We start from the raw sequence: 57,671 nt of genomic DNA, 5'->3' as shown, positions 1-57,671 counted from the left end.
ATAATAATTCCATTCAAATAGAACATAATATCCTCTGGCACCAATTATCGCAAGAGGAAATGCTACTATAAAAATATCAATTAACTTTTCAAAATCTACCTTTCTTTTTGGAGCGTTGTAGTACGCTAATATAAATGCTGCTATTATTCCTAATGATATAAATATACCATACCATCTAAACTCTATTCCAAACAATTCAAATGCTATTGGGTTCATTTTTTGTCCTCCCTTAAGTTAATAAAGGCCTCTATTTACATTACCCATAAGTTTCAAAAAAATCCATGGGGTAACTCAAAACCTTATTCTTATATTATCACAAACCCAACACTATTTTAATATAAAAATTTATATTCACTCTTCGTTAACATTTTTAAAACTATTGACCTTAATAATAGGGACTTTAATTACTTTATTTTTATAATTGAAGCTCCCCATTTCAATCTTTCCTGACACTTCCACCCACTGTCCTTTTTCAGGAAGCTTTTTCTCTTTGATATTACATATAATTGCAACATTTTGAGAGTCAGCAATGCAACAACTTATTACATTTCTCCCTATATAAAAAGTATTTTCATCTCCTTGTACTTGATAAACTACACCACTTATTATTGCTTCTCTTCCCACATACTTTTGAGGATTTTCTTGAAGCTGCTCAACATAAGAATATAAATTTTCTTTTGTCAGACTTATTCTTCCTTCATTTGGTATAGTTTCTTCTCCATTATGACTATGTTCAAAGGAGGTATTATTTATAACTACTGTTACTCCTTTAAATTGCAATGTATCAATTTCTTTAATGCTCTTTGAATTAATCATTAATATAAAAGCTACTACAAAAATTAAATATCCTTTTCTTAGTTTTTCTCTAGTTGGGATTGTGAAAATTTTAAAAAACTGAAATATTGCTACAATTGCCAGTATAACTATTGCACTCCATATATAATATTCTGTTTTACTACTAACATATTCAAATATTCTTCTTGTAGAAATTAAATAATACAAATATATATCTATAAATACTAAAATTAAAAACCAAATAAATTCATTTATATTAAATCGCTTCACTTTAATCCCTCCTATATCAAACAAGCTACTAAAAAGGTAAGTGAAAATACAACAAACATCATTTTAAGCACAAAACTTTTTTTGTACACAGAAAATAGCATAAGATTATTTTTTAAATCCAACATTGGTCCTAATATTAAGAAAGCCATAACTGCCCCTAGTGAAAATTGCCCTAAAAAACTTCTTGCCACAAATGCGTCAGCTTCGGAACATATTGACAATAAGTATGCTAATGCCATCATTATAATGATACCTAATGCTTTATTTACAGATAATATATCTAAAACCTCTCTTGGTAAAAGAACTTGAAATAGTGATGCTAAAATAGATCCTATTATTAGAAATTTACCAATTGTATAGAATTCCTGAGAGATATGATATATAAGCATCTTTAAACTTTTGTCTTTTTTTAAGTCCTCACATCCACAATCACAAATTATCTCATTATCATAGCTACTAAGAATAGTTTGTCCATCACTCAAGGCTTCCATTAGAAATCCTATTGCTATAGATAAAACAAAACCAATTATAACTCTTAACAATAAAATCTTTATGTTTTCTCCAAAGGCCTCATAGGTTGAAAGCATAACAATTGGATTTATTATCGGTGCTGCCATCATAAACGTTATAGCAATATTTATTGGTACTCCTTTTTTAACGAGTCCTCTAGTAACTGGAACTGTCGCACATTCACATAAGGGAAAGAACAGCCCTAAAAGTGCTGCTCCAATTGCCCCTGCTACCTTATTTTTAGGCAAAACTTTTTTAATAATGTCCTCAGTTAAAAATGTGGTTATTACTCCAGCTACCAAAGAACCTAATAAAACAAAGGGTAGTGCCTCAATAAAAATGCTTATGAAAACCCCGGAAAAGCTATTTAATAAGACTTGAAGCTCCCTCATTTTTTTACCCCCTGTTTATAAAATCTATTATTTTTTTATATAGCCCTTTATTTATCACCCTACTTGAACTAATAATTCTATAGAAATCTTTACTTGATGAACTTTGCTCAATATATGCCTCTTTATTAAGCTGCCCTAACAAAACCTTTAGCTCCCTATTCTTTTCATAGGAGATATCTTCACAGTTATTTATAATTATCATATTTGCCATATGAATTAATGGAAGCATTATGACTCCCATACTTCTTATAAAAATATCAACAGTTTTTCCATCTAAAATAGCAAAAACTGCTCCTAGTCTTCCTCTAGATTTATGAATTTCTCTAATTATATAATCTACTGACTGCACCCCATTAGCCTCAATGATTATCCTATTAGGATTATTAAAATTAATTATTCTATTTAACGTTCTCTCAGTTATTTCATCATTATTCTTAAATTGCTTTATAATAATTTTGTCTTCACTTAAAAATTCCTCATTGATTTTTGAATTGCCTTTTTCACACTGTATTATCACTAAAATCTCTTCAATAGATCTAGTGACTTCAAGATAGCTATTTATAAAAGATGTTTTACCCCATGATAAAAAGCCTCCTACAATTTCAACGGAACAAATCTTTTTCATTTTATTCCTCACTACTAAAAAGCTTTTGAAGCTTATCTACCCTTAAGTCTTTCCCAATTACGCATATCCTTCCATTATAGTCTGGTGAAATGTTTCTTACTTCAACCTCACCAGGAACATAGTCAAAGGCAATCCACTTATTTTCAGAAGACCGAACTATTCCTTTAGCTCTTAATACATATCCATATTCCCCTAAGCCTAATTTTTTCAGTATCCCCTTTAAGTTTTCTTTATCAAATATCTCTGGAGTCTCCTGTCCCCAAGTTTCAAATACGTCTTTAGCAACTAATCCTTCACTTCTTATTTGAGCTCTTGCATATGCATTATTTAAAGGTTTCTTAATAAATTGAATTTCCTTTAAGCTTGACTCTCTTCTATCCTCTAAAACTTCAAGTATATTTTCTCCACTTAGTTTATCCCAGGGTGTTATTATAACTGAGCATCCAGGATTCACCTTCTTTATACCTTTAAGTACCTGCAAAATGTGCTTATTATCTACATCCTGTGTTCTACTCAATACAACAGTTTTTGCGTTTCTTATTTGATCAATGTAGAACTCTCCGAAATTTGTCATATATACTTCAAATTGTTTGACATCTATCACCGTAATTATCGAGTTAATCTTTCCTCTATCTCTATGCTTTTTTAATGTAGCAATTATTTGAGAAAGTTTTGCCACTCCTGAAGGCTCTATTATTATTCTCATTGGATTATATTTATCTACAATTTCTTCAATTGCACTCTCAAAACTTCCAGAAATGCTGCAACATATACATCCTGAAGTTATTTCTTTTACTTGAATAGATTCTTCTCTTAAAATATCCCCATCTATCCCTATTTCACCATATTCATTTTCTATAATAGCTACTTTTTCATTAAATAATGCTTCTTTTATAAGTTTCTTAATAAGGGTTGTTTTCCCTGCACCTAAAAAACCAGAAATAATGTCAATCTTTATTGGTCTCACCCCTTAGAATTAATTTATATAATCTAACCTGCAATTTACCTTAATATGTATATGTATATACTTTTCTATTTATTACTTTATTATTTGAATTGCTTAAAAATCATTGATTTATAGTATAATTGCAGTTTAAATTCATATTTTATATTGATATAAATTTTTTAGTTAGGAGGTTCTATGATTTCATATAAAAATAATGAGTACCTACTTTATATAAAAGATGAGTTATGGAAGTTTTATAAAAATGACGAGGGATCTATTTGTTATAGTATTTTAAAAGATAATTCTTGGAGTCAAGAAATTGAGCTTGTAGATAGCTGTGAGCAACTTCTTTCTGTTATATTAAGCGCAAATGGATCAATCTATATACTTTCTATTTCCTCATCAAAATCACTAGTTTTATATACTTATAAAGAAAATTATTTTTCCGAAAATGTATTACTTAATTTTTCTTTTGAAGTTGATCACATTCAAGTAATATCCCTAAATAATGCTTTGAACTTGATTTATACAAAGTATGATAACAACACTTACTGTCTCTATCACAGAATAATAACCTCTAACCTCACAATTACTCCTCCAATAATGCTTGATGTCGTTGAGAAGCTAGAAGGGTTTCCTTTTATAGCATACGTTCAGAAGAAGGAAATAATTACTTTGTATGTAAAAAAGCTAAAGACCTATTACATAGGTTATAGAACCTACTCTCCTCAACAGAACTTTTGGGGTAAATATATTTCTATTGATAGGTCCCCTACAAAACCCTACGACTATTCCTTTGCCATTGACGAAAATAATGTAATAGCTATTAGTTATTCAATTAAGGATTCCTCAGCCTCCTTATTAAAGTATGGATTCTTAATAGATAACAACTTTTCAGCAAAAGCTTTAAAATCAAATGAGAGTATAGATACTTATTCAAGCCTAATATATAAAAACAATGTTTATTATTTAATATATAACTTTAAAAATACTATTTTTATAACCTCTTTATTTGTTAATGGAGATTTAGATGTAGTAGAAAGAGTTCCATATAGCTCAAGTTCTATTATAGAAAAATACATTTTGCAATCTGATAGCTTAACCTTAAACTCCTTTTCAAGCTTCATAGTAAATGATAAAAATAACATACTATTCTCACCATTATCGATATTAAATATGACACTAATAAAGCCTGAAAAAGGTGATGATAAAAAGACTAATGAATCTATTTCTACTTACTATGAAAAACAAATTATTTCAAAAAATAAGACCATTCAAAAATTATTAGATCAGGTAAATTCTCTTCAAACACATATAAAAAAGCTAGAAACTGTTGCTACAATAAATAATACTATTGAGAGAGAAGCTCAAAACTTAAAAAAAGAAATAGTAACAAAAGAATCCAATATTCATGTCACTAATAAATTATTAGCTGATTATGAAAGTAAATATAAAGATACAAAGTTAGTCATTGATAACCTTAAAACTCAAGTATCTGTATTAGAAAATAAGCTGCAATCTTATGAAGGTACTATAAATACATTGACTGTAAAAAACAAAGAACTTAGTGATGCACTAACCTTAGCCCAAGAAAGTAGGATTGATACCACAAACCTTACACTATTACTGCAAGATAAGGATAAGGATATTGCAAATCTTAAGTATTTAAATTCTTCCCTTCAAGTACAAATTGATAGATTAACCCAAGAAATTGATATGTTATCAATAGAAAAAGATACTAAAGTCTCCTTTGTTAAACGTCTTTTTAAATAATAATGACGATTAAAAAGTTTTATATGAACTTTTTAATCGTCACTTTAAATTTAAGCTATTAAATTTTTTCTTTATAAATATCCTTTAATGACATAACAAGCTTATCTAAATCTTCCTTTGAATTAAAATATCCAATGCTTACTCTGACTGTGCCTCTATTTTCAGTTCCGATTAGTTTATGAACTAATGGACAACAATGATATCCTGTTCTTACATATATCTCCCTATCGTTTAGTCCTCTTCCCACTTCAGAGCTTTCCATGCCTTTTAAATTAAATGATACTATTGAGGTTTTTTCCTTATCATCCAAAGGTCCATAGCATTCAACAAAATCTAAATTTCTTAGCGCCTGAATTAAATAATTAGTGAGCTCAATTTCTTTTTCTTTTATCTTTTCTAACCCTACCCTATTAATAAATTCAATTCCCTTAGACAAGCCTACGATTCCAGGGGTATTTAAGGTTCCACTTTCAAATTTATCTGGAAGAAACTCTGGCTGTTCCATACTGCTTGATTGACTTCCTGTTCCTCCATATTTTAAAGCTTCAAAACTTATTTTATTCCTAATACATAAAGCACCTGTTCCTTGAGGCCCAAGTAACCCTTTATGTCCAGGTACTGCTAGAAAATCAATATTATATTTCTCCATATCAATTTCTATCTTTCCAGAAGTTTGTGCTCCATCTACTATAAATAAAATCTCCTTCTCTTTTGCTAATTCTCCAATCTTCTCAATATCTTGTATCGTTCCAATAACATTAGACCCATGATTTAATATTATTGCTTTTGTGTTTGATTTTATTTCTCTTTCAATATCTTCAATTGAAAGCTTTCCATCTTTATCTCCTTTTATTAAAGATACCTCTGTTCCCTGCTTTTCCTTATGCCTTAAAGGTCTCAATACTGAATTATGCTCAAGATAAGATGAAATTACATGATCTTTTTCCCTTATTAAGCCGTTTATAACTATATTTAATGCATCTGTAGTATTAGATGTAAATATCACATTAAGTGGATTTTTTACATTAAATAGCTTGGATATATTTTCTCTGCATTTCATTATCCTAAAATCACACTCTATTGACATATTGTGAGCCCCTCTTCCAGGATTAGCACAATACTCCATTAGACATTTTTCAACCTCTGCACATACTTCCTTAGGTTTAGGAAAAGATGTTGCTCCATTATCTAGATATATCATAATTCATACTCCTATATCATAACTTGAATATATTTATAACGTTTGCCCTCTAGGACTTTTTCATATACAGCTTTTATTTCTATTCCACTATCCTTTATCTCTTTAACTATAATATCAAAATCCTGTTTTCTAAACTCTATAGCTCTAGTGCAGCTTGATGAAACGGAACATGGGGTCGCTATTATATTAACCTTATACCTTTTATCCTTTAATATCTTAAACAATTGTAAACTAGCACTTGAGGAATAGAACACAATTATACAAACATTATCCATAAAATCACTCCTCATGTTTATCCTTTTTATTAATATATTCATTACACCTACTTAAATCTACATTTATATAAAACAATAATTTTAATTTTAACTTTCTTATTAAATTTCTACACACTATTCCCATATAAAACATATTATGTACTGAAATACAAAACTAAGGAGGATTTTTTTTATGGCATGTTGTGTTGATAGATGCACTAACCCTTTAAGCTTAGTTACTAGATTACCTAATTTTGATTCAGATACCTTAATAGGTCCAGTTAATATAAGTGCTGCAACCCCAGCTACTGCTACCCTTATTAATACACTTTCGTTAACTAGAAGTTATCCTGATAGTGATGTTCTTGTAGAAGGCGTCGTTGAAATAAATTTTAGTGGATTAGCAGCTGCTGTTGCTCTTACTGGTTCTATTTCAGTACAATTAGATGTTTATCGTACTTCTGCAATAGCAGGTGTTCCTATTTATTCAATTCAGAAGTCAATATTCACTAGTCCAGTTGCTGGTGTATTATTAGTAGCTGTCCCAACTACTAATGAAATACCTTTCCAATTTACTGATTCTACTGCTCTTGGTCTTCCTGATGGAGCTAATCCAGCTGAATACTATGTAAGAGTAAGTGTTGTAGCTGGTGGTGCATTAGTATTAGGCGCTACTACTGTTAATGTAGTTCGTTCTGACGCTGCAGCTTCTGAGGAAGTAGTTTTATAATAACTTGTAGTAATAATATATTGCTGCTTATATTCTTTACCTTTATAAATAAAGAGAGATGGATTTTAATCCATCTCTTCTCTTATTTAAATATGTTATACATATAATTACATTCTTTTTAATTAAGAAATTGTTAAAAAGTGGCTCCAAGTTATTAAAGGAGCCACTTTCAACAGGCCTTTTTACTAGCAACAGTCCCCATGTGATGGTGGATCAAATTCGTCAAAAGGAAATGGTAAAGTGTTAAAGTATTCGCATGGATCATCTGGTAATATATTAGCACAAGTTGGAATGTCACAATCTCCTGAAGATTGAACATTTAGGTTAACAAATCTGTAAAGTTTAATAATTGTAAATAGACCAATAGTTACATCTGCACGATATTCTATTGTTGGAACATTGTTTACTAATACTGTATAGGTTCCAGGTACTGCTGTTAATGGATTTCCAGTTGCTTGAATATAAACTTGTGGAGTATTTCCATTGCAGTATGTTGTCGCTGGGCTATAAATCGAATCAAAAGTAGATACTAACTTATTACCAACACATCCGCCATATAGGGATACCTTCTTTTCCCATGTTGTGAAAGCAGGTATATCTGCAGTAGTTGTTGGAGTTGGTGAATTTACAGTAACTGATAGTGGATTTCCAGCTGCATCTAATAGATTTAAGATATAATTAAATCTATAAGTTATACTTACATCAAAGAAGCCTTCTTGTCCAAAGCAGCTTGGTTCAATGTTAGTAACAGCAATATTTCCAACACTAAAATCACAGCAATCTACTCTAATACTTCTTACTGCATTAGTAAATGCAATAACTTCATTTACAGCAATTGTAGTATCTGTAGCTGGCCCAGGAAGATGACTGATTAAAAATGGAGCTGTGATACTATATTGTCCTCCAAGAGAAGATGAGTCTATTCTAATAACTGTCTTTCCTGGTGGAATTACTGTAACATCATCAACAGGAGTTAAGCAATCTTGTTGTCTACACCTACCATATACTTTTTTAGCAATTATACATTCTTCTTTTAGTTGAATATGCTGAGCTGTACTATTTACTTCAAAATTATCTTGCATATTTATCCTCCTCTTACATTCTTAGGATATTTAACTTATTTCATTAATATAATATGGAGGATGCATGTTAAGTGTTCGTTATGGTTAAAAAAAAGTTAAATATGTATACTAAATTTATTTACTAAAATTTATATCCATTATGAATATTTATTATATCTCTAAGTATTGATGCAGCTGCATTAACAGTCCCTGACGCACCGCCTATTACAGTAATTTCTCCTAGTGTATCAGTATAATACTTAACTCCCTTATTTTTACCATTTATGTTAAACAACATATTTTCTTTTTCAATAAGTATTGGAGAGACCTCCATACTTGTTTCATTCCCAGTGCATTCGATTTTTCCTAATAGTTTATATCTTTTTCCTTCATTTTTTGCTTTCAATATATCTTCCTTTGAAACTGCAGTAATTCCCTTAATTTTTATTTCATTGATATCAATGTTCTTTTTTAGCACTACCTTTGAAAGAATCATCATCTTTATTGCTGTATCATATCCTTCAATGTCTAGAGTTGGATCTTTCTCTGCTATTCCTAAAATTTGAGCTTTATCAAGTGCTTCTTTAAAACTTAATCCGCTTTCCATCTCCTCTAAAATAAAATTGCTAGTCCCATTTAATATTCCTTCTACCTTATTAATATTAGCACCTGCTAAGTCCAGCAACCCGCAATTTAAACTAGGTAATGCTCCACCTGTAGTACAACCAACCCCAAGGGATACCCCTTTTTCTTCACTAATTCTTTTTAATCCTTCATAATCAACTAATATAGGTCCCTTATTTCCAGTAACTACATTAATATTATTTTCTAACGCATATTTTATGTGAGTAAGACCTGGCTCCCCAGTTTCTTTATTGGTTTGAGTCAGTTCAACCATTAAATCGCATTTCTCTTTCATTAATATATCTCTATAATTAATTCCCGTTCTCCAATCTTTATGATTTTCTAACAAACCTACATTTATAACTTCTCTTAGATCTAGCGAATTACTACTTACTACTCCGCCTTTAGAATTTAATATTCCCCTAACTTTTATATCTAAGCCTTCACTTTTAAGCTTTTCATGTTTATCTATAAGTAGCTTTATAAATGCTTTTCCTACTCCGCCATAACCTATTAATACTAGATTCATTCTTACCTCCTAATAATTAAGCTTTTCTTAAGAAAATATTTAAAAATTTCAAATTTCTTTTTATATAATATTGATATATAATTATATTATTGTGTTTTGTATTGATAAGCACCATGTGTTTAATTTATATATTAAAATTGTGGACAAGGAGTTGATGGGATAGTGAAAGAAATATATATATTGCTTACTTCTACAAATACTATTTATGCTAGAGCTATTAGACTATATACAAAAAAATCCTATACCCATTCATCAATTGCTCTCGATGATTCATTAAACAATATGTACAGTATGACTAGAAAATATTATCGCAACCCCTTCTTAGGAGTTTTCAAGAAAGAAGAGATCGATAAAGGAGTCTTCTCCTTTTATCCAGAGTGTCCTGCTGTAGTTATTAAACTTAAAGTAAATGCTGAACAACATAATGAAATTCGCCAAATGATTTGGGATTTTAACAAAAAGAAAATTAAGTACAACCTTAGGGGTATATTTTATAGAGTAATAAAAAAAGAATATCATGCAAAAGATAGGTTTTTCTGTTCAGAATTGATAGCCTATATTTTAAAAGAAACTGAAGTATTTGATTTTGAAAAACCTCTTAACTTTGTAGAGCCTTCTGACCTACTTAGTATTCCAGATGCTGAAGTTATATATCAAGGTCCTTTGGCTAACTATTCTATAGACAACCTACAATTTACAAATTAAAGAACTGGCTTGCAAAAATTAGATTTATTCTATCTTTGCAAGCCATTATTATTTATTTCTTCTATCTTTAAAAAAATCTATCAATACTTTACTACATTCCTCGTTATATTCCCAACTAACTTCTATAAAACTATCTAAATAGGGATGATTCAAAATATTTGCAACAGTTCCACAGGCCCCTGCCTTAGGATCAAAGGTTCCTATATGTACTTTACTTATCCTACTTTGAATAATAGCGCCTGCACACATAACACAAGGTTCTAAACTAACATATAATTCACATCCACTTAATCTCCAATCTCCAATAAACTTACTAGCCTTATTTATTGCTAATATCTCAGCATGCGCTAATGGAGATTTTAATGTTTCTCTTAAATTATGCGCCTCTGCTATGATTTTCCCCTCTTTGACTATCACAGCCCCAACTGGAACTTCAAGCTTTTCTTTTGCCTTATAAGCTTCTTTAAGCGCTGCCTCCATAAAACTCATACTTCTCTTTACCTTTCTAAAAATATGCACTTAATACATACAACAAGCACGTTTTTTTTATAATATTATAGCATATATTTATATTTACTTTATTTTTAGTATGATTTTTGAGTAAAAAAAGTACTATTACTGGGTGGTTTATATATTTTTAAGTTCTAATCTGCTATTTTTGTGTTTTTTAAAATACTGCAATACCCCATATTAATACCCTAAACACCTCCTTTAAGTCACTGAGAATTACTATATTTAACAAATATAATAGTATTATAGGAAAAAATTTTAGGAGGTGACGATTATGGGTGTTAATGACAAGATATTTTCTCAAGGAAATATAAGCAAAACTCTATTAAAGTTTGCTATACCAGCAATGATTTCTCTATTAGTTGTTGAGCTATATAATATGGTTGATACCATATATGTTGGAAGATATATTGGTTCTAATGCCATAGGCGCATTAACCATAGCCTTTCCAGTACAAAGGTTTATGACTGCCATAGGTATGTTAATATCCGTAGGAACATCTACCTTTGTAGCTAGAAATCTTGGAGAGAAAAACTATACCGGAATAAAACAAACCATAATTAACAGTATTTTAATTACATTTATAACATTAGGCTTATTATCCATATTAATATACATTTTCCGTAAGCCTATTATCATGAATCTTGGTGCAAGTGAAACTTTATATCCCTTAGCTAAAACTTATATTTCAATAATATTAATAGGTACCTTATTCCAAGGTCTATCTATTGTTCTAGGATACATTATGACCTCACTTGGTGACACAAGAATTAATTTATATGGAAATTCAATAGGTGCTTTAGCAAACATCATAATAAACTATATTCTTATTGATATGATTGGCTTTGGTATAGAAGGGGCTGCAATTGCTACTATTATTTCTCAGTTTATTGCCTTCTCCTTTATAGTTTATAAATTCATAAAGATAAGAGATTTTATTAATCTATCTCTTTCTTCTTCAAATATAGTTAAGAGTTTTTCACCTGAACTAATAAGAGATATATTTACAGTAGGTTTCTCAACCTTCGTTATAGAAATATCTGATGCAGTAGTTTCAGTTATACTAAATAACTTGCTATTATCAAAAGGTGGAGATGCATCAATAGTTATGATTGGTGTTATTACAAAAATATCTATGTTTATGTTTGTAACTATAATAGGTATAAGTTCCTCCATGCAGCCAATTGTTGGTTTTAACTATGGAGCTGGTAACAAAGAAAGAATGTTTAAAACCCTTAAAACTTCAATAAAGTGGGTTACTATTTTCTCTTTAGCTATCTGGAGTATTCTAATGATATTCACTCCAAATATAATAGGAATTTTCCTAGAGGATTCTACTTTATTATCTCAAACTGTTACAGCCTTTAGAATATGTATATCTATACTGCCTACAGTAGGACTTTACTATATAGCTATTTATTATTATCAAGCAATTGATGATGCAAGAACCTCCTTTTTGTTTTCAATTTACAGACAAATAGTTGTGTTTATTCCAATAGCTTTAATACTTATTAATACTTTTGGTGTCATTGGTGCATGGATAGCCTTCCCCCTATCAGATGGAATATCTGCAATAACTTCAATTTACTTTATGAGGAAAACTCTTAAGCCTGAGCCTAGTAAAGAGCTTAAAGTTAAAAGTGCAGATTTCAAAATCAAGGGTACAAGTGTTAGAGTTCAAGGGAGAGCTTAAACTACCCGTCTACAATTAGCTTACAAAGGACTAAGAAAACATCTATTGTTATCTTAGTCCTTTTTTATTTTTCCTAATATTAACTCCACAAAATGTTATAATATATAATGTGTACTTTTTCTGTAAATCATAATTTTACATTTTTAGGTTTTAATTTTACATAAATATTGTATAATATTATGGTAAATTACAGACAAAATTTTCTATAGACTAATTAACTAAATTTATATACGAGGTAATATAATGAAGAATTCAATCTTATCTATCGTCGTCCCATGCTTTAATGAAGAAGAAGTTTTACCAACAACCCACCATGAACTATCTATGCTTTTAGATAGGTTAATTAAAAATGAAAAAATAAGTAATAAAAGTACAATTATCTATGTTGATGATGGAAGCAAGGACAAAACCTGGGGTTTAATATCTGAACTTAATAGTTCTGCAACCTATGCTTGTGGAATAAAGCTTGCTAAAAATGCAGGCCATCAAAATGCAGTAATGGCCGGATTAATGGAAGCTGCTAAAGCATCTGATATGATAGTTTCAATAGATGCTGACTTGCAGGATGATGTTAATGTGATAGAAGAAATGGTAGATAAATATCATGAAGGTTTTGATATTGTTTATGGAGTTCGTTCTTCTCGAGAAAGTGACACCTTTTTTAAGAGGAATACTGCATTAGCATTTTACAAATTAATGCACGTTATGGGAGTTAAAACTGTTTATAACCATGCAGATTTTCGTCTGATGAGCAAAAGAGCTGTAGAAGAATTAGACAATTATAAAGAAAGAAATCTTTTTTTAAGAGGAATTGTTCCTTTGATTGGTTATAGCTCAACCTCTGTCTATTATGAAAGACATGAGCGTTTTGCTGGAGAATCTAAGTATCCACTAAAAAAAATGCTGAATTTTGCACTTGAAGGAATCACATCTTTTAGTGTTACACCTATAAGATTTATTACGTCTATAGGATTTATAATTGCTTTTGCTAGCATATTTGCAGCAATATATTCTCTTGTGTCATACTTTACAGGCAATGTAACTTCTGGATGGACATCACTGATCTTATCTATATGGTTTATTGGTGGAGTTCAATTATTATCAATTGGACTAGTGGGAGAATATATTGGAAAGATATATACTGAAGTTAAAGGAAGACCAAGATATAATATCGAAACTATATTAAATAAAGATCTAAAGTAAAGAATGAGGACTAGTTATGATTTTTTTTAAAGAAAACAAATTTTTTAATATATTAGGTAATATAATTATTTTTTTCGTTAGCTTATTTTTACTATTTGTCATATTAGGCTTTTTTAGTATTTCAGTTAATGCTTTAAATATAAATATCTTTTTAAAAATCCCTTTATTTATTATTGGTTTTGCTATAATGGTAGCACTTCTTATTTTAATATCAAGGGTGATAGTATGGCTGACTAATAGATTAACCAGTAAACAATATATTATATTTTTAATATTACTAACTCTAATTACAAGAATTATATGGGTATTTTTAATCAAATCCCCTATAACCTCTGACTTTAAAATCATGTACGAAACTGCTACTAAATTAATAAATGGTGATTATTCAACCATTGATAAAAGCTACTTTAACCTATGGGTTTATCAATTTGGATTTAGTGGTTATGAAGCATTGGTTATGAGTTTATTCCACACAACTAACCCATTAATAATAAAATTATTAAATATACTTTATTGCCTAGGAACTACTCTATTGGTTTATAAAATAGGTAGCAAGATTTTTAATGAAACTTCAGGAAGAGTAAGTGGTTTTTTCTATTCAATTTACATATCCAGCCTAGTTATGACCTCTGCTCTTACAAATGAACATATTGCGACCTTTTTATTCTTATTAGGTATTTATGTCTTTTTATGTAGCAACTTATCTTTTCCTGTTAGAGCAATTATCTTAGGTATTTTAGTTGCTCTTGGAAATATAAATAGGCCTTTAGGTTCACTTATATTATTAGCTATAATTATTTATTTAGTTTTAATGCTAATTAAAGATTTTAACTTTACTAACATAAAACACACTTGTGCAAGTTTAATCTTAATCATTTTATCCTACCTAGTTATAATGAATTTAGCTAGTTATATATTTATTGCTAAAGGGATTACTCCTTATAAATTAACTAACAGGGATCCCTTTTGGAAGTTTGTAACAGGGCTTAATTATGACACCAAAGGCCAATATTCTGAAAAAGATGATAGTTATTTATATAGTATAAAAGAGCCTGAAGAACGTAAAAAACTAGAAATTCCATTAATTAAAGAAAGAGTATCTAATGTACCTAAATTAGCATCCTTAATAAAAGACAAAGTTCTTATTATGTGGTCAGGACCTGATGATTCAACTTACTGGACATGTCAGTATTTAAATAAACGAATCCTAAATATTGCTATAATAGGCACTGAACGAATAGAATTCATTGCAATGGCTTTCTATTCGATAATAGCAGCATTATTTTTATTTAAAGAAAAGAAGTATAATAAAAACTTATTAATCCTTCTTTTAATTGCTGGCTATGCCTCTGTCCACTTCTTTATTGAGATTCAAACAAGGTATAAATATTTTATGATTCCTCTTCTAGCAATTGTCCAAGGGTATGGAGTCTATATTTCAAGCAAATACTTAAAGAGATAAACATAGGGACTATTTCGTATACGAAATAGTCCCTTATATATTATTTTTCTTCCTTTTTTATTATTCTAACAATATTAGCCTTATGTCTATATATCATTATTAAACTTGCACATATAGTTGCAATTATTATTGGACGCGGTTCTTTTAAAATAATACACATTATAGGAATGGTCGCTCCAAGTGAAATTGACCTTATTGACACTATCTTAGTTGTTGCTCTTAAAATAAAATAAACTACCACTCCTGATAGAGTTGCAATTGGAGCTAATAGTATAAAGGCTCCCATGGTTGTATTAACACCTTTACCTCCATTAAAACCTAAAAAGGGAGTATAATCATGACCTAATATTACAACTACAGCAATAATAGAAAGATATATATCTGTAGAAACAGGTAATTCATATAGCTTTGAAGCAACTATTCCTAAAGCTACTGCCACAACCCCTTTAACAATATCTCCTACCTGAGTTGCAATTGATATCTTAGTTCCTACTATTCTTTTTACATTGGTTGACCCAATATTTCCACTTCCTTGAGTTCTTATATCAATCCCACAAAAATGCTTTACTAGCAAATATCCTGTAGGTATAGATCCTAACATAAAAGCAATTAAAATGGTTATAAAAATAATCATTTTTTCCTCCTAAATATATACTTTTATATATACTAATCTTTACTGCATTATATATTATATACCACATATACTTTACTTACAATCAAGCTTAACAATCTTAATATTTAGTATTTCATTACTATAATTGACCATTTTGTAATAAAATGGTTTATATGTTATAATTGTTTTGAATTTATTTACATAAATTATAAGGAGAATAATTAATGCAAATAGACTGTAATTTCTCAAGATCAGAGTTTGTAGAAGCTCAATGTGACAATTATTTTAATACAAATGACTACTTATTAAGAGAATTCTTTAGCATATACTTTATTCCATTTATCTTATTTGGCGTAGTATATTTAGTGTTTAAACATAACGTCCTTATGTTTATCCTTTCTATTATCTTTTTTTATTTACTAGTTATATCTTTCGGTTCAAAAAAGCAAAGAAATATATTTGGTGTGCTTAAAGATATAAAAAAAGAAGGTAGATAACCTTCTTTTTACATACCCTATTTTATTATAAATGCTGAGGGCAAATACCTTCCTGTATCTGAGCTTGATGGTTTATTTACTATCTTATCCTTATAATACATTATAGTAGAAGCTCCCCCATCTAGGTTTGTTGCATTATAAACATCATATTTTAAAAGAATGTCCTGAACTTCTTTTAATGTTGCTCCAGGGCTTAAAATTTGTCTACCGTCTATTACTAACATAACTATGGATCCATCTTTTCTTTGGCCTATAGCTGTTCTAGGTGCAATTCCCCAACCACCATTTCCACTTTTAATTGTAGGCTCTCCATCTACAATTAAATAAGGGAAAAATGTTATTGCTTCTTTTATCTTAAGATCTCTCATTTCACTTAAGGTGTAATTGCCTAGTACCAGGATTCCTGATTCATTAAATCCAACCATTTCATACTTTTTATTTTCTTTACCATATAAGACTTTTCCATTATGAATCACGACCCCCAAGGGAGTACCACCGTTACCTACTCCATTATCATCTTGAAATCCACCTGCATTTATTCCTGCAATTGCCCCTTCCTGCTTAACTATATCTTCTAGCTTCTTTCCACTCTTTCCAATGGTGTCAGGTATCCCTAGTGTTACTCTTTTAGGATCTTTTATGATTAAGACATAACCTTTATATTTACCGTTTGAGATATCTATAAGTTCAGTTCCGTCATAAGGTGAAGTAACAGCTTCACTCATAGCTGGTTTATCTTCTTCAACTGAAATATCATTAACAGTTGAATTTTTATCATCTTCAATCTTATTTTTAGCCATAACTTTATCTATTTCATCTTGGCTAAATAGCATTGTTGCTAAATATTTATGACTAAGAGTTGTCATTGCTGTAGTTATATAATATTCTCTAATATTCTCAAGAGGTCCATAAACCACTAAAGGTATACTGATACACATAGTAATTATTATATTAGCTAAAATAAATGCACCTATGTGAAATAAACCCTTTTTCACCTTTGATTTCTTTTTATAACGATCCATTCGTTTAACTTTTTTGTCCATATTACCTCACTTATAAAATATATTCATATGATTATTTTACTTTATATTTCATTACCCCAGCAATAAAAAAAATCTTAAATATATTGAACAAATTAGTAACAAATAGTATAATATGAACAGGGTTCATTTAAAAAGTGGAGGATAACAATGCCAAAGATTATAGAGAACTTAAGAGATAAAATACTAGATGAGGGAAAAAAAGCTTTAATTGAACAAGGATATAAAAATGCAAGCATTAGAGATATTACAAAAGCTTGTGGAATAGGAACTGGAACCTTTTATAATTATTTTAATAATAAAGGTGAACTTGCTGTAGAAGTCTTTGAAAGAGATTGGTCCATGATAATTATTTCTATTCAAGCTATTGTAAAAGCTGATATCTCACTTAAGGATAAACTATTTCAAATATTTCTATATGTAGATGGTTTTCTTAAAAACCATATTAGTGTTTTTGTAGAAATGTCTAAAGAAGATTATACCTATAACGAAGTGGATGTAATGGCTCCTCTTTACGAAGCTATAGAAGAAATCCTTCTATTCCATAAAAACAAAGGCGATATAACTTCATCAGTAGAATTAGCTAAACTAACTAAGTTCTTAGTTTACAACTTAACGAATATATCAAAACAAAAATTTATGACTTTTGACGAATTTTATGCACTTTTAAACTTATGATGATAAGTGCATTTTTTTAAATTTTATATGAACAACGTTCAGAAAGGAGATTTATATGAAAAAAACAAACAAAAACATAATGTTACTATTATTTTTACTGGGCATATTTATAGGTGCTTTAGATTCAGGTATTGTTTCACCTGCTAGAACTGTAATTGCAAATTCATTTAACATATCTGCTAGCAGTTCTATATGGATGATTACAATATATACTTTAGCTTATGCTGTTGCCATGCCAATAGCAGGGAAACTATCTGATAGGTTTGGAAAGAAAAAAATATATATTATTAGCATTTTATTATTTGGAATAGGTTCTATGCTATGCGGGATTTCAGATTTTTATGGTGGATTTACCCTTTTACTAATATCAAGAGTAATTCAAGCTATAGGCGGTGGTGGAATAATGCCAATAGCTACAGCATATATAGGTGAAAGCTTTCCTCCTGAGAAAAAGGGTGCTGCCTTAGGTATGGTCGGAGGAATCTATGGTATAGCAACAACCTTAGGACCTACAATTGGTTCTGGTATATTAAACTTAGTTGGTTCATCAAATTGGGGCTTTTTATTCTTTATAAACGTTCCAATATGCATAATAATTTTAATACTTTCTACTCTAACTCCAAAGGATGATAAGGTTACTGTACCAGGGAAGATTGACATATGGGGAAGTATAGTTATAAGCTTAACCATACTTTCACTAATGTACGGTTTAACTAACTTAAAATTCTATGAATTCTCTAGCAGTATTAAATCTAATAATGTATGGCCTTTCTTATTAGCTTTTATAATACTTTTACCAGTATTAATTTTCATAGAAAAAAAGGCTGAGGATCCTGTGCTTAATTTAAAATACTTCACTAATAGAGAAATTACTTTAGCATTGATAATAGGCTTTATTGTTGGTGCTGGTATGATGGGAGTAGTTTTTGTACCTCAATTTGGAGAAAATGTTCTAAAAATCAAATCTGGTTCTGGAGGATATATCGTAACTATCATGGCTATATTTGCTGGAGTAGGTGCTCCTATAAGCGGAAGGCTTATAGATAAATTCTCAGCAAAACTAGTTTTAATAGTAGGGTTCATATTATCTGGTATCGGAACCTTAACCCTGGCTTTATATACTGCAAATCATCCAAGCTTCTTTAGTTTGGTAATAGGTTTGATTTTTGTAGGACTAGGAATGGGCTGTACTATGGGTGCTCCACTTAACTACATAGTTCAGACTAATGTAAGCGCTAATGAAACTGCAACTGCCCAATCAACTCTTTCTTTAGTAAGATCTATAGGAGTTGCTATTTCTCCAAATATACTTATAGGATTTATTTCTGAAGCAGGCAAAAATATGTCTACTAAACTAATGGATGTTATTCCAAAAGCACAAGCTCCGCAGATTCCTGGAATGCCATCAGCCCCTTCCGGAAGCATGTCCATGAGTTCAGGGGGAATATCTCCAGATCAATTACAGACCTTGCAAAACTCAGACGTAACCACAATTGTTGATTCTATTAAAAAATTCAGTGAATCAATGATAAATGATAAGGTTGCTCCAGCACTTAAGGGCATAACCTCTGCTCCTAATTATAAAGGTCCAAAAGCTGATGTATTATTATCAACTATAAAAGATGGTTACTTAAAACAAATAGAAGATGCTAGAGCAACTATAGAAAATGTATTCCAAAGCACTTTAAATTCTGGATATTCAAAGTTATTTATAGGCGCTGCTATTATTGCATTACTAGGCTTAATATTCTCATTAATGCTTTCTAAAAATAAAAAGCAAATATTATAAAAAATAGCCCCAAAATAGAATTTTCCATTCTACTTTGGGGTTATCTTATTCTTTCTCATAATATAATTCTTCAGTTAGCCTAATTAATTCTTTTATTTTTCCACTCTTAATGCTGTAGTACATAAACATACCGCATTTTTTTGCATTAACCACTTTAGCATCCTTTAGTATCTTTAGATGTTGTGAGAGATTTGCTTGACTGAATTCAATATCTTCATTCATCTCACAAACACACATCTCTCCTTCAGAAAGTCTTTTTGCAATTTTAAGTCTTACAGGATGAGCTAAAGCTTTAAAGATATTTACTTGAAATTCATCCATTAAAACTTCACTCCTATTTCTTATTTTCCGAATAGTACGTCTAGTACCTTATCTCCAGCTCCTCTATTTTTTCCTATATAAGGATAACAGTGAATGTGTATAGCAGGATTAAAATTTAATTCTATTATCCCATAATTACTTTCATTTAACGGAACCTTTATATCCTGTATCATCATATCAACTCCACAAATAGTTGCTCCAGCTGCCTTGGCAGATTTTATAGCCATAGTTTTATAGCTCTCATGCATCTCATCCGTAAAGTCAATGCTATCTCCGCCAGTACTTATATTAGAGTTTTCTCTTAAATAAACAATTTCGCCTTCTTTAGGAACATAATCAAAGTTCTTTCCTTGCGCTTTAAGGAACATTTCTTCAATTTCTCCTAAAGATATTTTTTCAAGAGGAGTCTTATATCCTTTTCCCCTTAATGGATGTTTATTTTTCTCCTTAACTAATTCACTAATAGTTCTTGCTCCGTCCCCTTGAACATTTGCAGGAACTCTATGAAGTATTCCTACAACTTCATCAGCTATCACTAAGAATCTGTATTCCTTACCACTTATAAATTCCTCTACTAATGCAGTTTTATCATTTTCAAAGGCTATCTCTAGAGCTCTAGTAAAATCTCCCTTTGAAAACTCCTCCTTAAATATAGATATCCCTATTCCAAAGTTAGTCGACTTAGGCTTTACTACTATTTGTTTATCCTTAAACAATTCATAGTCAGCCCTTGCATCTTCAATGCTGTTATAGTTTTTTCCTGAGGGAACTCTTACTCCATTTTCTTTTAGAACTTCCTTTGTTACAACCTTATTTTCCATAACAAGTACGGTACTATAAGAATCTTTTGAAGTCTTAGTTGCTTGCTTTACATATTCAACTTTGTTATCTTTCTTTAATCTTACAAAGTTTTCTTCTCTATCTAAAACTTCAACTCCTATTCCTCTTTTTATAGCATTTTTAAGTAATATTTGAGTTGAAAGTTCTAAGTCTTCATATCCTATTAAACTAAAATCCTGTCTTTTGCTTTCTTCATAGTAATCTTTTGCCTTATTTAGATGAAAACTTACATAACTACTATCTATTATTTCTTTAGTAATAACAGCCGCATAAGTCTTACTTACGTCTAAAACTTTTTCTCTAGCTGATTCTATAACCTTTCTTAGATAATCAGTTTTATAATCCATCTTATTAACTATATCTATTAAGTCATCAATTATTTTTAGGGCTTCTTCCTTGAATGAAGCTTTTTCTCCAACATTGTTATAGATAAAGCTATCTTCTCTTCTTCCTGCCATGGTTGCAACTTTATGATTTATATTAGCAATTTTTTGCTCAGATTCTGTTAATGTGCCTTCTTTCATGAACAACATGTATATCATAAATAAATGCACCAAATATAAATCTTCTATAAATATTCCATTTTTATTAAGAGGATTTAGATCTAAAATTCTTATTTCTAGATATTCAATTCCATCCTTCATAAGTTTCTCTTGAGAACATCTTTTACAAGTACTTTTTAATCTAACTGGACCGTAAAATTCACTAGCATTATCTAATTTTCCATCATTAATAAGCCTTTGAATACTTCCAATGTACTGCTCTAATGAATCATAATTAACTAAATAATCTTCTTTATTTTTATATCCCCATTTACTATTTCTTAAAGACATCATATTTTTGAAGTAACAGCTTCTGTCTGCTAACTCCTGAATATCATCTGTACATCTATCTAAATAAGTCTCATGGAATACGGGACTAGCTCCAGTTAAATAAATCAAAAACCATCTATATTTGATAAAATTTCTTGTTATCTTAAGATAAATTTTATTTTTAAATTCTTTTAGACTTTCTCCCTCTCCAAGGCTTTTATATAAACTATTTATAAACTCTTCTTTAAATGAAAAATTGTAGTGTATACCTGATAGAAGTTGTTTCTTTCTACCATACTTTTCTGATAGTTTCTCTCTATATAATCTCTCTTCCTTACCTTCCTCAGAAAAAACAGCTATTGGTATTTCTTCATTACTTGGTAAGATAGGTGGATTACTTTGTGGCCACAAATATTCTTCTCCAATGGATAGAGATACTATGTTTTGAAGATTTTCTATATAATCATAAAGTTCGTCTATACTATTACAGACTGGTGTAATTACCTCTACTTGGCTTTCTGAAAAATCAGTTTTAATATATGGATTCTTTAACTTATCTCCAAATATGGCAGGGTGGGGAGTTAGTGATAATTTACCATCCTTACTAACCCTTACATTTTCTTTTTCAAGTCCAAAGTTTCCTTTAAATAATTTTGTTACTATATCTTCAGTTAAAATTGATTCTAATAATTTATTGTCAATACGTTCCATTACACTGTTCTCTCCTATCTACTACAAAGGTTTTTCTTAAAAATATAATAAACCAAGTAACTAATATTATTCCTTTTATTAAACTACTTAAACTTATACTTGCCCATATTCCATTAAGCCCAAGTACACTATCTTTTGATAATATCATTGCCATGGGTATTCTTAAAGCTGTAAATGTAATACTTATAATCGGCGGAACATAAGTTTTTCCTACTCCATTAAAAGCACCTACTGTAAGAAGCTCCATACACATAAACACTTGGGAAAACCCTAAAATTCGCATATAACTAGTACCTAAATCCACTGCTGCTTTTTCTTGAATAAAAATACTAAACAATTCCCTTGGGAACAAAATGAAAATAATTGAAATTATAAGTCCAAATATTATTGTGGTCGTTAACGCACTAAAATAACCTTTTTCTATTCTTTTGTACTTCTTAGCTCCATAGTTTTGACCTACGTAAGCTGCTATAGCTCCTTGTATTCCCCCTATTGCCATATATGATACAGATTCTAATTGTACTCCTACTTTTTGAACTGCTATGGCTGTGGCTCCAAACCTTGTAATTAGTCTTGCAATAATTATTGATATTCCTATAAAACTAACCCTTTGAAGTGAAACCGGCATACCCATCTTTAATACTTCTTTAGCTTTAATAAAATCAAACTTTACAGAAATACCCTTGAAACTAAAATACTCCTTTGCTGTAAAGATAAAAATAATAAATACTATAATTCTTGAGAGATTTGTAGCTATAGCTGCTCCTGCAACTCCCATTCCAGCTACTGGGCCAATCCCCAAAATAAGTATCGGATCTAGTATTATATTTGTTATAAAGCCAATTGTATTTGCCTTAAAAGGTAGCTTACTATTTCCAAAGCTATTTAATATAGTGCTTTGGATTGAATTAAAATACATAAAAATAACGCCTACAGCTGAATAAACTAAAAAATCCTTTGCCATTTTTTCTATTTCTATATCATTCAGTTGAAAAAAGCCTATAAGCTTATTTTTAAGTACTACTATTAATATTGAATAAACCACCGCTAAAATTACTGATAATATAAAGCTATTTTTTATATATATTAATGTTTCTTCTTTTTTGTTCGCCCCAACACTTTGGGCTATCTTAACTCCGCTCCCTATCATAATAATTGCAAACAAAGCTAATGCTAAGTTTATAAAAAAGCTTGCTGTCCCCACTGCAGCTACTGCTTTACTTCCAAGCTTACCTACCCATATCATGTCAACCATCCCATAGGCAGTTTGAATAAAGTTAGTCGCTATAATAGGTAATGCTAGTTTAATAAGACCTGTTGTTATTTTTCCTTCTGTTAAATTTATATTATCTTTCATTTTAATCCCCCAGTACGAAATAATTATATTAGAATATCCTTATATAGTCAATAAGCTTACTTCATAAAAAGGATTTTATTTAAAATCTTTTAACTCAGCTAATAATAAATATATCTTCTTGCTTGTACAAACTATTTTAATCATAGTTTTTAACATGATTTCTTACAAATAAAACTATTGTACATAATATCGCACAAATCATTGCCGCCATTAAATAGTTTTTTATTAATTTTCCGGTAAAATGTACAATTAGAAAAAAGGAAATGAATAAAATAATATTTTCAATTATCCTTCTCATGGTATTCCTCCTAATTACAAAAATTTCGACTGATTGTGTTCTAAAATATTGTTTATTTTATTATATAAGAAGAGTGTTTTAAAATATTATTTATGTAATGAAAAGTAGTTTTTTTGTAATAACCGTTATGATTTAGATTTAAATTAAATAAAAAGATACTTAAAGTCATAATTAACCTTAAGCATCTTCATCATATTATTTAACTAATCCTTTAATATATCTGCTTGAAATGTAGCATTCTTCTCCATTAACCATATAAGCTATTCTATTTTTTAGATCTATCTCTTTTATATTTGTCTTATTTACAATGTAAGATTTATGACATCTATAAAAATTATTATCTAGCATTTCTTCAAGTTCTTTCATCTTTGAATAAAATTCAATCTGCCTGTCCAGACCATGGAGAATGATTTTATGTATAACATTAGAAGTTTCAAAAAATAGGATTTTGTTAAATTCCATATTTATAACCTTATCTCCTATTTTAATATAGAACCTCTTTTCATCAGTCGTTTTAATGTGATATCTTTTATCTGCTTCTTTTATGCACTCGTGAATTTTATTCTTTAAGTTTTCAAAATCATCTTTTACTATATAATCCATTGCCTCAATCTTATACTGGAATGTTAAGTAGCTAAGCTCTCCATGGGTGGTTACAAAAACTATATATCCATTAGGATCCTCTTTTCTTATTTCCACGGCTAAATCGATACCATTTATGTCTGAACTTAAGTCTACATCTAAGAAGTATAACCCTCTTCCTTTATGATTACTTACGTACTCCACCAATTCGTTTGGATTTCCAGTCTCTAATGCTAAACACATATCAAAATCTTCTATTGTAATTATGTTATCTATTATTCTCTTAAAACTTTCCCTTTGACTTGCATCATCTTCACAAATAAATACATTGAGCAAGACTTACTCCCCCCCATCATGATTACAGCACAATCTTATTATACCATATGTCTTCCATATATTATCAAGAAGAAAAATGTCTGGAAGTTTGAGTGTATATAAAGACTTCTTTTGAATTAGGTAATTATAAGGAAATATAGCTATTTATCTGATTTTATTTTCATATAAATATAAATTTAGAACGGTTATTACAAAAAAAACATCACTTATTACTTTTTTGAAACAAGCTATGATATTCTTGCTATAATTCATATAAGAAGTAAATAAAATAGGTTGTGCAAGAAGAGGTGAAAAATAGATATGGAAAATTACGAAGATAAAACCCTAGGTGGTGGCATAATAGCTGTTGTTGTAATCCAATTATTTTTCAGCATCTTATCAATAATTCTACTAACATCTACTTATTTACATAAAGATCAAATCGTACAAATTGCCGGAGCAGAAGGAGCTGCAAAAATCACTTTGGGACAAGTAATTTTAACTGCCATATTGGTTTTAATCATAATAACCGGTATTATTTTTATATTATTTAAAAAAGTTATAGGCATTTTCCTTTACTTTACTTCAGTAACACTCAACACTATATACTCATTGATTTTAAATGGGTTTAATCTTAGCATATTAATATCTTTAATTCTGCCAATTCTTATGGGTGTATTTATAAACCAGAAAAAAGCACTTTTTGGTATAGGGGTTAAGGGTAACAATATAAATATTTAATTAAGTCTACACTGTTGATTAAATATAATTTTTCTCCCAAAATGAAAAGGGTACTTTAAGGTTAAAATTCTTGGGGAAGGATTTTATCTTTGCGGTACTCTTTTTGTTTTGTCTATAAATAAGTATAGTGAATTTAGCTGATATTAATAAATAAAATTGGCTTATTTATTGATAATCCCTTATTTTTAATAAATATAAGTATATGTTCTAGATATATTGTGATATTATCTAAGTATATACCTATTAATTTATATAATATTTATATTTTAGGGAGATTGCTATGACAAAATATACACAAATTGCAAATGATATTAGAACTCAGATTGTTAAAGGCGTGCTTCAAGCCAATGAGCAATTGCCTTTTGAGAAAGATTTATGCATAAAATACAACGCAAGCAAAATGACAGTAAAAAAAGCTTTAGATATTTTAGTAGCTGAAGGGCTGATTGTCAAAAGAAGAGGTTCTGGAACATTTGTTAAAAGCATTAGTAATATAGATATGAATAGACTTTTAGTTTCTAATCAATTTAGAGGTCTTACTGCTTTATATAGTGACCGCAAGGTAACCAGTACGCTTATTACCTTTGATGTTGTTTCTAGTAATGAAGAAGTTACACAAAAGCTTAACTTAGAAAGCGAAGAATTTGTATATAATCTATTAAGAGTAAGATATGTTGATGAAGAACCTTATGTTATTGAACATACCTTTATGCCAATAAACCTGATTCCTGGTCTTAGGAAGCAGCATACTATGGCATCAATTTATTCTTATATTGAAGCAGATCTTGGTCTTAAAGTTCAAAGTTCTCACAGAACTATTAGAGTTAGAAAGTCAAATGAACTTGAACAAAAGTATTTAAAACTTAAAGCAGATGATCCAGTAGCAGTTGTTGAACAAGTTGCTTATCTAGAAAATGGTACTGCCTTTGAATATTCTATATCAATACATAGGTACGATCGTTTTGCTTTTGAAACTGTAATAGTAAGATAATTAATATAAAACGAGAGAATTAATCTTAAATTCTCTCGTTTTTACTTTATAACTTAATTAAAATCCATTATTTTCAGTAACTTCTTTAAACCAGTATCCAGACTTTTTAATAGTCTTTTTCTGAGTTTTTAAATCTAAAGAAATAAATCCATATCTATTTCTATAAGCATTTATCCATGACCAACAATCTATAGGTGTCCATAAATGATATCCAAAACAACTACTTCCTTCTTCTATTCCCTTATGCAAAAACTGTAGATGCTCAGTTATAAAATCTATTCTGTAGTCATCTTCAATGACTCCTTCTGCATTTAAGAATCTTTCTTCATTTTGTACACCCATTCCATTTTCAGAAATATACCAAGGGATATTCCCATAATTATCTTTAATATTTATTGCTATATCGTAAATAGCCTCAGGATATATCTCCCAGCCTCTATGAGGGTTCATTCTTCTTCCTGGCATTTCGTATGCTTCAAAATATTTATCTGGAAACCATCCGTTAGAATAATCAAATTCACTTTCTCTAGCCTTTACTCTAATAGGTTGATAGTAATTTACTCCTAAGAAATCAACTTTGTTGCTCTTTATAATATTTAATTCCTCACTAGTAGCTTCCCATAGCACCCCATCATTTTTAAGTGTTTCCTCTATTCCATCAGGAAACTTACCTAAAACTGCCGGATCAAGGAACAATTCATTATGGAACTTATTTGCATAATCTGCTGCAAGTAAATCTTCTTTAGAATTTGATCTTGGATATGCTGGCGTAAGGTTAAGTATTATTCCTATCTTTCCATCCTTATTGTGCTCAACTTTTCTAAATTCCTCAATAGCTCTAGCTGATGCAAGATTTAAATTGAAAGCTACCTGCATAGCTTTTTTGCCATCAACTATCTTTGGATAATGAAATTCTCCAATATATTGTCCTTGCACTATAACTATAGGTTCATTAAATGTTGTCCAATACTTTACTCTATCTCCGAAAAGCTCAAATGCCTTTCTTGCAAATTTAGCGAAAAGTTCTACAACATATTTTGATTCCCATCCACTATATTTTTCATATAGTTCAATAGGCAAGTCAAAATGGTGTAAATTCATTACTGGTGTCATTTCATTTTTTATACATTCATCAATTACTGAGTTATAAAAATTAACACCATCATAATCAACTTCTAATGTCTCAAAGTCCTTTATCAATCTAGTCCATTGAATCGATGTTCTAAAAGAATTAAAGCCAATACTTTTCATCATTTTCAAATCTGATTTATAGCTATTATAGAAGTTAGATGCTATATTGGGTCCAACCTCATCAAAAAATTCACTAGGTTCTATATCATACCAATAATCGAATACATTTCTATGCTTCTTGTTAAATCTTCCTTCTGATTGTGGTCCTGAAGTAGCAGCCCCCCACCAAAAGTTTTCAGGAAAATTGTATTTCAATCTCTGACCCTCCATTCTTTAATAAGTATTAACTTCTATTTTATATTATTAACACCCTTATTATATGAATTTATTTTTTAAATGTCTATACTTTTATTAGGCATATGTAATCTTCCTATTCTTATTATGCTTGAAATAATCGCAATAAAAAAGATGGGATAAACCCACCTCTTTTATTGAATATTTTATTAGAACTTTTGAATAAAGTTTTTATCTAACTAAAAATTTTAGTTCATTTATTAGAATAATGGAAAACAATATTAATAAAATTGTCGCCAATATTAAGAAAGGTATTTTTATAATATCCCATCTTTTTCTTAGATACTCAGGAAACTCCAACCTATTCATTTCTTCTTTCCATATTGAGTTTTTATTATCAGTACTCACATTAATTAAAAACCCCTCTGCATTAGATGCGAAGTATATTCTATTTCTATCTAATTTTATATTTAAATCTGTATCTCCATCTAATATAAGAACCCCTTCACAAACTGCTCTAAATACTCCTATCACATCGCCTTTTCTTGAATATATTCCTGCTTTTGACACCATATCTTTCATAAATCCTAAAAGTCCTTTAATAATCCAATTATCATAATCACATACATGCTTTTTTATAACTTTTATTCTACATCTATCTTTATTTATTTCTAGGACTTCATAACAATTTTTATTCTGCAACTTAACCATTCTTTCATTTATGTATATATCATATTCATCTTTCCTTGAGTCTGGTGTATTAATTGTTAACCTGGCCACCATTATATTCCCCCATATATTCTCTCTAACCTATACCATAAAATTGAAATTATAGATTCCGCTCTTATTTTAACACCTATTTGGTACCATTTATTCTATTTGTAGTAAAAGACTAATTTATAGTAATAAACGTAAAAACAGATATTAATTTATACATAATTCCTTATCTTTTTTCATAATTTTATTATATTAAGATTGTCTTAATTATCATAAAAATTACTTTGAATCTTTTATCTTTGATATACATGTGGTATAATATAACTTATAAAGAGTTATTTGAAATATGTGTAGGTATGGTTATGAGTCCAGTTTTCGTTTATATTCTTATTGGAATATTTGCACTATATTTAATTTTGATGATACCACTTCAATACCACTATTTAGTTTCTTTATATGAAAAAGAGCTAAGGGCAGGTTCTCAGGCAAAACTATACGATGAAATGTCTTTTGAAGAGCTTAATATTCACGCTAACACTCAGAGTATACACATTATTCCAAACTTCATAGCTTATATAATTTTTAAGTTCAAATATAAAAATAAACATCCGATGATCTAATTATAAAAAGCTCACTCTAGCTTAGAGTGAGCTTTTGTATAAACTCCGTTTCCTTTATATTAGTTTCTAAAAAAACATTATCATATTTATCAATTATTTCTCTTAAATTACTAAGTCCCAATCCCCTATTTTTCCCTTTAGTTGAAAAGCCTTTTTTATTTATCTCAAATATTTTAGGGACACTTACGCAATTATTTTTAATTACGATAAGCAGAGTTTCATATACCCTAACAAAGCCTATATCTAACTTGGGTTTTTCACACTCTTGGGCTGCTTCTATTGCATTATCTAATAATATACCTAGTGCTCTAGTTGCATCTATTACGTTAATTTTGATTTCACTTATTCTCTCAGCTATATCTATATTTACATCTATTCCTATTTCCTGTGCTCTAACGAGTTTAGAAGATAGCAATCCTTTAACTTCTGGTATTTCAATATTCTTTAAATGACCTATTTTAAAATTATTATTTTCCATACCTGCACTTAAGGGAATAATATTATCATAAAAATGTTTCTTTAAGCCTTCCATATCATTATTATCCATATGCCCTATCATAGAGGATATTATATTTATATAATCATGTCTAAATGCTCTCATTTCTGAATATAGTCGTTCAAGATTTACCGTATATTCTTGCAGATTTTGCATCTGTGTTTGCTTATTTTTAATTTCTAAATCTTTAGTTACCCCTCTAAGCAATACATACATTATTGCTATAAGAATGCCGAAATATACTAGAAATAATATTACATTTATCTTGGCAGCTCTATTAGTTGCTTCACTATTATCCTCAATTATTATATTTATATAAAAAACTATAAGTGTGAAGACTAACATAGCAATAATTAAATATAGGGGTCTATTTTTAAATTTTAGGGCTTGTTCAACATTTTTTTTGTTTATTATCATTCCAATAACACTACTTATTACAATTATCAGTGGGAAAATTAAAACTATCAAGACATAATAAATATTTGTTTCTCTATAGTTTTCTCCCATATTAATCTTAAAAACAAACATAGCTATAAAAGTTAAAATATAGGTAGCCACCACACATATTATTGTAGCTGTTAATGGTAATATTACACTCATTCCAATATTATGAGTTTTCTTATATAAACAAAATATTAAAATTAAATTCATGGGAATTATAGATAAATATGGATAGATGAGTCCAAAAGGAAATGATCCTAATATTGCTATAGAAATAAATATTAGCACTTCTTTTTTAGTGAACTTAATCGTAACTAAATTCATTATAGAGATAAAAATGCATATAATGCTTATAAAAATATTGATGAAATTCTCCATAAAAACTCCTCATATCCCAAACTTAGATATAATATTACTTCCCGTATCTTTTATTATATAACTATTACTGCTAATAACAACTATATCATTAAAGCTTTGTTTATAAAATATATAATCCTTATAATATCACCTCTAGAGATTTATCCCAGCAGTACTATTACTTTGCTATTAACTTCACAGTATAAGCCTATATTATATAAGAAAAACTAATTTAAGCAAAAGAAATAGGAGGTGAAGAAATGGAGGTTTTAAAACTAGCACCTAATGAAACTATGCAGGTACATGAAATGCTAAACTTTAAGACTGTTTGTATGACTACATCAAAATTAATGGAAGGTGTAGTTTTTGATCAAGATTTAAAAAAGTTACTTGAAAAAGATGTAAGACAATCAATGACTGCAATAACAGATTTACAGAATTTATTGTCAAAAGCTCCAACTATAAGATAGGAGGTTTAAGATAGATGATTACTGATTACTTAGAAGTAAGAAATGCTGAAGGAATGCCAAAACTAATAGATGAGACCATGTCTCTTACCTTTTTACTTAATGCAAAAAGTGGAGTTAGAAACTGTGCTATTGCACTAACAGAAGCATCTTCTCCATCCGTAAGATCCGTTCTACAAAGACAATTAGATGATGCATTAAACTTACATGCAGAAATATCTGATCTTATGCTAAGTAAAGGTTGGTTTCATCCAGTTGACTTGGAAAAACAATTTAGAATGGATATAGAATCCTCAGAAACTGCAACTCAAATAGCTAACTTAGATTTATTTCCTGGAAACACAAATAGACTAGGAAATTTTGCAACTCCAGAAAAATAATTAAGGAGGTAACATAATGAAAGCTGTAACATTCCAAGGAATTAAACGAGTTGAAGTTAAAGATGTTCCTGCTCCTACTATAGTTAAACCTGATGATATAATTGTGAAAATTACAAATACAGCTATCTGCGGATCAGATTTGCATCTTATTCATGATATGGTTCCAAATTTACATCAAGACTATATCATAGGACATGAACCTATGGGAATTGTTGAAGAGGTGGGTAAAGAAGTTAAAAATCTAAAAAAAGGAGACAAAGTTGTTGTTCCTTTTAACGTGAGTTGTGGTGAATGTTTTTATTGTAAACACGATTTAACCTGTATGTGCGATAACTCAAATCCTAATGGAGAAAATGGAGGATTTTTAGGATATTCTGATACCTTTGGTGGATACCCTGGCGGTCAAGCAGAATATTTAAGAGTTCCGTATGGAAACTTTACCCCATTTAAAGTTCCTGAGGATTGTGAAATTCAAGATGAAAACTTGCTATTAATGTCAGATGCTATGGGAACTGCTTATTGGAGTGTGGAGAATGCTGGCGTTAAAAGTGGAAATACAGTTATTATATTAGGATGCGGTCCAGTAGGGCTTTTAGCTCAAAAATTCGCATGGCTTCATGGTGCAGAAAGAGTAATTGCAGTAGATTACATAGATTATCGTTTAGAGCATGCTAAGAAATATAACAATGTAGAAACAATAAATTTTGAAAGACATGATAACACTGGAGAATACTTAAGAGAAATAACTCATGGTGGTGCCGATATTGTCATAGACTGCGTTGGTATGGATGGGAAAATGACTCCTTTAGAATTTGTAGGTACTGGAGCAAAGCTTCAAAGTGGCGCCTTGGGTGGCTTTATAACAGCGACTCAAGCAGTTAGAAAAGGTGGAATGATTCAGGTAACTGGAGTATACGGCGGAAGGTATAATGGATTTCCTTTTGGCGACATAATTAATAGAAATATTAATATAAGAACTGGTCAAGCACCTGTAATTCCTTATATGCCTACATTATATACCTTAATGCAAGAAGGTAAGGTTGACCCAAGCGACATTATTACCCATAGACTTCCACTAGAAGATGCTGCTCATGGCTATGAAGCTTTTGACACAAAAACAGAAGATTGTATAAAAGTAGTTCTTAAACCTTAAAGTTTTTAAATAGTTATAATAAGGAGGCTTAAACTAAATGGAAGATAAATATATTACACCAAATGAAGCCATTCAAATACATGAACTTTTAACCCTAAAAAATCTTTCATTAACTAAATGTGTCACTATGTCACCGTTGGTTTCTGATGATGAGTTAAAGAGGATTTTAAAAGATGATGTAGCTACTGGAAAGCAACACATAAAAGAACTAAGTAACCTTATGGAAAAGTCAACAATCGCACAGTCACAAGGCCTATAGGCTACATTATATAAAAGAAGGTGATTTTATGAATGGAATAATAGAAAGCATCACTGGGATGGATAAGTTAACAGATCAAGTAATAGCTACAGACTTTTTAGTAGCAGCTAAAAGTGCAGTAAGAAATTACTCAATAGCACTAACAGAAACTACTTCACCTGAGGTAAGGCAAACTTTAAGAAATCAATTAAACCATGCTATAGCTACTCATGAAAAAATATTTAGATATATGGAGAAAAAAGGCTATTATAATGCCCATGACTTAAAGGAACAATTTAAAGTAGACATGAAAACTACAGAAACCGCCTTAAGTCTTGCCGGAAGATAAAAATTTGTAGATTGATTAATAAATCAAGTGAGGACTTTACATTTTCCTCACTATTTTTTATTCTTCCGTAAAAATTGTTAAAGGAAGTCAAAAATTGACCTCCTTTAAATTAATATCCTTGAGTTCTATCTATTATTGAGCCATCTATAGCATTAATGGTCATAAAACTATTATAAGTATGATCCACTTTCCCATCCTTTGATGTTTTTGATCCAAAGAAATCCCAAACTGGCACCATAGTAAATTCATCTTCTTTGCCTTTAACATTTACTCTCATCATTCCAAAGGTTATACGATTTATGTCATAAGTAGTATTTTCATTATTCTTACCACTTTGAGCATATCGAATAAAGAACTGTTTCTTAAAGACTTCCATTATATCATTAAAAGGCTTTATCTCTGCATCAGAAGATATAGTTCCAGTTACTTTTGCAGGAGATTGCCAGTGAAACTCTATTACCCCTGTATCATCAATAAGCATAAATAGACGTTCATACCCATATGACTCATCATTTTGTAGTTTTTCCTCTGCTAAGTCTAGAGTTGTAGGTACGCCTGCTACATCTCGAGTAAACCATAACCCATATGCTTGATTCATTTTATTTGGATCATCCTCTTTTGTTAATGGCATTAACGTAGCTAGATTAATTTCTGTAAGCTTTAGGTCTGCAATTCCAATTGAATTAAGAGTATCTTGTGCTAATTTCTTTACTTCCTCTAAAGACATCTTCATTCCTCTAGCACTACTTCCTGTGTATTCATGAAATTTATATACTTGAGTGCTATCGTGATTTATAATACGAGCCATAGAGCTTTTTAAAGAATTCGATGTAGAAGTATAAAGTTCTTCATCGTATCCTTTTCCTGAATCTACTACTACATTTAGTGATTTCCCATGAAAGCCTTTATATGTCTTTCCATTGCTTTTAAGATCACTTTCATCAACATTTTCTAATGTCTTTGCAGCAGCTTTTCTTTCTGGACTTTCTGGTGCTTTTGATAAGAGTTCCTGTGCTTCTTTTTGATACATTGTACTAGCTCCTGGTTCAACCTGTTTAGTTAATCTAGCTTTAGTACTTCCTCCTATCGCTACCGGATCAATTGGATCTCCATCACTCTTTTTTATTTCATCATTTTCATTATTTGGCAAACTATATGCATTCATTAATGTAATATAATCTTGGATTCCCTTTTTAGTCATAAGCTCATTTGGTTTATATAGCTGTTTCCCCTTCATAAATGTATCTATTATTTTATCTACCCTAGCTTGATCAATTCCATCTGGTTTTACTGTAACTACTGAGACTTTTGAAGTTTTAGGCACCTGCACTTTTGCATCAATTTTTAAGCTTGTTCCCCCATTTTTAATATCCTCTTTTATAGTATCAGATAAATTCTTGAATATATTAGTTCCATCCGTATTATCTACTACCTTACCATTAATATCTTGCTGCTTACTTGTGACTGGCGGCTTTTCAGGTGCTTTCTTGCAAGCAACCATAAACCCTATTGTTGCTATCAATACTGTAAATAGTGCTACCTTTCTTATTAATTTAATACCTCTAAATTTTATGCTTCTATGAATTAATTCCTTAACAAAATACCTTTTCATCTTTTCCTCCTTTTTATTTATATAAAAAATACCCCTTTACTAAAGCGTAAAGGGGCACTGCATCATCATAGTATATAAGTTGTATCATAATTGCATATTATTTAACTTATTTCATTTGCAAGCTTTCTGTTTCTAAGCTCATTGAAAATATCGTGTAACCAGCTTGCTCATTTATCTGTAGATTCATTGAAAGAGATGAATTATCAAAACTCCAAACAGCATTTTGAAGTTGCTTTTTATTTAAAGAAACAAGCCGTCCTGGCATATTCATATGTACTGCTATAGTCTCTGCCATATCCTCTATATTAATAGTACTACTCTCATTTATAGTAAATTTAAATACTAAAATTACCCCTGTATTTGCGTCTATTGCAAGAGATATTCCTTTGTTATTTCTGCCCTCATCATTCTTTGGACTTAAGTTAATATTCCAATATTGAAGTACAGTGCTATTCTCTTTTATTTCTCTTAGCTCCGCATCAACATTATAGGACTCTGGAAATCCACTTAAGTTAGGCAATCCTTTCTTGTCTATTATAGCTGATATCTGCTTTGTAGAAGTAGCGATAGCTTCTCTCATTCCCATGCTGCCTGTAGTAGATTCCTTAACCAAAGCACCTTCATGTGAATATTTCTCATATAAAGCTACCTTTTTAGCTAAACTTTCTGCAATACTTTGAGCTTTTGGTTCTAAATCATTTTGAGTATTTGGGTTAACTGAGTTGTTTTCACCACTCATCACAACTGAATGATTTATTATACTTTCTTCTGATTTACTGAGCATAATCCCTGGCATAAAAACACTTAAGGTAATAATAATGCATGCCATTAAAACCATTAAGGTATATTTTACTGCTTTATTCATTATTATCCCCTCCTTTGGCTTTATAGCATGGTAATTTAATGTTTACTGTAGTTCCAACTCCTACTATGCTATCAATCTTTAAAGTAGTATTATGTAATTTTGTAATTCTTTCTGCTATAGCTAGCCCTAACCCTACCCCATGCTGTGCTCTTGATCGAGATTTATCCACCATATAAAAAGCTTCAGTTATCTTACTTAATTCTTCTTCTGGTATACCTTTACCATGATCAATTATAGTAAATGTATAATTTTCGTCATCTTTATGACCTAATAGTTCAACTGTAGATCCTATTTCTGAGGCTTTTCTTGCATTATCTACAACATTGTTTAATAAAGTCTTCATAAGGTCAGGTTCAACTACTACAGTGCCCTCTTCTGCAGATGACTTTAATGTAATCTCACTTTGTTTAAAGGATGGCATAGCAACCTCAACTACATATCTTATTAGTTCCTTAGTATTAATAGGAATAAATTTAAAATCCTTCCCTTGAAGCATTACTAAATCAAGCATTTTTAGTGATAAGGCTTCTAGCCTGTTAGCCTCACTATAGATATAGTTTGCAGCCTTAAATGTAGTTTTAGAATCTAATTCCTTACTCCTTAACATATCAGAATATCCAATTATTGAAGTCATGGGAGTTTTAAATTCATGAGTAAAATTAGCTATAAATTCATCCTTTGCAGTAGAAGATTGCTCGAGCTTACTAATCTTATCCTCTACTGATATGGCCATGCTATTAAAGCTTTTAGCTAATTCTCCTATTTCATCTGAAGATTTTATATCTGCTCTTTTATCATACTCCCCTGCAGAAATTCTTCTGCTAACCTCTGTAAGTTTGCGCACATTACGAGTAAGTAACCATGAAATTATAAAAACTACAGCTGCACTTAAAAATATAATTACACATTGGTAAATCATAAACATATGTAACTGAGTATTCATTTCCATAAATACATCGCTAATATCTCTCACGTAGCTTAAGTAAATACTTCCAGAACTATTACTAATTATCCCAGTTACATAAAGATTATATATTCCATCTTCTTTGTGTATATTATATAGGTTGTCTCCAGCTTTTAATGAAGTAAGCCCTGATATACTATTGTCTTTTTTCCCTAAGGTAGGGTATATCTCAGCCCCATCTTTATCATAAACTATAATTTTTCTTCCACCTTGCTTGCTCTGCTCTATACTTTTAGCAATATCCTGAACTGAAGAAAACACTTCTAAGTTTGTCATACTCTTTCCCTGCATTTCCTTGCTAACAATAGCTGACTCAAGCATGTATTGCACTGATAAGCGTTCATCTGAAGCACGACTAATTTCTCTATCCTTTGAAGAAATAAAGCTTGAGTAAATAAGTAAGTATCCTCCAATTGAAAAAGAAATAGCTACCGCTAGAACTGTGCTTATAAATATTTTAATTGAAAATTTCATTCCTACACTTCCAATCGATATCCTATTTTGTATACTGTTTTAATCTTATCTTCCCAGCCCAATTTTTTACGTAACCTTTGTATATGTAAATCTAATGTTCTTGTCTCTCCCATAAAGTTTGAACCCCATATTCTCTCAAACAGAGTCTCTCTAAAAAGAGCCATATTCTTATTGTTAACTAACATTACTAAGAGTTCATATTCCTTTAGAGTAAGATCTATAACTTCACCTCTTTTAGTAACTTGCCTAGATTCTGTGTTAATCTCCACATCCTCTAAGCTTAAGATTTTCTTCCCTTTATTATATCTTCTAAGAACGGCTTCTACTCTAGCTGTAAGTTCTGATATAGCAAAAGGTTTTACAATATAATCATCTGCTCCAAGCTTTAACCCCTTAACCCTATCCTGAATAGAACTTTTAGCTGTAATAAATATTACAGGGATGCCAAGCTGGCGTGTATATTCTAATAACTCATATCCATCTATATGAGGCAACATTATGTCTAGTAAAGCAAAATCGAAACTTTCCTTTTCTAATAAATTAGCTGCAGTAAGTCCATCATGAGCACTAGTGCATATAAAACCCATGTCCCGTAAATTCATGCAAATCAAATCATTTATCGCTATATCATCCTCAACAATTAAAGCCTTCATTAATCTATCCTCCTAATTTATATATCATAAATTCTATACCCCAATTGTAACAAAGTTGTATACTGCTTTTAATATTTTTTTCAGATAATACAACTTTGATACAACTTCTATACGAAGATGTCGCAACCCTTAAATATACTATGTAAATATAGTGTGGTTTTCATAGACTACGTTGTAAATACACAAACTGGAGGGATTCTCATGTTATATACTATTGGTTCCGATATTAAACGTGCCATTTACTCAAAAGGTTTTTTAGCAGGAACTTTGAGTATGGTAGTTGTAATAGCTCTTTCTTCCCTGGAAGGCATATTCTCTAGCTTGGCAAACTCTCCAACTTTGCCAAGTGGATATCACGCGCTTATGATTATTAATGTACTAACCTCAGAACCAGTTATGCTGGCAGTACCAATAATCGCATCTTTACCTTTTACTTCTGCCTTTGTAGATGATATTCAAAGCGGATTTATAAAACAGTTTTTACCTAGAAGTGGTGTGAATTCATATATTAGTGGAAAACTTATTGCATGTACACTGTCAGGAGGCTTAGTTATCTCCTTTGGGATTATAATTTCCTATATTTTTTCCTCACTAGTAATTACCCATATGGAAGGGCCTGCTATAGAGGGAGTTATAGCTACCTCATATTTGATAACTCTATTTGAGAAATTATATATTTTCTTTTTCTCTGGGGTGTTTTGGTCACTAGTTGGTTTTACTCTTGCAAGCTTTACTCAAAGTAGATATATTGCCTATTCTTCACCATTTATCATCTATTATGTGCTTGTAATAATTTATGAAAGATATCTTGATTTCTTCTACTACCTCTATCCAAAGGAATGGCTTAATCCTACTCACTTATGGCCACTAGGCAATGGAGGACTTATTATCTTTTTATTATTATTTGCTATACTACTTAGTTTAGCTTTTGGAATATTTGCAAGGAGGAAATTAATTAATGGATAAGATTAGAAAGGTTGGCTCTGTCGCTGCCTACAATTTTAGAGGATGGCACAAGAACCCTCGTATTATAGTAACTTTTGCATTAGCTTTTATACTTTGTTTTTTACTATCTGATAAAACTGTGCGATTTGCTCATGAATATAATACTACCATGCAACTTGTAGAAGCCTTTGTTTGGACTTTTGGTGATAGTAATTCTATTTTACTTTCCTCGCTCTTACTTCTTTTATTATTTGCAGATATACCGTTTTTAGGTCCCGGAGTTCCCTTTTACCTAATGAGAATTGACAGAAAAATTTGGCTTATTGGTCAATCATTATATGTAGTTCTTGCAACAGGCGTATATTTAATTTTTATCCTGTTCTCAACGGTGCTATTATGCATGAGTAACTCCTTTATAAACAATATGTGGAGTGATACTGCTGCGATACTTAGTTACTCTGATTCAGGTAAAACCATAGCTCTTCCTTCTCTTGTTAAGACTTTAGAAATGTCTACACCATATGAAACAATGCTTACCATATTCTTATTAATGTTACTTTATACTCTACTTATGGCTTTTATGATGTTAATGCTAAATATCATAAAAGGCCAATCTTTAAGTGTTGTTGGAGTATTTATCTTTAGTCTATATGGATTTATACTCAATCCCCAATTGATTAGAGCTGTATTTAACTTACCTGATGAATTAATGTATAAAGCAAATGTTGCAATTGGGTGGATTTCTCCCTTAAATCATGCTACTTATAACATGCATAACTTTGGGTATGACTTATTACCTACCCTGTGGCAAAGCTGTTTGATATTCATCCTTTTAATTTTAGTATGTTTTGGGATAACTCTTAGATGTATAAGAAATTACAACTTTAATTTTACTGGTACGGAGGTATAAAAATGAGTACTGCAATTCATATAGAACATATTTTTAAAAACTTTGGGCAAGAACAAATTTTAAGTGACGTAAGTCATGATTTTGAACAAGGAAAAATTCATGGAATAGTAGGCAATAATGGTAGTGGAAAAACCGTGCTTATGAAATGTATCTGTGGATTTTTAATTCCCACTAAAGGAAAGATTTTAGTACAAGATAAACAAGTAGGTAAAGATATGGACTTTCCACAAGATTTAGGTCTAATTATAGAAACTCCTGGCTTTTTACCTCAACTATCTGGAATGAATAATTTGAAATTACTTGCCTCACTTAAGCGAAAAATTTCAGAAGAAATTATAAAAGATACTCTTAAGCTAGTAGGTTTAGATCCTGATATGAAAAAGCCTGTAAGCAAGTATTCTTTAGGAATGCGTCAGAGACTTGGTATAGCCCAAGCCATAATGGAAGACCCATCTTTATTAATTCTAGATGAACCCTTTAATGGTTTAGATAAAAAAGGTATAGCAGACATACGAGCCTTACTTCAGGATTTAAAAACAAAAGGAAAAACAATCATACTTGCTAGCCATAATGCTCAGGACATTGACTTACTTTGCGATACCGTATGCGAAATGGATTCTGGAGTACTTACAGTTATAAGATAATATAAAAAAATAGTAGCCCCACCCGCAATTTGGAAGCTACTAATTTTTATCTATAAAACTTTAGTGATACCAGTTGCCTAAGCAACTTATATTGTATACTATAGGGTGCCTAAAACATATTACCAGTATGTTTTGCTCCCTATTTTTATTATCTTCATTTCTTACTTATATTATAACAAAGAATTATAGAAAATAAACCTATAAATTTATACGTTATATATTCTTTTATATTATTTCCAAAATTCTTAAATTTAATATTTTATTCTTCTAAAATTCTATTTTCTTTGGGGGATTTCCTGAAAAATCTGCAATAGTTGCAGTTCCATGTTCAATATAAAAGACCTTAAATATAGGATTATCAGCAGTCTTATATCCCTTTTTTATAGGTTCAAATACATTAAGTATCTTCTCTTTCATAGCTAATTCTTCAGTGAATCTTATTTCTCCACTTACTCTAAGAGTTATCATATCCTTTGACATAACTGAGTATTCTACATAAGGCACTTCTAATAGCTGTTTATAGACTTCTTTCAAGCTATTTGTACAAAAATATAACTTTCCTTCCTCCTCTAATATAAAACCAAAAGGTCTTACTCTAGGTTTTCCACTATCCACTGTTGCTAAAAATCCATTAGGATTTTCTTTTAATAACTTTAATACTTCTTCCATTTTAATTACCTCATTAATTTAAATATTTGTTATAAGTATTATGGTAAAATCAAAGTAATCATATTACAAGTACGCAGGTTTATATGACATAGTCATGTAAATAAGACTATTAAGGAAGGATGCGGTTTTTCTTGGATAATAATTCTGATCTTTGTCCAGTTACAGTAACTCAAAATGTTCTTATGGGGAAGTGGAAACTAACAATCTTATGGATTTTACATAATAAGACAAGAAGATTTAATGAACTTCAAAGACTTATTCCCACAATCTCAAGGGGAGTTCTTACTCAACAATTAAGAGAACTTGAACATGATGGTCTTATTCATAGAGAAGTTTATAGAGAAGTCCCTCCAAAGGTTGAATACTCCTTAACGGCTATAGGAGTAAGCTTTATCCCAGTAATGTCTCATATTATGGAATGGGGAGTTGGGTATATAAAAAAGACTTCCACCTGTAATATTGATGTTTGTATGGAAAATGATTTTCCCTGCAATAAATGTCACGAAATGCTGAAAACAAAATAAATGTAATTTAATGAAAAAATCAAGAGTAGTATCTATATAAAGATATCTACTCTTTTTTTCATAAAACTACAAAAGAGAAATTATATGTAGAATAATAAAAATTATAGGGAAAATGATAAAAATCCAATTATTGAAGACTCTATTTCTAATAAAAGAAAAAATTACAAAAACAAACAAAATAAAAGATATGATAACATCTAAGGAATATTTAAAATCACCCTTTGAATTATATATAAAATAAGAAAGCCATGAATAATTCTTAAAAGAAGTTCTTGAAAGATATTCATGCCTTAAATAATCAAAAATAAGTACTGTTATATAAGTTAAAGAAAATAAAGTAAGTTTTAAACTTAGTTTTTTGTTCATAACTACCCCACTACATTAAAAACTTGTATATTTTAATTATATAAATCTCTAATGTAAAAATATAGTACTTTATTAATAAGTTCCAAGTATAAATACCATTAATGCTATGTCCATTAAAGCTAAAACCAAGAGAAGTATAAACGCAACTGAAAAAACTACTAATGCACTTAATGATTCTTCATCCATTATCATCACCTCATTATGATTATGGACAAACAGTAAATATTTAATACAAAGAAAATAGTGGTTTTTATAAGAATTAATAATTATGTTAAAATATACTAATAAGTTTGAGATAAAGGGGGATATTTATGAAAAAGGTATTGTTGCTTCTTGCTAATGGGTTTGAAGCTGTAGAAGCAAGTGTTTTTACAGATGTTATTGGATGGAATGAAACAGATGGGGATGGATCAACTAAACTGGTAACTGTTGGACTAAGAGAAAAATTAAAGTGTACTTTTAACTTTACAGTAATTCCAGAAATGCTTATAAATGAAGTTAATGTTGATGAATTTGATGCACTTGCTATACCAGGAGGCTTTGAGGAAGCTGGCTTTTATGAAGATGCCTATAGTGAAGATTTTTTAAATATAATTAGGGAATTTGATAAAGCAGGAAAAATAATAGCTTCTATTTGTGTTGGGGCCTTACCCCTAGGCAAAAGTGGAGTTTTAGTTAATAGAAACGCCACAACCTATAATTTAAATAATGGAATAAGACAAAGAGAGTTAGCAGAATTTAAGGTTAATGTTTTACCTGATGAACCTATTGTAATAGATAAAAACATAATTACCTCTTATAATCCTTCAACAGCTTTCCCTGTCGCTTTTAAGCTTTTGGAAATGCTTACTTCTGAAGAAAACTGTAATAAAGTGAAATGTAAGATGGGTTTTTAAAATACTAATGCTCTGTTAAAGAAAAGTGTTGATAAATAAAAAATTTAGGGAAGTCTAATTAATTTAGTCTTCCCTTATTTACATTTACTTAGCATTCTTTAATTCAATGGTTTGAATCTTTCCATCTATATTTATATCAACTTTTATTATTTCATCTTCTCTCTCAATCGCCGATCCTGTGCTACTTGTTTTAATGGTGTACGCCTTTTGCTTTGGAGTGTTATCATCAAAACTTTGATTAGACTTTCCACCTGTAGCACTGCTTTTGTATGATATTTCTAAACTCTTCATTGAAGCTAATTCTGATACATCCTTTTTATAGGTTACTGTTAATGTATTATTATATTCACTACTATATTGGCCTTTATCCTTCTTTTCAGTTATTGTTTTAGTTCCATTAACTTTATATTCAGCCGTCCAAAGGTCATTTTCTCCTTTATAGGTATAGCTGACTTTAGTAACTTTTTGCTTTGTACAACCTGTAAGTATGAGTAGCATGATTAGAATTAAAATACCGGATAATTTCTTCAACTTTATCCCCCCAATAAGATATTTAATTATATTATCATGTTGTAATAAATTCCCTTTGTTTAATTATATCTGGTATTAACTGGGCATTCAAATGTTTTACAAAATTAAAAAGCTTAATACTAATGATTAAGCTTTTTAATGCTAATATTCACTCTTTTATCTATTATTCATCAATCCTATTGATGTTAGGCTTATGTTTATTAAGTATTATTTTTAATAAGTATAATATTGATAATAGTATGGATAATATGGATAGTAATATGGATATGGTGGATAGTAGTAAGGATAACGGAATAATGATAATGCTGCTAAAGTAGCAAATGGGAAACGCCTATTTCCAAAACGTCTAAACCTTCCAGGCCCCCCATGGCCAAAGCCGCCAAACTGTCTATGTTGACCGTAACTATCGTCGTCCTTATATTCTTCCATTACATCTTCAGGAATCAGCATGATAATATTATCCTCATCCATGCCCATAATGATTCCATCAACCATCTTTCCATCTTTCATTTTTAAAACTGCATGATAATTCATATATTTTTTACACTTATCATGCAAAGACATTCCGTCTCTTTCAAATTCCCCTATTGGATATTCCATTTTTATACATCTCCTTTCCTATATCATGATATTCATTTATAGAAAAGGTGGGACTGTTTTAATAAATAAAACTAGCAAATTGACATTATATATATTACGGGCATAATATATATAACTAAGTTTAATATTAAGGAGGACTTTAAGTTTTGAGTACATTCTTTAAAAGACTTTTGAATAAATCTTTTTCTATTGAGCTTAAGGATGCTCTAGATTACCCAACATCAGAAAAAATATGTGAAGTTATTGAAGCTCATTGCAATAAATCTAAAGATAAACTCCAATTTATAGATAAAACTAATCCAGTTACTTTTAGTTTAGATGGTACTAAATATGAAGCTAAGGTGAATATGGCTAGAGGTGGATATTATATATTGTGTACTGAAGCGTAAATTAAAGGCTTAACCGCAATGGTTAAGCCTTTTGTTTTCATATTAATTCTAGTATCACTTGAGAGATGTTATATAATCATCATATATAAACGCTGAATAAAATAAGAAAATTTGGTAATAATCATATTTATAAATATTGAGAGGAGTTTTTATGAAAACTACAAGTTATGTTAATATTGGTCTAATCTTGAATTTACTTATAAGTTCGCTGATTCTAATCATTCTATTCATGATTTTTTAATAAATGGTGGGACAGTACATAGACAAATCTATCTGCTGATTTTCTTGTAATTACTTGTTAAATTATAAATAACATATCATAAAAAATAAGCAGTTATAAGATGATAAAAAAATTGATACAATCTTTAATTACAATGACATTACCTTAAATTGTAAATCAAGTTATAGTCCTCAAATTTATATATCCTGATTGATATATAAAAAGACTGCTTACTTGTAGTCTAAATACACTTATATATTTAGATATGTAAACCCATTACATATGAACGGGTATAACGTAGACTTTTTATCTACTTGCTAACTGTATTACAATAGGTTTGTATAAGTAAGTACAAACCTATTGTAATATTCATCTTCACTTCTTTGCATAAAGTGCAGGTGTTCTTCTCTGAGAAAGTTCTAATGCAAAGTCTACTGGAATACTTTTGTTTAATACCAACCTTCTAAATTTGGCTCCAACTAATTTTTGGTTACAACTATTCCAATCAATTGGTGATACTAAGTAACTTATATAAAAGTTTTTCCCAGAATTTAATTCCTCAATCTTTTGTAATATTAAATTTAAAATCTCATCATCACTCTTCAACCTTATTCCTCCTTCATACTAATACATTTTAAACTCTATAGATTAATATTAAACCAATTAGTTTAAACAATCAATATAATTATGCCAAAAAAGCACAAATTTATACTATATTGACTATATTTAAGCTTTTTAGTATAATTATACTGAGGTGATTATATGGGCTTAAAAGAGCTTTTAAAATCTTATATAGCTATATCTGGTATTACATTAACTCAAATTCAGACCGAATTAAATACTCGTAATGGAACATCCCATGGTGTTCAAAATTTAAGTAAAAAGATAAATAACGAAACTTTACGTTATAATGAAATTGAACAAATTGCTGATATCTTAGGATATAAAATCGAATGGATTAAAAAAGAAAGTATAGTTGCTAACACTATAGGAAATAAAGCGTATCAAGATTATATGTTAAAGTTAATGCAAAATATCCATTTTCTTTTTAATGCTATGCAAAATATCCCCCCAGCATTAATTGAACAATCTTTAGAAAATGGAAACCTTAATCCAGAAAAATTTCAGGAACTTGTCAATTCACTAGAAAAGTCTCTTAATAAATAATTGATTATTAATTAACTAAAATCTAATGGTAAACAAAATAAAAGAAGGAGAACGCCTATCATCTGGAGATTCTCCCTCATTACTATTTATAAAATATTTATGTGTCTTTTCATCAAAGTATAATTCTATACTGTCTATATCTTTTTTTGTTCTTTATAGTTATCTTGCTTATAATTATTTGTAGTAAAGTTTTATCCTCAGTGGTGGAAACTTCTAATTATTTCTGAAAGACAACTAGCTCTCCAAGTTAAAAATTTCTCGCCACTTATCGAAAACTTTATTAGTGGCGGCGAAGTGTGACCTTTAAACCTCACTAAATCTATATTACTTAACTCTTTTTTTAAATTCTTCATTCCACTTTTTCAACTTTTCCATGTCTTCTCTTAACTCCTCAACACTAGGTGCAAAAACTGGTAGCTCGATTGATTGAGAATGTTCATATTTAGAGTACTTAGTCATTAACTCATCAAAAAGTTTACAATCATCAACTGTTATTAGTGGAATTTTTTCAAGCTTTCCTAAAGTATTAATTGACCTTCTAAATCTTTGCACCACGTCACAAAGCAATTTATTTTCAACAAACCTTTCTATTATTATTCTAAAATCACTACAAATAGATTTAGCTATCGTTTCGTATTCTGATTGTCCAAAATCATTTAATATTTTAACTGCTTTTGAAAGCCTCTCATTTATCAGTGAATTTAATGCTGCGTCTGGACTCTTAACATTAATCGGTGTCTCATTAGGCTCACCAGCACCCCATTGTTCATTTCTTAATGAAACTACTGATGCCTCTACACCATGCTTTTTTACTGCATCTTCTATTAATGTTAATAAAGATATTCTATGAGTAAACACAATTACCTGCCTATTTTTACTTAATTCAACTAATCTTTCAACCGTTGCTTCTTCATACTCTTGGTCTAACGAACTAATAGGATCATCAAAAATAAAAGGAGTACTACTTTTTCGACTTTCTACATCTGCTAAAAATGCTGCCAAAGATACAATCCTCATTTCTCCTTCGCTTAACACTTCACTAGTACTAATACTTTCTTTACAATTTTGAAGTTTTATCTGATGATATATGTGACCTTTTTGTGTTTTGGTTTTTACAAGTTCTACTTTTAATTGATAAGCCCCTAATAGCTTTAGCTCCTTTTGAAATCTGTTCATATATTCTTCGGTAACAAGTTTATTTGACAACTCAGATTTTTTAACTGAAAATGCCTGAGTACTAGTTAACCTTTTAGCTTTTTTTAAATCTTCAATTAATAAAAGCCTTTGTATTTCTTCTTCTATACTTTCTTTTTGCTGATGTAACCATTTATTAGCCTCAAGTTCGCAAACTTTTTTTTGAATAATGTCTCTCCCTTGATTTTTTGCATCTTCATGGAAAGTAATTGCCTTTTGTTCAAAAATATCTATTTCATTTCTAAAATTTTTTAAAAAATCAATATTAGGGATATTAGCAATATCTTCAGTATTGATTGCACTTAATAAACTCTTTTTTCTTAATTCAAAATCATTATATATAGATTTAATTAAAGCTATCTGTATCTCATCTACAATTCCACATGAATTAATTGTTAACTCAATGAGTGAATCTTCGGGAATATTAATTATTTTACCACTATAATTTTTAAACTCCAGTTCTGCTGTTTCTGCCTGTTTTTGAATATTACCTTTAATAAATTCCTCAAAAGATATCAATCTATTTTTTGCTTCCTCATCTAAAGGCTGTTGACATAGAACACATCTCGCCCCATCTGCTACATTAGGAAAAACTTTATCAGTATAGGCAATCTTTTCTGAATACTCACGAGCTTGTTGCCATAAAATCTTCCAACTTTCTATTCCAACTCCTTCTAACTGTGCCATGCCCAAAACTTTATCAACATCTTCATTCGCAACCCTTTTTTTTAATTCAGCATCTTTTTTAAGCTCTAAGTATTTGTTACAAATATCATCTCCTAATCCTTTTTCCATTTCCTCTATACTTTTGATCAATTTATTCAATGAATTTACCTTATTTCGTAAAGTCTTAGCTTGTTCTATTGGATTTACTACGTTTAATCTTTCTTTTAAAGCTTGTAATTGTTTATCCAATTCACCATTCCATTGGCATTTGGAAGCAAAATCTTTATTACTTTTAGCAGACAAGCTTAAATACCATCTTCCAGAATCAGTATCCATATATTCTTTTGGAATAGATGGCTTTTTTGATTGATTATTCTCAATCTCCTTTTCTATTACTTCACTAACTTTTGTACAAACATCTATAATCCTTGTTAGCAAAGTTAGAAGTCTTGGTTCATAAGTAACTTCATTCTCTGAGTTCACATAAACATAAGCACAATCCGTATCATATATTTCTGTTTCTTTTAATTTAATAGATACACCATCATCTTGTTTCCAATAAATACGTTCATGGTTATCTCCTATTTTAATATCGATATTACAACTTTTAATCTGATTTTTATTTTCAAAAATATTACTAATTAATTTACCAGGATTTCGTGCACCACACATATGTTTTAAAACTTTGACATAACTTGATTTTCCAGACCCATTTCTTCCATATACAACAGTCAATGGTTTCTTCCCCAGTTGCAATGGCTTTCTTGGTGATAATGCAAACATACCCGTTAAATTAGATATAGATTCAATTACTAAATTATTTGATATATCTTCATTATTTAAATGCCCAAGTGAAACTTTTATAGGTTTTAAATCACCGTTAATATCTTTTAGTATACCAGCTTCTTTTTTACATAATTCAACTAGTTGAGTTATATCTTCTTTATCAATAGAGTCATTAGTGGTAATTCTATTAATTGCATTTTGTATCCATAAGCTTCGCTTTGATATCCACTCTTCTAACTCATTTGTTACACCCATTATTTTTTACCTCCAATTAATATTACCCTTCTAATTCTTTATTTCGTCAATTACCATTACAATCCTCCACCTTGTTATAATTTTCATTATGTTTTTTTCGACATAAACATTAGAAGCTCTGCTGCATTTCCAGAAGCAGTAACTATCTTTACATTAATATTACTGTAGTATTAATTACATCTTATCAAATATATTATTCAAAATTACCCCTCAATTTTATATATAAAATCCACGACATTTCTGTCGTGGATTTATATGGTGGAGATGAACCTTATTTAAATCTTTTACAAAAATTCAAATCACTTAATATATGCTTCTGTATAAAGTTATTTAAAAAAGTCTACGTTATTTGTGGTACGGTTCGCTATAACTTCCACAAATGAGGTTTTTCCATTTTATTCTTGTGTATATATTCTACATAAACATGGTGTAATTCTAAAGTAATATTTTGAAATCCATAGTGGATGGCTACGGAGGTTTTGAACATTTTATCCTCCTGGACTATTGGTAAACTATTTCACTATAGCTAGGGGGTGGTATTGGGTATGTTTGATACTTTTATAAAGTGTATATCAAATTTTTATAAAAAATAAACCTATATAATTTTTTCTATTTAAAATTTATAATTTCAATAATATAAATTAGAATTTATCTAGTATAACTAACAAATGTAACTTCTCAATCAATCTTGTCACCTTATATTTCAAATTATATTTAATTCTATCTATTTGGAATTAGCTTAAATGAGTTGTCCATAAATTCCATAATTGCATCATACATCTTAGTGATATCTGTATATTCCAAGTAAATCTGTTTATCCTCGTCCCTATAGCCTATAGAAAACTTGTCAAACTTTATAAAATCCTCCTCTTTAATTACTCTTCCACCATTATGTACAATCATGTTTCTTGCATCTCTTATTGCCGTTATATATTCCCATTTTCCAGATTTAAATTCTTCTATCTTAACCTCTTGCTTTATATATTTTGCAGCACGCTCCAAACCACTTCCTCTTATATCTTTTAGTTCCTTTTCGATTTTATACACATCATGATAAATTCTGCAAAGCGTATTAACTGCTTCTTCTAACAATGAAACCATTGTTAGTAATAATGAATACTGGGTTAGTAAATCTACCCTACTTGCGTGTAAGGTACCACTTGTCATCGCCCAACATTCTGTTTCAAAATCATTTATTTTAGTAGCCTTTCTTGCAATCTCTCTATAACTATCTGCTATAGCATCTAAGGCAATCTTATTATTCTCTATCACACTTCTAAATGGATAAAAATCGCAATGAGCTAAATATAATGCAATGCCTCCTGGATCATTAATATCATAATGACTCATATCAGGAAATTTCACATCACTATCTATACTATACATTTTCTTCTCCTTTTCTATTACATCACTTCTTTGCATATTCAACTATTAAATTAGATTTTTTGACTTTTCTCATCATCAAATTACAATTTGTCTACCACTCAAGTTTGTTCCTAATTTTATTATAACATATTTTGTAAATAAACTATTTCTTATGATAAAGTATTTTTGCCTGTAAAAACAGCCTTAAGCAAGTTATGTGAATGCCTAAGGATATAAACCTCCGTTGCTTATGGTACGGTTCACTATAACAGTATTATCGGAGTCTTTTTATATATTGGGTGTTAATTAACTTCCCTAACAACTGCTTTAGAAGCGGCTCCATTTTCTAATTGTCTTAGAGGAACTCCATATATTCAATTTCTTAATATATAGATAACGGAAAGTTCAACAAATAATTATGATTACTATTATCTTAATGAAAATATATCATAACTTAAGAAATTAAATATGAACTATATTTTTACTTATGTTACATCATCACTTCAAATTGGAATTTGTCATCATCGTGTTATAAACATAATGTAAAATTCCACCAATTTCTCTTTTAAACCTTAATTCATAATATTTTTTGCTTAACATTGCCATTGACAACCTCATTTACATTTTGACCGGTAAATATTTGAAATGGTAGTCCACTCACATCAATGATGGCAGAATGCAAAGAGATCTCAACACCCAACTTGTCATTATTATTTATAATCCTATAGTTAAACAAAGAATTTGAACTTCCTTTCGCCTGTTTGATAATAGAGTATATTTCTTTCTCGTTTGAAACTGTTGGTAATACCCCGAGAACAAGAGCCAATTCACTTAGCAATTCTTTCTTTACAGCGAAACTCTCATCCACATTTTTTGTTAATGCAGCATACTTCAACGACAGTATCACATCTTCATATTTATTACAAATAAGCTCATTATCTTTTGTTTGGAGTTCACTTATTTCATCAGCCGCAGCTGATGGCTTTTCACTATAAGTTGTATTAGGCGCATACAAATAATAACTTTCAATGGCTCCTTTTTTAAGAACAAAACATCCAACAGTTTCAAGAATTGAAAAAAGAGATTTTAATCTTGTTTTCAAACTCAGCCATGCTGTGCCATCAGGCCAATTTTGCAATTCACTATCATCAAAGCTGAATAATTGAGCTACTAGTGCTCTTCGAATAGCTTTGTCTTCCTCCTCCTTATCATCCTTATTTATCCAATATGGATGTGCTTCATAAACAACCTTCATATCATCCTTATGTGATTGTACTAATTCTGAGATTTTCGACTTTATACTTCTAATCATTTCGGAAATATTTTCGTTACCAAATTCGTTTGCCAGCTTTATTGCGTAAGGCAATTGTGAAAATAAGTCTACAATACTATTATCATCAGTGAATCCGTCTAAATCGGTCAAAACGGCAACTTCTTTTCCAATTAACCTAAAAAGTTTTGTAATCACAGGAAATTGACCTTTTCCATCAACTGGAATAATTTGCGATCCTGCTACATCAATATTGAGGTCCAACTTGTTCGAAAGAAATCGACAGATTATTAAATCGCTTGCTCCCTCAATCAATAGTACTTTCTTGGCAAAGAACCCAGTTTTATAAACTTGACTCATTCTCATAAAAAAGTCTTTTAGTTTTCGATTTTTCAATTCAGGCATTTCTGGTGCTATTTGTATTGGGACTTTTTTTTCAGTAAAAAAGACCAAGTTACTTAAATCTTTAATTGAATTAAATGATATCAGTTCCGTTGAATGAGTCGAAATAATAATAACTTTTCCGTAACTGGAAACTGCTTTTTGAATTTCACGTAATAAATACGACTGAAGTTGTGGATGCAAAGAAACCTCTGGTTCATCAATCATTAATACTTGAACATCTTCATCAAATAATGCAGCCAAAATTGAAATAATATTAACAAGTCCACTTGCCTCAGCTACAACTGAATACTCATCCTCAGTTTCTGTCTTTCCAAAAAACACTTTCATATTTCCTGCGTCCCAGCGTATGTAGATTTGTCTGTTAAATAACACTGAGAGACGCTCTGCAACCTTAATATATACATCCTTTCTAGCATCCATTGTAAAAAAGTCTCCATTAACAGTTTCAATCTCATGTCGAGCTTGTCTCGCACCTTGATCACCAACATTATATTGATCCGCTGGATATGAATACTGATTAATCTTCGACCTAAATTGTTCCATTGGCCCAATTCGATTCGAAGATAAATATCTCACCTTATTACTACCCATATTACTTTTAAGGTGATTTCTCAATTCCTTTAAAGTTTGTGTTTTTCCCGATGCATTTGCACCTACGAAAATTGTAAGTCCAGAATACAATGTTATTCCAACTTGTTGCTCTCCAAAAACTTTTTCCACTTTCAAATTACATTTATATGGATAATCCATCCCACTCCTCCTCATTTCATAAGTTTCAGAATATCTTTATCTCTGTGTTGTCCATAATTGTGCTATTATAATCAAGGATTTTTTCTTTGCATTATTGTTATAATGTAATTTAACTAAATTAACAAATTACTATTTACTGATATGTTGTATCTTTCATTAGACTGCCCTTAATTAGCCCAACAAGCATGTCAATAGTATGTCCAATTATATAGATGATGGGAAATTTGTAACTTAGCTATTATCTATACCCAATACTCATTTCATGCAGTTTAAACGTTCTTATGCTTCCACTTACAGTATGCCGAGTAAACAAAAATAATGTCGTTAACCCCCACTAGTTCCTTGGCGAAATGGGAATTTAATTTTAAATTACTTTAATATAATTGTCCCACTAAGTGTAACCTATCCAAACATTCAATCGAAGATAAGGGTGTAACAATAATACACCAATTTTAAAAATAACTCTCATAACAATATCCATAAACCTATTCACCAAAAATCAATTCACTTATGGTATAACAATATGGTTCATATCCAATTTCAATTACTAGCTTATTAAAAATCTCTTTCGATACAAGGAGTTGACTTCCTCTTAATACTGGAGTCCTTTCCTGTTCACCAGTCAAGTGTTTATACTTACACCAATTTTGATACTTAAGAACGCATTTCCCCTCTAAATCCATTCCAACTAACCCTTTATCAGTACTTGTCATTGTTATTTGCAATAAACTAAGAACTTCGAAAGTAAGAGCTAAATAATCATATCGATAATATGTCATAAATGGGTTATATTCTATACTCGCATCCGTAAAAACAACGGTTTTTTTCCCCTTAAGACCCATTGGATTACACATATGTTTAGGATATATAAGACCAAGAACAGAACCTCTATAGGAATTATGATATAAAGGCAGATTTTTACTTTTACTGAAACCCACAGCAGAATAGGTCTGGTAGATCTTACAGTTATCACCAATATGTTTTGACCTCCATAAATCTTCCGCATACACATATTCTCGTTCAATATATGCTAACCTAATCCAGTCTTCTTCGTCTACACTAGACACTCTATCCTTTACATCCGTTGGGTGTGGAATTTCATTAGGCCTTGCTATTGCTGAATTACTAATTGCATTTAGTAGTAATACATCTTCTCTAATACTGTGGTAAAAATATTCTTTGTCTTCAACACTTCTCAATCTTGCAAAAATACTCCCAAATTCTTCTCCCCAACATAAATAATTTATAACAGCATTCCCTATGGCCTTTAGGTAATCACTATGAATCTGGATATTATCTATCAACAAACTAGATACATTGTCCATATATGTGTTAGATAAAATTCTCATATTGCTTTCATTATGAATTTCACTTAAAAATCCCAGGATATAATCATCAACTGATATGCCCCTACTTTCAAGCAACTTATATCTTTGATCTGAATCTTTAAACTCTCGAAGAATATAATCGTTAAATCCTTGATTAGTATTCTGAACCTTTGGTTTTACTCTTTCCTCAATATCTCCACCCAACAAGAAGTTTAATAAGAATCCATCATCTCCATATGCATTGATGCAAATGTAATCATCAAGATCTACTAATTGATATTTCTCTCTTTCCTTATAAGAATACATATCTTCAACTAATTGAATTAACATAACAATACTCAAATTTATATACTTAAAATGATTCGCCAAAACCCGCTTAAATGGTCTTATAAACATTGCCCTCTCTGCATCTTGTGTAAGCAGTGTTTCGATAGAAGCAAAAACTGACTTATGTATATCTGCTGTTCCATAACGCAACCTCACTAATAACGCATGATACAACAACTCTTCAATACAGTATTCTTCAAATTCTTTTTCAATCTTCTCCCATTCAATCTCTACTCTGCAACTCAATCGGAAATCAATAACGTCATAAACTAAGTCCCACAATGCTAGAACTTCTTCTCTCCAGTCATCAAGGCCAGATAGCATTTTTATTATGTTATCAGATAACTCGTTAACGCCTTCAAAAGGCTTATACATACTCTCAAAATATTCAAAGTATGAATCAATAGTCACCTTTTCATCTAGATCAAAAGCCTTTGTGAAAAATTCATAACCATTATATTTATGGTACCAACCGTCCTTTTGAGTAAGATAGATTCGTAGATTGAGATACGCCCTTACACCATCTATAATTTCATTCATTTTTCCAAAACAGATTACTCTCTCTTGAATATTCGAATATTTTCTAAATACAGGACTTTCAAAAGCAAAATCAACGAGTTGATTAATAACAACCCTAACCTCTTGCGACACTTCTTCATTATTTACCAGATATGTCTTTACAATACTGTTTACCTCTTCAGAATATCCATATGATTTCATAAAGTCTAAGACTTCATATATGTTTTTCTCATCTACACCTTTATCACTAAACGTTTCTATGATTTGGACGTTATTATCTTCATCATTAGAAGATTTCACAGGATACTCTTTAGATTTAATCAAATTACAATCTATATCATATTTTTCGCATAAATTTGTTACAGTTTCTATAAACCGTTCTTCAACTTCATATGCATCATCGTTAAATTTAAATTTGCTTATCAAGTCAACAACAGAAGTTCTTGCCAAAAGCACCTCTTTTCCCTTGTCTATCACTGCAATATTATTAAGGTAAGCCTGTATGAAATCACTGCTACTTTTATCGGGCATAGTCTTAAACAGTGCGTTCCCAATTCTTGAGTACCTTGGCGTTAGCCAATCAGTAAGTATTGTCTCTAGTGTATTCTCACATAGCCAAGATTGTTTATAACTTTCCGAATCTACAATGAATTTCTTCAATCCCAGTTCTGGCTCATATTTACACAACAATTGTGACCACTCATTCTGATAATCATCTGTTTCTTTTCCATCAGTTTGTCTTACCACCGCAACGGACATTGCACCTAATCGCTTTATGCACTTTCTGCCTTTTTCAGAATCTATGCCGTAAATATCTTCAACTGTATCCATTAATCTGCTTAATGTTCGATCTCTATGTTGTCCATATGACATTATCATTCTTATAGCATTGCGAAATTCATGGATTCCCTGTTGTCCATTTCTATTCTTATACAAGAAAATGGACTTCTGCATATAATAATCAGCTAAATCCATATGTATTCTTCTTGTCTTCTGTTCGTCAGTCACATCACCAAAATGCTTTAACACAAAGTCATAGTTTTCATTATTAGATATCTCTGTAACCAGTTCAAATAGCCTATCAGTTGTTAATGGACCCATCATTGCATTTTGAAAAGTTACCATTGTATCAATTGAAGATTCAACAATTATACTAAGGATTTTCTCCCATTCAGTCTTACATAAAATGATACCTCTCAATGGTTTCTGGATAGTATCATAAATTTCTTGTCTTAGACCATATAAGTCCATAGTACGTATACCGTGATTTGCTACCGCTGTTACCCGGTTTAGATTCGAATAAACTTCTACTAATTTATCTCCCTTGATTTCGCTTTCTTCCTCAAGCACACTGGATTGAAATACAAAGATAATCCAATTGTGAAACCAACTTAAATCAGCAATTTCTTCAACCAGTGCCTCTACATCACTAGAATATTCTTCATAAATCTTCTTAGCATTTGCAACTAAGTATTTAACTTTACCTTCTGTATCACCATAAATACCCTCAGCGGTTTTGACTGTGTTGAGAATATCTTTTACATATTCTTCATTTAACTGCCCTTCGTCACTCCCCTCTATCAACCCACGCCATTGTTCCATTAATTCCATATCTGTAAGAATTGAGATGAGTTCATCTAATCTGTCTCTATGGTCATACTCATCCAGTACAATTTTCATGTATTCTATATATTCACTATCAGTTGCATAGCGAACTACACCATCTTTGTTCGTATCCATATCAATCGCTGCAGCTGTCAAGTATTTCAATTGTTCTTTGCGTTCATCTGAATTGAGGTTTTTGTGAGATTTATTCTTCTCTAGCAATCCATTTATATATTTTTTCCATGGTGGAGTAACAAAGTTACGTGAGCATGAGTAACAAACTCTCAATCCTTCCTTCAAAGGCATGCTCGCTTTTCCTTCGTAGATAAGCATTTCACTTAACCATTGAAATCCATGTATTTGTCCAATACACATTGAGAACTTTTCCTCGTATATCTCATAATAGAATTCTGCATTCAACACTATATTTGATAACTCTGAAAGCATCACCAATTTTGAAAATGACTTTTTCTTAGTCGCCGCTTTCACAAAATAATCCGAATTTTTCTTTATTACATCAAATCCATAACCTCTAAAAAAACTTTCACTAACAAACTCCACATTAGCATATTCCAATAGCTTATCATACTGGCCTGATTCGTATAACAGCCTGAATAAATTGTTGAACGCCTTAATATTGCTATATACACCAATACTCTCAAGCCACACGATAAGGTCTTTATATATATTGTCATAAATTGAGAGCCCATTCCCATAAAGCAATTCTAGTATATATCTTCGGAAACTTTCATGGTAAACTATAAATCCACCATTTACAGCACTTTCCTTAAGTATACTACGTAGTATCTTTATCCTCTTTTCAACATAATTGCCTAAACCAGTTATAGCCTTCAGCTCTCCAATACTCAAATAGAAAGATGCTCCAGATAATACATATACTACTTTATGATCTTCATCAATCTGTTCTAGCAAATAGTCGTAGTAACCCTTTAAATCATCATTATAGTCTGGAATTGAAGAAAGAGTGTCCTCCCATGAATCTAGAAAACTGGACTTTGAAAGTTCATTGACCAAATAAGTAACGTATAGAGGATTACCATTGCTCTTATTAAACAAATAACTACTTAATGACACTTCACCGGCTTCTTCATACATACTAATATCTCTAATTTCAAGGTATCTACCAATTGTATTTGTATCCCAGTTTTCAATTTCAATGAGTTTATAGTTTTGCTCGCACAATTCTAATACTTCTGAAACTGGTTGTGATACAACGATAATTTTCACGTTTATAGGAACA

General features: G+C 30.2%; 56 protein-coding genes (2 of these 56 cut by a window edge). 24 read left to right on the top strand and 32 right to left on the bottom strand.

Translation table 11 applies throughout. The annotated features are described in order from the left end of the window. From lgt to JK634_RS20580, 5 genes are all read right to left on the bottom strand, one after another. Positions 1-216: the start of a prolipoprotein diacylglyceryl transferase gene (lgt, locus tag JK634_RS18115; protein WP_202769132.1), read on the bottom strand. Its footprint begins 561 nt before the window's first position; only the first 216 of its 777 coding nucleotides appear in the window; the start codon lies at positions 214-216; the stop codon falls past the left edge of the window. A gap of 135 nt (positions 217-351) precedes the next feature. Beyond that, positions 352-1,065 carry a TIGR03943 family putative permease subunit gene (locus JK634_RS18110; RefSeq protein ID WP_202769131.1) on the bottom strand — a complete coding sequence of 238 codons (714 nt, stop codon included), beginning with the start codon at positions 1,063-1,065 and terminating at the stop codon, positions 352-354. Positions 1,066-1,076: 11 nt separating this feature from the next. Next, complete coding sequence (locus JK634_RS18105; RefSeq protein WP_202769130.1) at positions 1,077-1,967, bottom strand: permease; 891 nt, start codon at positions 1,965-1,967, stop codon at positions 1,077-1,079. A 4-nt stretch (positions 1,968-1,971) separates the two neighbouring features. Then, the gene (locus JK634_RS18100) at positions 1,972-2,592 is read right to left on the bottom strand and encodes a GTP-binding protein (RefSeq protein WP_202769129.1); all 621 of its coding nucleotides are present in this window, start codon (positions 2,590-2,592) and stop codon (positions 1,972-1,974) included. 1 nt (position 2,593) lies between these two features. Continuing rightward, positions 2,594-3,559, bottom strand: coding sequence for a CobW family GTP-binding protein (locus tag JK634_RS20580; RefSeq protein WP_238883423.1), 966 nt, complete (start codon positions 3,557-3,559; stop codon positions 2,594-2,596). Between the two features lie 174 nt (positions 3,560-3,733). Here JK634_RS20580 and JK634_RS18090 point away from each other — a divergent pair, with 174 nt between their 5' ends. Beyond that, on the top strand, positions 3,734-5,311 hold the full coding sequence (locus tag JK634_RS18090; protein WP_202769128.1) for a hypothetical protein: 1,578 nt from the start codon (positions 3,734-3,736) through the stop codon (positions 5,309-5,311). A 58-nt stretch (positions 5,312-5,369) separates the two neighbouring features. On the opposite strand, the gene JK634_RS18085 is transcribed toward JK634_RS18090, so the two are convergent. Together JK634_RS18085 and JK634_RS18080 are read right to left on the bottom strand one after the other, a co-directional pair. Beyond that, complete coding sequence (locus JK634_RS18085; RefSeq protein WP_202769127.1) at positions 5,370-6,512, bottom strand: aminotransferase class V-fold PLP-dependent enzyme; 1,143 nt, start codon at positions 6,510-6,512, stop codon at positions 5,370-5,372. A gap of 11 nt (positions 6,513-6,523) precedes the next feature. Then, complete coding sequence (locus tag JK634_RS18080; RefSeq protein WP_202769126.1) at positions 6,524-6,787, bottom strand: putative Se/S carrier protein; 264 nt, start codon at positions 6,785-6,787, stop codon at positions 6,524-6,526. 172 nt (positions 6,788-6,959) lie between these two features. Here JK634_RS18080 and JK634_RS18075 point away from each other — a divergent pair, with 172 nt between their 5' ends. Continuing rightward, the gene (locus JK634_RS18075) at positions 6,960-7,496 is read left to right on the top strand and encodes a hypothetical protein (protein ID WP_202769125.1); all 537 of its coding nucleotides are present in this window, start codon (positions 6,960-6,962) and stop codon (positions 7,494-7,496) included. 185 nt (positions 7,497-7,681) lie between these two features. Here JK634_RS18075 and JK634_RS18070 read toward each other — a convergent pair whose 3' ends face one another. Both JK634_RS18070 and JK634_RS18065 read right to left on the bottom strand, forming a co-directional pair. Continuing rightward, the gene (locus JK634_RS18070; protein ID WP_202769124.1) at positions 7,682-8,578 is read right to left on the bottom strand and encodes a hypothetical protein; all 897 of its coding nucleotides are present in this window, start codon (positions 8,576-8,578) and stop codon (positions 7,682-7,684) included. A 121-nt stretch (positions 8,579-8,699) separates the two neighbouring features. Further along, on the bottom strand, positions 8,700-9,710 hold the full coding sequence (locus JK634_RS18065; RefSeq protein ID WP_202769123.1) for a homoserine dehydrogenase: 1,011 nt from the start codon (positions 9,708-9,710) through the stop codon (positions 8,700-8,702). Positions 9,711-9,872: 162 nt separating this feature from the next. Here JK634_RS18065 and JK634_RS18060 point away from each other — a divergent pair, with 162 nt between their 5' ends. Beyond that, positions 9,873-10,415: a hypothetical protein gene (locus JK634_RS18060; RefSeq protein WP_202769122.1), complete on the top strand. Its 543-nt coding sequence runs from the start codon at positions 9,873-9,875 to the stop codon at positions 10,413-10,415. 48 nt (positions 10,416-10,463) lie between these two features. Here the strand turns inward: JK634_RS18060 and JK634_RS18055 are convergent, their stop codons facing one another. Next, positions 10,464-10,904, bottom strand: a complete 441-nt coding sequence (locus JK634_RS18055; RefSeq protein WP_202769121.1) for a nucleoside deaminase — start codon at positions 10,902-10,904, stop codon at positions 10,464-10,466. Between the two features lie 295 nt (positions 10,905-11,199). Here JK634_RS18055 and JK634_RS18050 point away from each other — a divergent pair, with 295 nt between their 5' ends. From JK634_RS18050 to JK634_RS18040, 3 genes are all read left to right on the top strand, one after another. Continuing rightward, positions 11,200-12,618 carry an MATE family efflux transporter gene (locus JK634_RS18050; protein WP_202769120.1) on the top strand — a complete coding sequence of 473 codons (1,419 nt, stop codon included), beginning with the start codon at positions 11,200-11,202 and terminating at the stop codon, positions 12,616-12,618. A 243-nt stretch (positions 12,619-12,861) separates the two neighbouring features. Next, on the top strand, positions 12,862-13,821 hold the full coding sequence (locus tag JK634_RS18045) for a glycosyltransferase family 2 protein (protein WP_202769119.1): 960 nt from the start codon (positions 12,862-12,864) through the stop codon (positions 13,819-13,821). Positions 13,822-14,167: 346 nt separating this feature from the next. Further along, positions 14,168-15,283: a glycosyltransferase family 39 protein gene (locus tag JK634_RS18040; RefSeq protein WP_202769118.1), complete on the top strand. Its 1,116-nt coding sequence runs from the start codon at positions 14,168-14,170 to the stop codon at positions 15,281-15,283. Between the two features lie 40 nt (positions 15,284-15,323). Here the strand turns inward: JK634_RS18040 and plsY are convergent, their stop codons facing one another. Continuing rightward, on the bottom strand, positions 15,324-15,917 hold the full coding sequence (plsY, locus tag JK634_RS18035) for a glycerol-3-phosphate 1-O-acyltransferase PlsY (protein ID WP_202769117.1): 594 nt from the start codon (positions 15,915-15,917) through the stop codon (positions 15,324-15,326). Positions 15,918-16,120: 203 nt separating this feature from the next. Here plsY and JK634_RS18030 point away from each other — a divergent pair, with 203 nt between their 5' ends. Continuing rightward, a complete protein-coding gene (locus JK634_RS18030) occupies positions 16,121-16,393 on the top strand; it encodes a hypothetical protein (protein WP_202769116.1) in 273 nt (90 codons plus the stop codon). Positions 16,394-16,410: 17 nt separating this feature from the next. Here JK634_RS18030 and JK634_RS18025 read toward each other — a convergent pair whose 3' ends face one another. Beyond that, on the bottom strand, positions 16,411-17,436 hold the full coding sequence (locus tag JK634_RS18025; protein WP_243425648.1) for a phosphodiester glycosidase family protein: 1,026 nt from the start codon (positions 17,434-17,436) through the stop codon (positions 16,411-16,413). A gap of 147 nt (positions 17,437-17,583) precedes the next feature. On the opposite strand from JK634_RS18025, the gene JK634_RS18020 reads away from it, so the two are divergent. Both JK634_RS18020 and JK634_RS18015 read left to right on the top strand, forming a co-directional pair. Then, positions 17,584-18,111: a TetR/AcrR family transcriptional regulator gene (locus JK634_RS18020; protein WP_202769115.1), complete on the top strand. Its 528-nt coding sequence runs from the start codon at positions 17,584-17,586 to the stop codon at positions 18,109-18,111. A gap of 55 nt (positions 18,112-18,166) precedes the next feature. After that, entirely contained in the window at positions 18,167-19,900 is a 1,734-nt protein-coding gene (locus tag JK634_RS18015; protein ID WP_202769114.1) for an MFS transporter, read from the top strand. A gap of 45 nt (positions 19,901-19,945) precedes the next feature. Here the strand turns inward: JK634_RS18015 and JK634_RS18010 are convergent, their stop codons facing one another. From JK634_RS18010 to JK634_RS17990, 5 genes are all read right to left on the bottom strand, one after another. Further along, positions 19,946-20,221 carry an ArsR/SmtB family transcription factor gene (locus JK634_RS18010; RefSeq protein WP_202769113.1) on the bottom strand — a complete coding sequence of 92 codons (276 nt, stop codon included), beginning with the start codon at positions 20,219-20,221 and terminating at the stop codon, positions 19,946-19,948. Positions 20,222-20,241: 20 nt separating this feature from the next. Beyond that, on the bottom strand, positions 20,242-22,584 hold the full coding sequence (gene gshAB / locus JK634_RS18005) for a bifunctional glutamate--cysteine ligase GshA/glutathione synthetase GshB (protein ID WP_202769112.1): 2,343 nt from the start codon (positions 22,582-22,584) through the stop codon (positions 20,242-20,244). Next, positions 22,571-23,941 (bottom strand): MATE family efflux transporter, encoded by a 1,371-nt coding sequence (locus tag JK634_RS18000; protein WP_202769111.1) that lies wholly within the window; start codon positions 23,939-23,941, stop codon positions 22,571-22,573. Before JK634_RS18000 ends, gshAB begins: the two co-directional genes overlap by 14 nt. A 136-nt stretch (positions 23,942-24,077) precedes the next feature. Continuing rightward, the gene (locus JK634_RS17995; protein WP_202769110.1) at positions 24,078-24,239 is read right to left on the bottom strand and encodes a hypothetical protein; all 162 of its coding nucleotides are present in this window, start codon (positions 24,237-24,239) and stop codon (positions 24,078-24,080) included. A gap of 195 nt (positions 24,240-24,434) precedes the next feature. After that, positions 24,435-25,157, bottom strand: a complete 723-nt coding sequence (locus JK634_RS17990; protein ID WP_202769109.1) for a LytR/AlgR family response regulator transcription factor — start codon at positions 25,155-25,157, stop codon at positions 24,435-24,437. Positions 25,158-25,457: 300 nt separating this feature from the next. Here JK634_RS17990 and JK634_RS17985 point away from each other — a divergent pair, with 300 nt between their 5' ends. Beyond that, positions 25,458-25,877 carry a hypothetical protein gene (locus tag JK634_RS17985; protein ID WP_202769108.1) on the top strand — a complete coding sequence of 140 codons (420 nt, stop codon included), beginning with the start codon at positions 25,458-25,460 and terminating at the stop codon, positions 25,875-25,877. Positions 25,878-26,157: 280 nt separating this feature from the next. Next, positions 26,158-26,868, top strand: a complete 711-nt coding sequence (locus JK634_RS17980; RefSeq protein WP_202769107.1) for a GntR family transcriptional regulator — start codon at positions 26,158-26,160, stop codon at positions 26,866-26,868. A 57-nt stretch (positions 26,869-26,925) separates the two neighbouring features. Here JK634_RS17980 and JK634_RS17975 read toward each other — a convergent pair whose 3' ends face one another. Then, complete coding sequence (locus tag JK634_RS17975) at positions 26,926-28,314, bottom strand: glycoside hydrolase family 1 protein (protein WP_274601374.1); 1,389 nt, start codon at positions 28,312-28,314, stop codon at positions 26,926-26,928. A gap of 210 nt (positions 28,315-28,524) precedes the next feature. Further along, the gene (locus JK634_RS17970; RefSeq protein WP_202769105.1) at positions 28,525-29,076 is read right to left on the bottom strand and encodes a hypothetical protein; all 552 of its coding nucleotides are present in this window, start codon (positions 29,074-29,076) and stop codon (positions 28,525-28,527) included. A gap of 242 nt (positions 29,077-29,318) precedes the next feature. Here JK634_RS17970 and JK634_RS17965 point away from each other — a divergent pair, with 242 nt between their 5' ends. Next, complete coding sequence (locus tag JK634_RS17965; protein WP_243425655.1) at positions 29,319-29,630, top strand: DUF3949 domain-containing protein; 312 nt, start codon at positions 29,319-29,321, stop codon at positions 29,628-29,630. A 16-nt stretch (positions 29,631-29,646) separates the two neighbouring features. Here JK634_RS17965 and JK634_RS17960 read toward each other — a convergent pair whose 3' ends face one another. Continuing rightward, positions 29,647-30,945 carry a sensor histidine kinase gene (locus JK634_RS17960; RefSeq protein ID WP_202769103.1) on the bottom strand — a complete coding sequence of 433 codons (1,299 nt, stop codon included), beginning with the start codon at positions 30,943-30,945 and terminating at the stop codon, positions 29,647-29,649. Positions 30,946-31,184: 239 nt separating this feature from the next. Here JK634_RS17960 and JK634_RS17955 point away from each other — a divergent pair, with 239 nt between their 5' ends. The 5 genes from JK634_RS17955 to JK634_RS17935 are packed head-to-tail and all read left to right on the top strand — an operon-like array spanning position 31,185 to position 33,511. Further along, positions 31,185-31,394: a spore coat protein gene (locus JK634_RS17955; protein WP_202769102.1), complete on the top strand. Its 210-nt coding sequence runs from the start codon at positions 31,185-31,187 to the stop codon at positions 31,392-31,394. A gap of 14 nt (positions 31,395-31,408) precedes the next feature. After that, on the top strand, positions 31,409-31,771 hold the full coding sequence (locus tag JK634_RS17950) for a spore coat protein (RefSeq protein WP_202769101.1): 363 nt from the start codon (positions 31,409-31,411) through the stop codon (positions 31,769-31,771). Positions 31,772-31,787: 16 nt separating this feature from the next. Next, positions 31,788-32,924: a zinc-dependent alcohol dehydrogenase gene (locus tag JK634_RS17945; protein ID WP_202769100.1), complete on the top strand. Its 1,137-nt coding sequence runs from the start codon at positions 31,788-31,790 to the stop codon at positions 32,922-32,924. A 37-nt stretch (positions 32,925-32,961) separates the two neighbouring features. Then, entirely contained in the window at positions 32,962-33,183 is a 222-nt protein-coding gene (locus tag JK634_RS17940; RefSeq protein ID WP_202769099.1) for a spore coat protein, read from the top strand. Positions 33,184-33,211: 28 nt separating this feature from the next. Then, positions 33,212-33,511 carry a spore coat protein gene (locus JK634_RS17935; RefSeq protein WP_202769098.1) on the top strand — a complete coding sequence of 100 codons (300 nt, stop codon included), beginning with the start codon at positions 33,212-33,214 and terminating at the stop codon, positions 33,509-33,511. Between the two features lie 109 nt (positions 33,512-33,620). Here the strand turns inward: JK634_RS17935 and JK634_RS17930 are convergent, their stop codons facing one another. From JK634_RS17930 to JK634_RS17915, 4 genes are all read right to left on the bottom strand, one after another. Continuing rightward, positions 33,621-35,123: a DUF6034 family protein gene (locus tag JK634_RS17930; protein WP_202769097.1), complete on the bottom strand. Its 1,503-nt coding sequence runs from the start codon at positions 35,121-35,123 to the stop codon at positions 33,621-33,623. 106 nt (positions 35,124-35,229) lie between these two features. Further along, positions 35,230-35,988 (bottom strand): hypothetical protein, encoded by a 759-nt coding sequence (locus tag JK634_RS17925; RefSeq protein WP_202769096.1) that lies wholly within the window; start codon positions 35,986-35,988, stop codon positions 35,230-35,232. Beyond that, positions 35,981-37,426 (bottom strand): sensor histidine kinase, encoded by a 1,446-nt coding sequence (locus JK634_RS17920; protein ID WP_202769095.1) that lies wholly within the window; start codon positions 37,424-37,426, stop codon positions 35,981-35,983. The genes JK634_RS17925 and JK634_RS17920 overlap by 8 nt, the downstream gene beginning before the upstream one ends. Positions 37,427-37,428: 2 nt before the next feature. Next, positions 37,429-38,079, bottom strand: a complete 651-nt coding sequence (locus JK634_RS17915; protein WP_202769094.1) for a response regulator transcription factor — start codon at positions 38,077-38,079, stop codon at positions 37,429-37,431. 201 nt (positions 38,080-38,280) lie between these two features. On the opposite strand from JK634_RS17915, the gene JK634_RS17910 reads away from it, so the two are divergent. The 3 genes from JK634_RS17910 to JK634_RS17900 are packed head-to-tail and all read left to right on the top strand — an operon-like array spanning position 38,281 to position 40,578. Continuing rightward, positions 38,281-39,045: a hypothetical protein gene (locus tag JK634_RS17910; protein WP_202769093.1), complete on the top strand. Its 765-nt coding sequence runs from the start codon at positions 38,281-38,283 to the stop codon at positions 39,043-39,045. Further along, positions 39,038-39,934, top strand: coding sequence for a hypothetical protein (locus JK634_RS17905; protein ID WP_207753670.1), 897 nt, complete (start codon positions 39,038-39,040; stop codon positions 39,932-39,934). The genes JK634_RS17910 and JK634_RS17905 overlap by 8 nt, the downstream gene beginning before the upstream one ends. A gap of 2 nt (positions 39,935-39,936) precedes the next feature. Continuing rightward, a complete protein-coding gene (locus JK634_RS17900; protein WP_202769092.1) occupies positions 39,937-40,578 on the top strand; it encodes an ATP-binding cassette domain-containing protein in 642 nt (213 codons plus the stop codon). Positions 40,579-40,845: 267 nt separating this feature from the next. Here the strand turns inward: JK634_RS17900 and JK634_RS17895 are convergent, their stop codons facing one another. Beyond that, positions 40,846-41,247 (bottom strand): pyridoxamine 5'-phosphate oxidase family protein, encoded by a 402-nt coding sequence (locus tag JK634_RS17895; protein WP_202769091.1) that lies wholly within the window; start codon positions 41,245-41,247, stop codon positions 40,846-40,848. 131 nt (positions 41,248-41,378) lie between these two features. Between JK634_RS17895 and JK634_RS17890 the strand changes: the two genes are divergently transcribed. Together JK634_RS17890 and JK634_RS17885 are read left to right on the top strand one after the other, a co-directional pair. After that, on the top strand, positions 41,379-41,771 hold the full coding sequence (locus tag JK634_RS17890) for a winged helix-turn-helix transcriptional regulator (protein ID WP_338031246.1): 393 nt from the start codon (positions 41,379-41,381) through the stop codon (positions 41,769-41,771). 677 nt (positions 41,772-42,448) lie between these two features. Continuing rightward, on the top strand, positions 42,449-43,033 hold the full coding sequence (locus tag JK634_RS17885; RefSeq protein WP_202769089.1) for a DJ-1/PfpI family protein: 585 nt from the start codon (positions 42,449-42,451) through the stop codon (positions 43,031-43,033). Between the two features lie 84 nt (positions 43,034-43,117). Here the strand turns inward: JK634_RS17885 and JK634_RS17880 are convergent, their stop codons facing one another. Both JK634_RS17880 and JK634_RS17875 read right to left on the bottom strand, forming a co-directional pair. After that, positions 43,118-43,564 carry a hypothetical protein gene (locus tag JK634_RS17880; RefSeq protein ID WP_202769088.1) on the bottom strand — a complete coding sequence of 149 codons (447 nt, stop codon included), beginning with the start codon at positions 43,562-43,564 and terminating at the stop codon, positions 43,118-43,120. Between the two features lie 213 nt (positions 43,565-43,777). Beyond that, on the bottom strand, positions 43,778-44,164 hold the full coding sequence (locus JK634_RS17875; RefSeq protein ID WP_202769087.1) for a hypothetical protein: 387 nt from the start codon (positions 44,162-44,164) through the stop codon (positions 43,778-43,780). A gap of 146 nt (positions 44,165-44,310) precedes the next feature. Between JK634_RS17875 and JK634_RS17870 the strand changes: the two genes are divergently transcribed. Next, the gene (locus JK634_RS17870) at positions 44,311-44,553 is read left to right on the top strand and encodes a DUF4318 domain-containing protein (protein ID WP_202769086.1); all 243 of its coding nucleotides are present in this window, start codon (positions 44,311-44,313) and stop codon (positions 44,551-44,553) included. 595 nt (positions 44,554-45,148) lie between these two features. On the opposite strand, the gene JK634_RS17865 is transcribed toward JK634_RS17870, so the two are convergent. Next, positions 45,149-45,379 carry a hypothetical protein gene (locus tag JK634_RS17865; protein WP_202769085.1) on the bottom strand — a complete coding sequence of 77 codons (231 nt, stop codon included), beginning with the start codon at positions 45,377-45,379 and terminating at the stop codon, positions 45,149-45,151. 156 nt (positions 45,380-45,535) lie between these two features. Here JK634_RS17865 and JK634_RS17860 point away from each other — a divergent pair, with 156 nt between their 5' ends. Further along, positions 45,536-45,940, top strand: a complete 405-nt coding sequence (locus JK634_RS17860) for a hypothetical protein (protein WP_202769084.1) — start codon at positions 45,536-45,538, stop codon at positions 45,938-45,940. A 324-nt stretch (positions 45,941-46,264) separates the two neighbouring features. On the opposite strand, the gene JK634_RS17855 is transcribed toward JK634_RS17860, so the two are convergent. From JK634_RS17855 to JK634_RS17840, 4 genes are all read right to left on the bottom strand, one after another. Beyond that, entirely contained in the window at positions 46,265-48,841 is a 2,577-nt protein-coding gene (locus tag JK634_RS17855) for an AAA family ATPase (RefSeq protein ID WP_202769083.1), read from the bottom strand. Between the two features lie 720 nt (positions 48,842-49,561). Further along, positions 49,562-50,263, bottom strand: coding sequence for a hypothetical protein (locus JK634_RS17850; RefSeq protein WP_202769082.1), 702 nt, complete (start codon positions 50,261-50,263; stop codon positions 49,562-49,564). A 520-nt stretch (positions 50,264-50,783) separates the two neighbouring features. Beyond that, positions 50,784-52,631: an ATP-dependent nuclease gene (locus JK634_RS17845; protein ID WP_202769081.1), complete on the bottom strand. Its 1,848-nt coding sequence runs from the start codon at positions 52,629-52,631 to the stop codon at positions 50,784-50,786. A gap of 485 nt (positions 52,632-53,116) precedes the next feature. Continuing rightward, positions 53,117-57,671 carry the 3' portion of a P-loop domain-containing protein gene (locus JK634_RS17840; RefSeq protein WP_202769080.1) on the bottom strand. 1,241 nt of this gene lie beyond the right edge of the window, so only the last 4,555 of its 5,796 coding nucleotides appear in the window; its start codon lies beyond the right edge, outside the window; it ends in the stop codon at positions 53,117-53,119.

It is taken from the genome of Clostridium paridis, assembly GCF_016765615.1.
Taxonomy (GTDB): domain Bacteria; phylum Bacillota; class Clostridia; order Clostridiales; family Clostridiaceae; genus Clostridium_T; species Clostridium_T paridis.
Note: the sequence above shows the minus strand (reverse complement) of the source record. Positions and strands in the feature narration are given on the sequence as shown.

What these genes read in the sequence shown, in the direction of transcription:
- JK634_RS18080 (WP_202769126.1), bottom strand. Translation starts at nt 6,787, where the DNA reads ATGGATAATGTTTGTATAATTGTGTTCTATTCCTCAAGTGCTAGTTTA.
- JK634_RS17950 (WP_202769101.1), top strand. Translation starts at nt 31,409, where the DNA reads ATGATTACTGATTACTTAGAAGTAAGAAATGCTGAAGGAATGCCAAAA.
- JK634_RS17845 (WP_202769081.1), bottom strand. Translation starts at nt 52,631, where the DNA reads ATGGATTATCCATATAAATGTAATTTGAAAGTGGAAAAAGTTTTTGGA.
- JK634_RS18025 (WP_243425648.1), bottom strand. Translation starts at nt 17,436, where the DNA reads ATGGACAAAAAAGTTAAACGAATGGATCGTTATAAAAAGAAATCAAAG.
- JK634_RS17940 (WP_202769099.1), top strand. Translation starts at nt 32,962, where the DNA reads ATGGAAGATAAATATATTACACCAAATGAAGCCATTCAAATACATGAA.
- JK634_RS17850 (WP_202769082.1), bottom strand. Translation starts at nt 50,263, where the DNA reads ATGCAAAGAAGTGATGTAATAGAAAAGGAGAAGAAAATGTATAGTATA.
- JK634_RS17925 (WP_202769096.1), bottom strand. Translation starts at nt 35,988, where the DNA reads ATGAATAAAGCAGTAAAATATACCTTAATGGTTTTAATGGCATGCATT.
- JK634_RS17895 (WP_202769091.1), bottom strand. Translation starts at nt 41,247, where the DNA reads ATGGAAGAAGTATTAAAGTTATTAAAAGAAAATCCTAATGGATTTTTA.
- gshAB (WP_202769112.1), bottom strand. Translation starts at nt 22,584, where the DNA reads ATGGAACGTATTGACAATAAATTATTAGAATCAATTTTAACTGAAGAT.
- JK634_RS18015 (WP_202769114.1), top strand. Translation starts at nt 18,167, where the DNA reads ATGAAAAAAACAAACAAAAACATAATGTTACTATTATTTTTACTGGGC.
- JK634_RS18055 (WP_202769121.1), bottom strand. Translation starts at nt 10,904, where the DNA reads ATGAGTTTTATGGAGGCAGCGCTTAAAGAAGCTTATAAGGCAAAAGAA.
- JK634_RS18075 (WP_202769125.1), top strand. Translation starts at nt 6,960, where the DNA reads ATGGCATGTTGTGTTGATAGATGCACTAACCCTTTAAGCTTAGTTACT.
- JK634_RS18050 (WP_202769120.1), top strand. Translation starts at nt 11,200, where the DNA reads ATGGGTGTTAATGACAAGATATTTTCTCAAGGAAATATAAGCAAAACT.
- JK634_RS17930 (WP_202769097.1), bottom strand. Translation starts at nt 35,123, where the DNA reads ATGAAAAGGTATTTTGTTAAGGAATTAATTCATAGAAGCATAAAATTT.
- JK634_RS17860 (WP_202769084.1), top strand. Translation starts at nt 45,536, where the DNA reads ATGGGCTTAAAAGAGCTTTTAAAATCTTATATAGCTATATCTGGTATT.
- JK634_RS17885 (WP_202769089.1), top strand. Translation starts at nt 42,449, where the DNA reads ATGAAAAAGGTATTGTTGCTTCTTGCTAATGGGTTTGAAGCTGTAGAA.
- JK634_RS17855 (WP_202769083.1), bottom strand. Translation starts at nt 48,841, where the DNA reads ATGGGTGTAACAAATGAGTTAGAAGAGTGGATATCAAAGCGAAGCTTA.
- JK634_RS17905 (WP_207753670.1), top strand. Translation starts at nt 39,038, where the DNA reads ATGGATAAGATTAGAAAGGTTGGCTCTGTCGCTGCCTACAATTTTAGA.
- JK634_RS18010 (WP_202769113.1), bottom strand. Translation starts at nt 20,221, where the DNA reads ATGGATGAATTTCAAGTAAATATCTTTAAAGCTTTAGCTCATCCTGTA.
- JK634_RS17910 (WP_202769093.1), top strand. Translation starts at nt 38,281, where the DNA reads ATGTTATATACTATTGGTTCCGATATTAAACGTGCCATTTACTCAAAA.
- JK634_RS17985 (WP_202769108.1), top strand. Translation starts at nt 25,458, where the DNA reads ATGGAAAATTACGAAGATAAAACCCTAGGTGGTGGCATAATAGCTGTT.
- JK634_RS18085 (WP_202769127.1), bottom strand. Translation starts at nt 6,512, where the DNA reads ATGATATATCTAGATAATGGAGCAACATCTTTTCCTAAACCTAAGGAA.
- JK634_RS18000 (WP_202769111.1), bottom strand. Translation starts at nt 23,941, where the DNA reads ATGAAAGATAATATAAATTTAACAGAAGGAAAAATAACAACAGGTCTT.
- JK634_RS18020 (WP_202769115.1), top strand. Translation starts at nt 17,584, where the DNA reads ATGCCAAAGATTATAGAGAACTTAAGAGATAAAATACTAGATGAGGGA.
- JK634_RS17970 (WP_202769105.1), bottom strand. Translation starts at nt 29,076, where the DNA reads ATGGTGGCCAGGTTAACAATTAATACACCAGACTCAAGGAAAGATGAA.
- JK634_RS17915 (WP_202769094.1), bottom strand. Translation starts at nt 38,079, where the DNA reads ATGAAGGCTTTAATTGTTGAGGATGATATAGCGATAAATGATTTGATT.
- JK634_RS17935 (WP_202769098.1), top strand. Translation starts at nt 33,212, where the DNA reads ATGAATGGAATAATAGAAAGCATCACTGGGATGGATAAGTTAACAGAT.
- JK634_RS18030 (WP_202769116.1), top strand. Translation starts at nt 16,121, where the DNA reads ATGCAAATAGACTGTAATTTCTCAAGATCAGAGTTTGTAGAAGCTCAA.
- JK634_RS17945 (WP_202769100.1), top strand. Translation starts at nt 31,788, where the DNA reads ATGAAAGCTGTAACATTCCAAGGAATTAAACGAGTTGAAGTTAAAGAT.
- JK634_RS17980 (WP_202769107.1), top strand. Translation starts at nt 26,158, where the DNA reads ATGACAAAATATACACAAATTGCAAATGATATTAGAACTCAGATTGTT.
- JK634_RS18065 (WP_202769123.1), bottom strand. Translation starts at nt 9,710, where the DNA reads ATGAATCTAGTATTAATAGGTTATGGCGGAGTAGGAAAAGCATTTATA.
- JK634_RS18090 (WP_202769128.1), top strand. Translation starts at nt 3,734, where the DNA reads ATGATTTCATATAAAAATAATGAGTACCTACTTTATATAAAAGATGAG.
- JK634_RS17955 (WP_202769102.1), top strand. Translation starts at nt 31,185, where the DNA reads ATGGAGGTTTTAAAACTAGCACCTAATGAAACTATGCAGGTACATGAA.
- JK634_RS18070 (WP_202769124.1), bottom strand. Translation starts at nt 8,578, where the DNA reads ATGCAAGATAATTTTGAAGTAAATAGTACAGCTCAGCATATTCAACTA.
- JK634_RS17900 (WP_202769092.1), top strand. Translation starts at nt 39,937, where the DNA reads ATGAGTACTGCAATTCATATAGAACATATTTTTAAAAACTTTGGGCAA.
- JK634_RS18100 (WP_202769129.1), bottom strand. Translation starts at nt 2,592, where the DNA reads ATGAAAAAGATTTGTTCCGTTGAAATTGTAGGAGGCTTTTTATCATGG.
- JK634_RS17960 (WP_202769103.1), bottom strand. Translation starts at nt 30,945, where the DNA reads ATGGAGAATTTCATCAATATTTTTATAAGCATTATATGCATTTTTATC.
- JK634_RS17965 (WP_243425655.1), top strand. Translation starts at nt 29,319, where the DNA reads ATGTGGTATAATATAACTTATAAAGAGTTATTTGAAATATGTGTAGGT.
- JK634_RS17995 (WP_202769110.1), bottom strand. Translation starts at nt 24,239, where the DNA reads ATGAGAAGGATAATTGAAAATATTATTTTATTCATTTCCTTTTTTCTA.
- JK634_RS17920 (WP_202769095.1), bottom strand. Translation starts at nt 37,426, where the DNA reads ATGAAATTTTCAATTAAAATATTTATAAGCACAGTTCTAGCGGTAGCT.
- JK634_RS18040 (WP_202769118.1), top strand. Translation starts at nt 14,168, where the DNA reads ATGTACGAAACTGCTACTAAATTAATAAATGGTGATTATTCAACCATT.
- JK634_RS18105 (WP_202769130.1), bottom strand. Translation starts at nt 1,967, where the DNA reads ATGAGGGAGCTTCAAGTCTTATTAAATAGCTTTTCCGGGGTTTTCATA.
- JK634_RS17875 (WP_202769087.1), bottom strand. Translation starts at nt 44,164, where the DNA reads ATGGAATATCCAATAGGGGAATTTGAAAGAGACGGAATGTCTTTGCAT.
- JK634_RS18045 (WP_202769119.1), top strand. Translation starts at nt 12,862, where the DNA reads ATGAAGAATTCAATCTTATCTATCGTCGTCCCATGCTTTAATGAAGAA.
- plsY (WP_202769117.1), bottom strand. Translation starts at nt 15,917, where the DNA reads ATGATTATTTTTATAACCATTTTAATTGCTTTTATGTTAGGATCTATA.